Below are 57,076 nucleotides of genomic sequence, written 5' to 3'. Positions count from 1 at the left end.
GTGCTACCGGTGAGCCCGCCCAGCCGGACGGCCAGCACGTCCACGGTGTCGACGTCCTCGAGATGCTGAGCCTCCCTGGCGAGGTCCATCAGTGCGTCGAAGGCGGCGGCCCGCTCCGACTCGGCGGCCTCCCGATTTCTCTGCGGCTTTGGGCCGACGGCCTGCGGCGTCGGCGGGGCGGGGCGATATGCCGCCCAGACGCGTGAGCGTTCACGCTCACAGTGACCGGCGGCTCCCGGGCCGGTCAGTTCTGATGCCCGACCGAGCGTGGTCAGCACGTCGACGTAGAACGGAGCGGGGGCGCTCCCGTGTCCCTTGATCAGTGCCGTGAGGAGCGGTTGGCCCTGTCCGCGTGATCGCTCCAACTCCACCAGGATGCCGGTCCAGCGTTCTGGATTCAGCGATTCGGTCACCGACGCAATGCGCTCGGTCAGCCTGGACAGACGGATGACGCTGAGCCCCTTCGCCATCTCTTCAAGTGTTTCGCGCACCGCGCTGACGATGCCTTTGTCGGTACTTTCGGATACCGGAGGGACTTGTTGGGGCTCCTCCGGAGTCCGAAGGCGCTGCACCGGTGCCGTTGGCATGTGCGGGGACAGCAGACGCGCCCATGGCTGCGCGGCCTCGCGACCCAGCGTGCGCGTGTCGTCTGCCGTGATCAGCCAAGCAAGACCCTCGGGACCTGGCGAACGGCTCAGGCTGAGCGTGGCACCGAGCAGCAGGTGGACACGGTCAGGCTCCGGCGCCGCTGTTCCGGCGGGCAGGGAGATCAGGGTGTCGATCGGCCCGGAGCCGTAGGGCTGCGCCACGGCCCTGTAGAGCAAGCGGCCCGGCGACGAAGAGGCCTGCAGTACGGCTCCCGTGAACGCGACGGTCTTTGGTGCGAGGGGGAAGTCGACGAAGGCGCGGGCTTCCAGGTCTGGGGCGGCCTCCGGCGCGCCGGGCCCCGGGGCGGCGGGCCCCGCTGCGCGCACCCGGGCGAGGCTCGGGGTGACGATGCCGTCCGCGGTCAGCGAGCACTGCGTGAGACTGATCCACTCGACGGGGGCGTCCGGGAACTGGGTGCCGATCTCGACCTCACGTGCCGGGCCGACGGATACGCAGCGGATCCGCAGGGCGTAGCCCTGGCGGTCCAACTGCCAGTTCGCCAGCATGCTGTCCGGGCCGAACAGCCACTCGACCGCGGCGTGGCTGCCACGGAGCCGGCCGTCGTCCTCCTCCCAGACCGTCTTGGACTTACGAGCGAGCTGCACTCTCAGGAGTCGCCGCCCGTCGTCGTACGACACGTCGACCGCATCCCGGAGCGGCCGGCCCGCGTGCTGGTAGGTCGTGCGAACGCCCCTGTGCTGGTGCGCCTTCAGCCAGTCGGAGAGAGCTCGGCCCATGTAGAGGTGATCGGCGCTGCTCTCGTCGTTGGCGGTGCGCCGGCAGACACCGGATGCGACGTGGGCGAAGTGACACTTCTTTTCGCGGTACTTACGAGCAGACAGCTTCTTGCCGCAGCCGCCGAGGAGGGTGCCACAGTAGAAATCCCGCGTCGGATGCAGGCCGATGAACGCGTCGAACTGGACGGCATCCATCGGCAGATACACGGGCCGGTCGGCACCCGGTCCGCCGGCGACCGCGGTCTGGACCTTGCGGGTGTCCTCTTCGTCGGCGGGTACAGGCGGCATACGTGCTCCGGGCGCGGTGTGGCATACGGACGTGCCCGAAACCGGGTAGCCCGCAGTCGGTGGATCGGGCGGCCTTGGTCCGGGGGCTGGTGGCGAAGACCGTGGCCGGGAGCTGGGCAGCCCCCGGTGAACCGTAACCGCGCGGCCGACGCCTGTGTCGATCGGGTCGCGTCAGGCTGCGGACTACCGTCTCCGACGTCGGCTACGGTGCGCGTGGCGGACTACGTCCTCGCCACTCCGCGGCCGCCGAGAGCCGCACCCGGGGGTACGAGGGAGAGACCGAACCTCCAGTGATCGCCTATATTCCCGGCGCGCTCGGCGCAATTCACGATGCTTTCACGACAAGGACAGAGACACATATGAACTCCGCTCCCCAGCCCTTCCAGCTCCTTCCCGGTGCTGACGACTCGCCGGTGATCCTTCATGTCCCGCACAGCTCGCGGGTCATACCCCAGTCGGTGCGCGCCGGCATCGTGCTGGACGACCGCGCGCTCGAGCTGGAGCTCGACCACATCACCGACTCACACACTGCGGAGATCGCCGCCGCCGCTGCGGAGGCCGCCCCGATCGCGCCCTGGCGGTTCGTCAACGGGCTCTCGCGCCTGGTGATCGACCCCGAGCGGTTCCCGGACGAGCGCGAGGAGATGCTGGCCGTCGGCATGGGCGCGGTCTACACACAGACCACGCATCGCGAGCCGCTGCGCCCGGCTGATGTCGACCCGCAGCCGCTGATCGACCGCTACTTCCACCCCTACGCGGAGGCCATGACAGCGGCCGTCGCGGACCGGCTGGAGGCTGTCGGGCGTGCCGTCGTCATCGACGTCCACTCGTACCCGACCGAACGCCTGCCGTACGAGCTGCACGGCGACGGCCCGCGTCCGCCGATCTGCCTGGGAACTGACGCGTCGCACACGCCCGCCGAACTGCTCGCCGCGGCGCAGAAGGCGTTCGCCGGGTTCGGCGGCACGGGACTCGACAGCCCCTTCGCAGGGACGTATGTACCGCTGGAGTACTACGGCAAGGACCCGCGCGTCAGCGCGTTGATGGTCGAGATCCGGCGGGATGTGTACATGTCGGAGCCGGGTGGTCCTGCTGGAACTGGACTCGACGCGCTCGGCGGTGCACTGGCCGCGCTGGTCGACGCGGTGCATCGCGCCGGAATCTGACAGCATCGCGCGCCCTATGGTCTCCCGGGCGTGGGGATCATCGTCCTCGACGACGCAGAGGGACATTCCCCCTTGGCCTCGGCCACAACGGCAACCGGGAGCTGCCGTTGTGGCAAGGTCGATCCCGGTGAGACCTTCGAGAAAGCCGCTGCTCAAAAACTCACCGGGCCAGGTACTCGTCGGAAGTGCGGCAGGCTTCGTGGCTCTGAACATCAACCACATATGAGCGATATGCGAAGGGCTCAGCCACCATGACAGCCAAGACCTCCGGCGCCTCGGACGACCATGACGGCCCGATGCCCGGGCAGATCCACCGTCCCGGCGCTCCGGTCATCTTGAGCAATAAGCCCGGCACATTCGCCTGGAGCGTCCTGGCCAAGCGCCATCCAGCCCTTGTCCAGCAGGTTCGCGACGCTTTCCCGTACGGCCCCCGACAACAGCAGGCGCTCGACACTCTGCAGGACGAGATCATCAACGGTGTCGTCGAACCGCTCGATGCTTCCGCGCACGACCGCGAAGTCTGGTCGGCATGGGGGCGCGAGCACTTCGGACGATCGTGGTTCGATGTCCCGTTCCTGTGGGCCGAGAGCTACTTCTACCGAAAGCTTCTCGCCGCCACCGGATACTTCGAGTCCGGCCCATGGCAGGGCGTGGACGTCTTCGGCCCCTTCAAACAGGCCGAACTGCGCAGCGCATCGGTGGACGAAGAGCTCCGAGCACTCGATGCACTCCCCTCCCGGCCACCGGGCAACCAGGCTGAGACGCTCCTCCAATCGTCACTCTGGGGAAACCGCGCCGATCTGGGCTTCCGTCTCTCGGCCGGACACGCTACGCACAGCGACACCGCCACGAAGCTGGTCGCAGATGACAGCTCACTTCTGTGGTCACTCCTCGCCGCCGGAGAACCGGCCACCGTCGGTGTGGTGGCGGACAATGCCGGCCGCGAACTCATTCCCGATCTGATCCTCATCGACCATCTGCTCCAGAACGGCTACGCGGCCGACGTCGTTCTGCACGTGAAGCCCTATCCGTACTATGTTTCCGACGCGAACATGGCCGACGTCATCGACTGCCTGCGCCGCCTCGTCGAAGCCCCGGGGCCGGCCGGCGATATTGGGAAACGCCTGTGGGCTGCCATGGGATCCGGACGGCTCGACGTGCGCGCCCATGCCTTCTTCTGCGCCCCTTTGCCGTTCGAGGAGATGCCCGAGGACCTGCGGGCGGAGCTCGGGGCGTCCTCGTTGACCATCGTGAAGGGCGACCTCAACTACCGACGTCTCGTCGGCGACCAGCTATGGGATCCGACGACGCCGTTCACGGACGTGACGGCTTACTTCCCCGGACCGGTCGCGGCTCTGCGCACCCTGAAGTCCGACGTCATCGTCGGGCTGAGCAATCAGACGCTGACCACCCTCGATGCCTCCGCCAAGGCGTGGCGTACCAGCGGCACCCACGCCCTGGTTCAAGCACGGCCGTAGGCAAGTCTGCGGGCAGCAAGGTGCCCCACCACATCGGCGGCGACGACACGATCAGGAACCCGACCAGGCCGGCGCCCATGCGGCCAGTTCGTCCCGTGCCGCACTCAGCAACTCCGGCGAAGGCCGCGCCGCGCCGTTGGTGATCAGCGCGTAGTGGAGGCCGGCCGCGTTCGGTGCGGTGAGCAGGAGGCGGCGGCTGCCGGTGCCGCCGGGTTCGGGGGCCGCGGCGATGGGGACGCCTCGGTCGTACGACGGGAGGCCGTGGGCCTTGCCGAGATCGGAGATTACCGTCGTCCGGGCGGGGTCGAAGGAGGCCGGGAGGTGCAGTTCCGTCGGGGCCGCCGACGCGTTCGACTGCCACAGTTCCGCCCTCCTGCTTCTGGAAGTCCAGGTTGGCGTTCCAGAAGAGGTTCGGCTCGACGAAGGCCAGCTTGTCGCGCCACCCGGCCGCGTCCATGCGGGCCCGGAACTTCTCGTAGAACGGCCAGAGCAGGTCGCGTTCCCAGGCGCGACTGCTCTGACCGGAGTCGTAGGTCCCCGCGTGCGGTTCGTTGTACGGGTCGAAGCCCACCATCCCTGCGAATTCCTTGGGCGTGAGGTGCTCGGCGAGGTACGACATCGTGGTCTGGGCCGTCGTGAGGAAGGCGTCCTGGATTCCGCCCCTGTTGTGCCAGAAGTCGTAGGTCGCGTGCGTCACGGCCTTGTTCCGAGTGATGTTCTGGCCCCAGAAGAAGCAGACCCCGCACGACTCCCGGGGGTAGCCACCGGCCTCGACAACCCACTTCGGGGCGCCGTCGCCCGTGTACCAGCTGCCCTCGTGGAACAGATGCCGTGAGAAGAGGTCTTGGTGGAAATCGGGGTAGACCCGGATGCCGGCGTTGAGGAAGGCCCGGATCTGTGCGGTGACGGCGGCGAGGTACTGGCGGTTGACCTGGCCTCGAACAGGTTCGGCGTGGGCCCACGACAGAAGGAAGCGCGCGGCGTTTCCCCGCCGAGTGCGCGGAGCGCAGCCGCGGACTTCTCGGCGTCGGCGACGGAGGCGAAGGGCAGTCCGCCGTTCTCCTCCAGCTTGGTCCCGCCCGAGACGTTGTACCCGCGCAGTACGACTTCGCGGCCGAGTCCGTCGATGAATCTGCCGTCCTCGACGGTGAAGGAGGCGGCGGCCTGCTCGTCGAACCACGTCGAGCCGGACGGCGGGGCTGCGGCGGACGGCGCACTTCCACCGGCCAGGGACATTACCGGCGAGGCCGTCACGAGGAGGAGGACACCGAGCAGACGCACACGCATCATCGCCATGCCGCTCACGTTTACTGACACCCCATCAGATGTCAATGCAATCGTATGGCCGCCCCTCGGAATGTCCTTCGGCCCGGACCCCAGCTCACGGCGCCGTGAAGAGGGTCGGGAACCGGGGACCGAGCCAGGGCTTGCGGCCCCATGCCAGGACTCGACCCCGGGCGATCGCGCCCCACGGTTCGCAGCGGCCGAGCGCCATCAGGAGGAAGGTGACCGGCTCGATGAGGATCGTGCAGTCGGGGCGGGACGGCGGGTGCACACCAACCTCCACCGCCCCGCCCGTGAACGTCACGCCGAAACCGGTGCCGCCGCGCATGCGGACCGTGTAGCTCGCGGTCAGGCCCGCTGGGGCCGCGGCGTTCGTCACCCGGGGCATCACCGTGATCATGAAGGGCAGGGCGAGCTCCACGCGGGCGCGGTTGAGCATGTGCGGGCGGCCCACCGCACGCGCGAGGTCGTAGCCGTGGCCGAGCATGTGCGTCAGCAGGTACGAGCCCAGTTCCGCTCGGCTCATCGGGCCCAGCGGGGTGAACACCGCCTCCGCCGCCGCGCCCCGATCCATGGCACTGAGGTAGGCGTCGGCCTGCGCCACGATCATGTCGGCCAGCGCATCGGCCCCGCGCTCCGCGAACTCGGCCAGGGCGCGCTCATTGGCCGCGGCCAGGCTCTGCGGTGTGCCGTCGCCGTGGCTCCGCTCGTGGCCGGCCGCGATGTCCGCCATCAGCTCGTTGGCCTGGGCCAGATGCGCTGCCGCCTCCCCCACGCTCCACTCCGACCGGGGTACCGGAGCACCCGTGTCGGCGACTCCGCGCAGCAGCGCGGCGATCTCCTCGGCGGTCCCGCGTATCGCGTCGGCGAGCCCCTCGGGCAGCGTGCCTCGTACGTCCTGCCCAGCCGCTGATTCCACAATGCTCCTCATGACCCTCGAATGCTGCGGGGTACACGAGACCAGGCAACGGCGGCTGCCACAAGAGGTTGACGCCCGGTTGTTGAAACGCCAAAGACCCCAGATCAACTGGGGTCTCGCTCCTGGCGTGAGCCGCTGCCTCGAGCGAGGAAGCACTGGCCTGTACAGAGTGGAGTCGTGTGACTTCAGGCCGTCCTCGGTCACGAGGCGTTCGACGGCCTCGCTGCCGTCGCACGCGCGGGGTTTGCGTGGGATGCATGCAGGTCTTCGAGCATGCATGGTGGATTCGTCTGCTGCTGGGACCGCGCCTGCGGCGCGCGGCCTCGGCCGGCATTCCGCCGTTGACGGCGGAAGCCTCGCCGCAACGGGTTTCTGACTGCCGTCCGCGGCCGTGGTGCCGCCGAACGGGGCGGCATGAAAGGTGACTGCCACCCCTGTCCCGCTTCCTTTCCCCTGAGAGGTAGGCGATCAACGTGAATGACACCGTCCGGGATGTAATCATCATCGGCTCTGGTCCGCCGGCTACACCGCCGCGCTCTGTCTCGCGAACATCAGTGGTCCGGCGCAGGCCCTCGCGCAGGCCAAACCCGGGGCGTTTCACGCAGGACACCGTCCTTCGCTGCCAGGATGGATGTGCCGCCCGGCGCCCGCGACATCGAGGAAACGCCTCTCCAGCGACCGCCTGGAGTGCTCAGGGGGCGTACTGAGGCCGCTGTCCCGTGGCGCCCGGGCCGCGCAGCCGGGACCCGCGGACGCGGACAGGACGTACTCAGGAGTTCGCCGCCGTGCCCAACCTCGGGGCTGACGGCTCCGTCGGCAGAGCCGGAGCGGCTGAGACGCGCCGGTTGGATTCTCGACAGGCCATAACACCATCGGACGGGCCAACGTTGGTCAGGACCTGCGCCCCGCCGACCGGCCACCGGAGTCACGATGTCGTACGACAACCTGGTCATCGTTCTCGTGGTGGCCGCCGGCGTCCCGTTCCTCCTCGCCGTGGTGCCCCGCGTCCCTCTCCCGGGGCCGGTCCTCGAGATCGTCGCTGGCGTCGTTCTCGGCCCGGCGGTGCTGAATGTGGTGCAGCCGGACGCCACCGTTCAGGCCTTGTCGATCATTGGACTGAGCTTCCTGCTGTTCCTTGCCGGGCTCGAGATCGACTTCCAGCGACTACGCGGGCCGCGGGCGAGGCTCGTCGGTATTGGTCTGGCCGGCACACTTGCGCTGGCCGCGGCCGTCGGCTGGGTGCTGTACATCGCCGGGTTGGTCGAGAGCCCGCTGCTGATCGGCACCGCGCTGGTGGCCACGTCTCTGGGGCTTCTGGTCCCGATCCTGAAGGACGCCGACGCGGTCGACCGGCCAGTTGGCCAACTGACCATCGGTGGAGGCTCGGCAGGTGAGATCTGCGCTGTGGTGTTGCTGTCGCTGTTCTTCTCCGAACATGCATCGGGCCCGGCTTCCAGGCTGCTTCTCCTGCTCAGCCTTGCTTGCCTGGTGGCGCTCATCGTGGTGGCCTCAATACGTGCAGGACGCTCCATGTGGCTGTCCCGGGCGGTAGTGAACCTGGCGGACACGAGCGCTCAAGTCCGGGTCCGCTTGACAATGGTTCTGATTGTTGGTCTGTCCGCGGTCGCCCTGCATCTCGGATTCGAGGCCATTTTGGGTGCCTTCGTTGCAGGGGCCGTGCTGCGGCTGGTCGACCCCGACGCCGAACGGACGCACCCGCAGTTCCACGTCAAACTGGAGGGACTCGGCTATGGATTTCTCGTCCCGGTCTTTTTCGTGACGAGCGGTATCCAGTTCGACCTTGGAGCCCTGTTCGCGGACGCCGGAACGGCGCTGCGGATACCGATGTTCCTTGCCGCACTCCTCCTCGTTCGTGGAGTGCCCGCATTGGCCTACCGCAGCGCCGGCCTCTCGCGCGCCGAGGTCATGGCCAGCGGACTCTTGCAAGCCACCTCCCTCCCGGTCATCGTGGCCGCGACGACGATCGGCTTGAAATTGGACGCGATCCGACCGGCCAACGCCGCCGCGCTGGTGGCGGCAGGCCTGCTGTCAGTGGTCGTGTTTCCTCTGACGGCCTTGCCATTGCTGAAACGTTCACGGAGATCCGCAAGATCGGGGCCCGAGAAGGAGGCGGATTGATTCCGAGAACGGCTCCGCTGGCTGTCACTTGGCAGGGGGCGTCGCCCCGCTCCAGGCCGACGCCCCTCCGGGGGGACACGCGCCCGACACGGCGTGTATGCGGCGAATGTATACGGTCAACAGGGGTGCCTTTCAATGTCCACCGGCTGTCTGGGGTCGGCCGCCGAAGCGTATGCCGAGTTCGGCCGCTATCGACGCCACAGCCGCCGGTGACGCCAGGGCGACAGGGATTCGGGCGGGGAAGCGGGACTGCGCTCGCGCTGTTGCGGCAGTCGGCGGGTGCCGGTGTAGCAGTGGCTACCTTTACAGCGCAAGATGGAGAGTGCTCTGAAGACCTCGCCGAAGTAGCCGGCACGCCGTTCCCGTTCCCGTTCCCGTTCCCGTTCCCGTTGCCATAGGCCGGGCTGCGGCGGGAGTGTGCGGCATGCACCTGGGATGAACCCTGGTATTCCCATATCCGAGGCTAATGACCCCAGCCCGCAGGAGGTCCGATGGTGGAGGAAGAGCTGCGGCTGCGCGAACTGGCAGCTCGTGTACGCACCGCTGACGTCGTCGACGCGATGGGGCGTTCTCATCGGCACCGGTGCCACCTGATCGATCTGAAGAGCCCTACGCCGGATCGCCTGCTCTTCGGTCCGGCGGTAACCATTTCCTATCTGCCCTCATGTCAGAAAGCTCTGCCGCCCGATCGGTACACCTTCGCCGGGCTTTTCCGCGAGGCCATCCGCGATGGTGGGCAGGGACGGGTGCTGGTTCTGGCGAGCAATGGATACCCTGACGCGTCGCTCGGCGGCGGGACCAAGCTTTCCCGGCTCGCTGTCCACGGGCTTGCCGGAGTCCTGACGGACGGTCGCCTGCGTGACTTTTCACAACTTTCGGAGTACGGGTTCGCTGCATATTGCAGAGGAGAAGCCGTGCGATGGGGTGGGGACGCCATCACGCCGTTCGAGGCAAACCGGCCCGCGGTGGTGTCGGGTGTGGTGGTGCGCCCCGGTGACTACGTGTTCGCCGATGCCTCCGGGGCAGCGATCATCCCCAGGGCGGAGATTTTGGCCATCCTCGAGGAGGCCAACCACGTGGTGAGCGACGAAGCAAGCATCGCCGAAAGGATTCGCCAGGAGGGCGATCGCGGATACGACGGTGAGCCGAAGGAGTAGGTCGCCAGCAGCCCCGGCCCAAACCGTGGAGGCCGGACCGCGGTTCGTGCTGCGTCGGCCAATGCGTGACGCGAAGGCCATACCAGTTCGCCGCGCTCCACGGATCCAGACGCGGTGGATCATGGTGCAGATACCGCGCCACCAACTCACAGGCCAGGCAATGCTGCCCGTGTGACTCCTCCCCGCCCTGAAGGACGGGGCTTCTCGCTCCTCCTGTCCGCGCCTGATCACCGCGTACCGCAGGGGCCCCAACCCGGAGAAAATCGCGCAGGTCCGATCTGTCACACCCGTGTGGGCGATCTCGTCTCCCTGATGAGAACACGGAGCTGAACCGACGAAGGCAGGCTCTCCATGGCCCGCGTGAGCCTTGCCGAGACAGTCCCGGAGCCGTAGCAGGCCCTCCTCAAGGCCGACGCCTCAAGGGCCCGTTGAACGCGACGGTGCGTGGGCTGGTCAAGTTGCCTGTGTCGCAGCTCAATGGTTGTGTCTTTTGTGTGGACGTGCACGTGGGACCGCCACCGATGATCCTCGCTCATGACGGAGGATTCGTCACGACGAAACCACAGAATGTGCCATTCGGCTTCGGCGAAGGTCTCCGTGATCGCGAAAGCCGAAGCCGCAGCCAGCGCCTCTTGTTGACCTTGCTCGCACAAAGAACCGTTTGCGACAGGGCGAGATCGACCATGCGGGAGGTGCCCATGTCACACCTGTTTCTGGCCCCGCGTGAACCCAGGTCCGGATGATCTGTGCGCTCGAACTGGAGAATCCCCGCCACAGAGAGGACCTGCCATGCAAGCCATCACTGTTCGAGACCGCGCCGCCGGTGCCGGTGGACTCTCCCTGACGGAAATGCCCTACCCCCACGCCGCCGAGAACGATGTCATCGTGCGGGTGCATGCCGCGGGGTTCACCCCCGGAGAGCTTGACTGGCCGGGAACGTGGTCCGACCGCGCGGGCCGCGACCGGACCCCGAGCGTGCCCGGACATGAGCTGTCGGGTGTCGTCGCCGAGCTCGGTTACGGAACTACCGGTCTCACCGTCGGCCAGCGGGTATTCGGACTGACCGACTGGACCCGCAACGGCTCACTGGCCGAGTACACCGCGGTGGAGGCCCGCAACCTCGCCCCGCTCCCGGCGGACGTCGACCACACCACGGCCGCCGCACTGCCGATCTCCGGGCTGACCGCATGGCAGGGCCTGTTCGACCACGGCCGCCTCGCGACAGGCCAGACCGTCCTGATCCACGGCATCGCGGGCGGCGTCGGTTCGATCGCGGTGCAGCTCGCGCGCGAGGTGGGCGCCCGAGTGATCGGCACCGGCCGGGCCGCCGACAGACACGGGGCACTTGGTCTCGGCGTGGATCTCTTCCTGGACCTACAGGCTGATCAACTGGAAGACGCCGGCGAGGTCGACGTGGTGTTCGACGTGATCGGCGGCGAGGTCCTCGACCGCTCGGCCGCGTTGGTGCGCGCCGGTGGCACGCTCGTCACCATCGCCATGCCGCCCACGGTCCAGCCCAAGGACGGGCGGGCTGTCTTCTTCGTCGTAGAACCCGATCGCGCCCTGCTCATGGACCTCACCCGCCGGCTCCGGGACGGACGGCTCAAGCCGATCGTCGGGGCCGTGCGGCCGCTCGCCGAAGCCCCCGCCGCGTTCGCCCCCGACCGGCGCACCCCCGGCAAGACGATCATCCGGATCACCGAGGGCCGAGTGGGAGAGCCATCATGATCGGAACACGGCTTTCCTGCGGTTCTCTCCGGCGGTTCGGGGCGGGGGTTCGAGGATCTTGAAGAGTTGTCGGCAAATGGTGCGCTTGAGACAGCGTTGAGCGTCTCGTGACTCCCCGCAGTCACCCGGAAGACGACATCCAGAAAAGGCCCGCTCTACGACGCCCTCGGCATCACCATCGGCTACGAACACGCAACGAGGACCGCGACCGTAAGGTCGAGGCCCTCGTCTCCGTATCATCATTGGTTGTGTCCGAGGGGGGACTTGAACCCCCACGCCCGATAAAGGGCACTAGCACCTCAAGCTAGCGCGTCTGCCATTCCGCCACCCGGACTAGGTGGCCGCCCCGGTTTCCCGCGGCGACGTGGACAACAATACCAGGGGTTCGAGGCCGCTCCCACCTGCATATCCGGTGGTCAGTGGGGTGCGGTGGAGGTGTTCCGAGTGCCCCGCCGGCGCCGCCCCGGCCGCGCCTACGTTCCGTTGGTCGGCTGGTACGCATGGTGCAGGACGTACCTTCCGTCCGTGAGTGATCGCACCTATCGCCGGCCCCGGCCCTACTCTCCGCTGCGCGAGCATCTGCGGGACACCTTCTGGTTCGCGCCCACCTTAGGGCTGGTGGTCGCCATGCTCCTGTGGTGGGGAGCCGACGAGCTCGACACGCGGCTGGTGGCGTATCTGCAGGAGCAGGGGGCGTACGAGGAGCTCGGCGATCTGATCGCCATCGCCGAGGACGCCAAGACGATCGTCACCACCGTCAGCTCGGCGATGATGACGTTCATCGGTGTCGTCTTCAGCATCTCGCTCGTGGCCGTGCAGATGGCGAGCGGGAATCTGACGCCCCGGGTGGTGCGGATCTTCGTACGGAGCCGGATCAGCAAGCTGACCTTGACCGTCTTTCTGGCGACGTTCCTGTTCTCGCTGCTGGTGCTGAGCGCGTACGAGAGCGGGACCGACCCGGAGCGCGTCACCGCCGTGCCGCTGGTGCAGAGTCTGCTGACGGTCTTGCTGGTGCTGCTGAGCCTGTTCCTGTTCGTCGCGTACGTGTCGTCGACCCTGCGGCTCATGCAGGTCGGTCCCGTCGTCGCGCTGATTGCCCGGGAGTCCCTCCGGGTGCTGCACCGGCAGCCCGCCGGGGCGCCCGGCGGGGCCACTCTGCCGCCCGAGAACGGGCGGATCACCCACGAGGGACGGGCCGGGGCGCTGCTGGATGTCGATGTGGCGCGCCTGGTACGGGCCGCCCGGCGGCACGGGGTCGTGCTGCGGCTGATTCCGCGGATCGGGGACTTCGTGTTGCCGGGGACGCAGCTCCTGGCCGTGCACGGTGGGGGCCCGGTGCCGCGGCGGGCGCTCAGGTACAAGGTGTCGGTGGGTGTGGAGCGGACGTTTCACCAGGACCTGTCGCTCGGGCTGCGGCAGCTGTCGGACATCGGGCTGCGCGCCCTGTCGTCCGCGGTGAACGATCCGACGACCGCCGTGCAGTGTCTGGACCGCATCGTGGAGTTCCTTGCGGCCGTGGCCCGCCGGCCGCTCGGGGAAGTGCACCACCGGGACCGGAACCGGGACGTCCGGCTGGTGCAGGACGCTCCCGGCTGGACCGATCTGGTGGACGTCGGGCTGGCCGAGATCCGGCTGCACGCGCTGGGGAGTCCGCAGGTGACCCGGCGGCTGCTCGCCGGCATCGATGAGCTGCTGCCGCTCGTCCCGGAGGAGAGGAAAGAGCCGCTCGTCAGGCACCGCGCGCTCCTCGTGCAGGCAGTGGAGCGTACGGTGCCGGACGCGGCCGACCGGGATTTCGCTCTGTTCCCCGACCGCCAGGGGATCGGCTAACGAGTCAGCGGTTCAGGAGGTCCGGGCCTCAGGGCATCAGGTGGTAGTCGGGGAAGTTGCCGGGCAGGCGTTCGCCCGCCGGGCCCTCCGTCACCGCGTGGACCAGGAGGTGACCGCCGACGAACGCGCCACGCCACGACGCGCCGAAGCCGCCGAACAGCTCATCCCGGTCGCCTCGCGAGCGGGGCTTGCCGTGGCCGACCTTGAAGGCGCGGATCTGCGGGGCGAGGCGTTCGTACGCGGCGGGGTCGTCGGTGGAGAGGGTGGCGACCAGCGCTCCGTTCGAGGCGTTCATCGCCGCCAGCAGCTCCGCCTCCGTGTCGACCAGGACGATCGTGTCGACCGGGCCGAAGGGTTCGGCGTGGTGGAGGGGTGTGGAAGACGGCGGGTTCAGCAGGGTGACCGGCGGGAGGTAGGCGCTGGTGTCCTGGCCGGGGAGGAAGTGGCCGTCGGCCAGTGAGCCGCGGTGGAGGGGGACGGCGCCGCGGTCGATCGCCTCGGCGACCTGGTCGTCCAGTTCCTTGGCCTTGGCCGCGTTGATCAGGGGACCGAAGTCCAGGGTGGGCAGCGGGTCCTCGGGGTTCTCGACCGCCAGGGGGTGGCCCGTGCGGATGGAGCGGACGGCCGGCAGGTAGGCGGCCAGGAACTCGTCGAAGGCGCTGCGCTGGACGACGAAGCGCGGGTAGGCGGTGCAGCGCTGCTTGCCGTAGTCGAAGAGCTTGGGGATGACGGCGGTGAGGGCCGGCCAGTCGGTGTAGTTCCAGATGCCCCAGGTGTTGAGGCCCTCCTGCTCCAGGACGTGCCGCTTGCCGAGGTCGGCGACGGCCGTGGCGATACGCGCGCCGGTGTCGCGGCCGCCGACGAAGGAGACGCAGCCGATCTCCGGCGAACGGACCAGGGCCGAGGACAGTTCGCCGCCGCTGCCGCTGACGAGCGTGACGGGGATGCCTTCGCGGGCGGCGAGGGCGGTGGCCAGGGTGAGGCAGGCGACTCCGCCGTCGGTCGGGGCCTTGGCGATGACCGCGTTGCCGGCCAGGGCCTGGACGAGCATGGCGTGGACCAGGACGGACATGGGGTAGTTCCAGCTGGCGATGTTCGAGACCGGGCCGTCGAGCGGGCTGCGGGCTTCGAGCATGGGTGCGATGCCGTCGACGTACCAGCGCACTCCGTCGATGGCACGGTCGACATCGGCCTGGGCGAGCCGCCACGGCTTGCCGATCTCCCAGACGAGCAGGAGGGCGAGCAGTTCACGGTGCTCGGTGAGCGCGTCGAGGGTGGCCGAGACGCGGGCCCGGCGCTCGGGCAGCGGGATGTGCCGCCAGGCGCGGTGCTGGTCGAGGGACGCGCGTACCGCCTGTTGGGCGGTGGCGGCGTCGAGGCGCGGCGGGCCCGCGATCGGGCTGCCGTCGACGGGGCTGGTGGCGGGCAGAGCCCGGCCGTCGGGGTGCCAGGCGGCAGCCCAGTGGTTGAGGACGCGGTCGTCCCGGAATGCCTCGGGGGCGACGGTGAGACAGCGCTGCCAGGCGTCGGCCCAGGCCGTGCCGGGCTTCAGGGTGAGGGTGGGTGCCATTGACTTGGGTCTCCGCTCGTGAGGGTTCGGGCGGTGCATGGCTCGTACGCGTACCTGCACGGGTACGCGTACGGGTACTGGACGGTAATGAGCCGGTTCGGCGGTGGCACGTACTCAGGCTCAAGTATGAGTGACGTCACGCGAGGCCTCGAGGCGGGACAGGACCAGTCGGGCGGTCTCGGAGGGCGTCGACCCGACCTGTACACCGGCCGCTTCGAGGGCGGCCTGTTTGGCCGACGCCGTGCCCGAGGAGCCCGAGACGATCGCGCCCGCGTGGCCCATCGTTCTGCCCTCGGGGGCGGTGAAGCCGGCGATGTAGCCGATGACGGGTTTCGTGATGTGGGCGGCGATGTGGGCCGCGGCGCGTTCCTCCGCGTCGCCGCCGATCTCGCCGATGAGGACGATCAGTTCGGTGTCGGGGTCGTCCTCGAAAGCCGTGAGGCAGTCGATGTGTGTGGTGCCGACGACCGGGTCGCCGCCGATGCCGACCGCCGAGGAGAAGCCGATCTCCCGCAGCTCGTACATGAGCTGGTAAGTGAGGGTGCCGGACTTGGAGACCAGGCCGATCCGGCCGGGCTTGGCGGCGATGTCGGCCGGGATGATGCCGGCGTTGGACTGGCCGGGGCTGATCAGGCCGGGACAGTTGGGGCCGATGACGCGGGTGCCGCGCTCCGCCGCGTACGCCTGGAACGCGACGGCGTCGTGGACGGGGATGCCCTCGGTGATGACGACGGCGAGGCCGATACGGGCGTCGGCCGCCTCGATGACGGCCGCCTTGGCGAACGGCGGTGGGACGAAGACGACGGTGACGTCCGCGCCGGTGGCCTCGACGGCGTCGCGTACGGAGCCGAAGACCGGGACGGCGCGGTCGTCGAAGTCGACGGTCCGGCCCGCCTTGCGCGGGTTGACGCCGCCGACGACGTCGGTGCCGGCGGCGAGCATGCGGCGGGTGTGCTTCATGCCCTCGGCGCCCGTCATGCCCTGGACGAGGACCTTGCTCTCCTTGGTGAGGAAGATGGCCATGGGGTCTCCTTAGGCGGTGATCGCGAGGCTGGCCGCCTGCCGGGCGGCTCCGTCCATGGTGGTGGCCTGCTGTACGAGGGGGTGGGCTCGGCTGTCGAGGACGGCGCGGCCGCGGGCGGCGTTGTTGCCGTCGAGGCGTACGACCAGGGGGCGCGTCAGCTGTACGGACTCCAGGGCCTGGACGATGCCCTCGGCCACCGCGTCGCAGGCGGTGATGCCGCCGAAGACGTTGACGAAGACGGACTTCACGGCCGGATCGGAAAGGATGACGGACAGTCCGTCGGCCATCACCTGGGCCGAGGCCCCTCCCCCGATGTCGAGGAAGTTGGCGGGGCGGGCGCCGCAGCCGGCGACCACGTCGAGGGTGGACATGACCAGGCCCGCGCCGTTGCCGATGATGCCGACCTCGCCGTCGAGCTTGACGTAGTTGAGGCCCTTGGCGGCTGCCGCGGCTTCCAGCGGGTCGGTGCCCGGGTCGGTCTGCGGGTTGCCCTGCCGGTCGTCCTGCGGGCCGGCCGAGTCGGAGTCCGAGCTCCAACGAGCCTGCCGGAAACGGGCGTTGTCGTCGAGGGTGACCTTTCCGTCGAGGGCGAGGATCGCGCCGCCGGCGGTCCGTACGAGTGGATTGACCTCGACCAGCAGGGCGTCCTCGCGGACGAGGACCTGCCACATCCGCTGGAGGACGCCCGCCGCTTCCGGTGGCAGGTGCGCCGCCGCGGCGATCTCGGCGGCCTTCGCCGCGGTGACGCCTTCGGAAGGGTCGATGAGGATGCGGGCCACGGCCTCCGGGCGGGTGGCGGCGACCTCCTCGATGTCCATGCCGCCTTCGGCCGAGGCGATGGCGAGGAAGCGGCCGGCGGCGCGGTCGAGAACGTAGCCGGCGTAGAACTCGCTCTCGATGTCAACTGGTTGGGCGAGCATCACCTTCCGTACGGTATGGCCCTTGATGTCCATGCCGAGGATCTGGCGGGCGGTCAGTTCGGCCGCCGCCGGGTCGGCCGCGAGTTTCACGCCCCCCGCCTTGCCTCGCCCACCGGTTTTCACCTGCGCCTTGACAACGACGCGGCCGCCGAGCCGCTCGGCCGCGTAACGCGCGCCCTTCGGCGAGTCCGTGACCTCCGCCTCCGGCACCGGGATGCCGTATTCCGCGAACAGTTCTCGTGCCTGGTGCTCGTACAGATCCATACCGGCTCCTGACTGAAAAGTGCCGCACGCCCCCTGGACACCACCCACCGGATGCGGGATAACAAGCTTCATACAGTATTCGTCTACTGTATGCAATCTGCCCGAGAGCACGCCGACTCCCCTTACTAGGGACAGGACTTCGTCATGCCCGACGACAGCAGCGACAAGCAGCACGACCTCATCTCCGGTGGGCACTTGGTCGCCAAGGCGCTCAAGGCGGAAGGTGTGGAGGTCACCTACACCCTCTGCGGCGGCCACATCATCGACATCTACGACGGCTGCGTCGACGAAGGCATCGACGTCGTCGACGTACGTCATGAACAGGTCGCCGCCCACGCCGCCGACGGCTACGCCCGCATCACCGGCAAGCCCGGATGCGCCGTCGTCACCGCCGGACCCGGTACGACCGACGCCGTCACCGGGGTCGCCAACGCCTTCCGCGCCGAGTCCCCCATGCTGCTCATCGGCGGCCAGGGCGCACAGCCAGCACAAGATGGGGTCCCTCCAGGACCTCCCGCACGTCGACATGATGACGCCGATCACCAAGTTCGCGGCGACGGTTCCAGACACGGCACGCGCCGCCGACATGGTTTCGATGGCGTTCCGCGAGTGCTACCACGGCGCTCCCGGACCGTCCTTCCTGGAGATTCCGCGCGATGTGCCGGATGCCAAGGTTCCGGTGGAGAAGGCACGGGTGCCCGCGGCCGGGCAGTACCGGCCTCGACCCGCGCGGCCGGCGACCCCGAGGCCGTCGAGAAGCTCGCCGACCTCCTGGTGCACGCCGAGAAGCCGGCCGTCCTGCTCGGCAGCCAGGTGTGGGTCGACCCGGACTCGTACGCCCCCGGAACCATGAACCAGACCATGTACAAGTAGAGGGGCCCCGCCATGACCAAGGCTCTTGAGGGCGTACGCGTCCTCGACATGACGCATGTGCAGTCCGGGCCCTCCGCCACCCAGATCCTCGCCTGGCTGGGCGCGGACGTGGTGAAGCTGGAGGCGCCGGGCGGCGACATCACCCGTAAACAGCTGCGCGACATCCCCGACGTCGACTCGCTCTACTTCACGATGCTCAACTGCAACAAGCGGAGCATCACCCTCAACACCAAGACCGAACGCGGCAAGGAGATCCTCACCGAGCTGATCCGCCGGTCGGACGTACTGGTGGAGAACTTCGGGCCGGGCGCCGTCGACCGGATGGGCTTCACCTGGGACCGCATCCGGGAGATCAACCCGGAGATCGTCTACGCCTCCATCAAGGGCTTCGGCGAGGGGCCATACACCAATTTCAAGGCGTACGAGGTGGTTGCCCAGGCCATGGGTGGCTCTATGTCGACCACCGGCTTCGAGGAGGGGCCGCCGCTGGCCACGGGAGCGCAGATCGGCGACTCCGGCACCGGGATGCACGCGGTGGCCGCCATCCTCGCCGCGCTCTACCAGCGGACGAACACGGGGAGGGGACAGCGCGTCAATGTCGCGATGCAGCATGCCGTCCTCAATCTGTGCCGGGTCAAGGTGCGCGACCAGCAGCGGCTCGGCCGTGGCCCGTTGGCGGAGTACCCGAACGAGGACTTCGGTGACGAGGTGCCACGTTCGGGCAACGCCAGCGGCGGCGGGCAGCCCGGCTGGGCGGTCAAATGCGCGCCCGGCGGGCCGAACGACTACGTGTACGTCATCGTGCAGCCGGTCGGGTGGCGGCCGGTCGCGGGGCTGATCGGCCGACCGGAGCTGGCCGAGGACCCGGAATGGGCGACGCCGGAGGCCCGGCTGAACAAGCTGGGCAAGATGTTCCAGCTGATCGAGGAGTGGTCGGCGACTCTGCCCAAGTGGGAGGTCCTGGAGGCTCTCAACGCCCACAACATCCCGTGCGGGCCGATCCTGTCCACGAAGGAGATCATCGAGGATCCCTCGCTCGCGGCCAACGAGATGATCGTCGAGGTCGAGCACCCCGAGCGCGGCACCTTCACCACCGTCGGCAGCCCGCTGAAGCTGTCCGACTCCCCTGTCGAGATCACCGCCTCCCCGCTGCTCGGCGAGCACAACGCGCAGGTGTACGTCGGCGAACTCGGCCTCGGTGACGAGGAACTGCGCCTGCTCAAGACGAACGGAGTGATCTGAGGATGGCGGACACCGATCGCACAGCCGGCCTCGCGGCCGTACGGGCCCTGCTCGACGCGGTACGGGCCGACGGGCGTGCCGCCCTGACCGCCCCGGAAGGCAGGATCGTCGCCGACGCGTACGGGATAGCCGTTCCGGGCGAGGCCCTGGCCAAGGACGTGGACGAGGCGGTCGCCCACGCGGCCCGCCTCGGCGGTCCCGTCGTACTCAAGATCGTCTCCCCGGACATCCTGCACAAGACCGACGCCGGCGGTGTGGTTGTCGGAGTGGAGGGGGCCGCCGAGGTGCGGGCCGCCTTCTGCCGGATCATCGAGAACGCGCGGGCGTACGACGCCGGGGCCCGGATCGACGGAGTGCAGGTACAGCAACTGCTGCCCCCCGGGCAGGAGGTCATCGTCGGCGCGGTGACCGACCCGACCTTCGGGAAGGTCGTCGCCTTCGGGCTCGGCGGCGTCCTGGTGGAGGTGCTGAAGGACATCACCTTCCGGCTGGCACCCGTCACCGCGGACGAGGGGCTGTCGATGCTCGACTCCATCGGGGCGGCCGAGATCCTGCGCGGCGTACGAGGCGCCCCAGCGGTGGACCGCTGGGCGCTGGCGGAACAGATCCGCCGGCCTGGCCGGCGATGTCGAGGTGGAGGAGGCGTGCGCGTACCTCTTCGAGCGCGGAGTCGTCGCCTACCCGTACACGACGGAGAAGCCGGTCGCGGTGCTCGGCGCGAAGTACCGGTGGGCCCGCGCGGCCGGGTTGCTGGGAGGCGGCCGATGACCTGAGTGACTGCTCGGACCACGGGGCCCGCGGTGAGCCGCTCACCCGCGGGCCCCGGCACGGAGAGAACGGACAGGGGGCGCTGGCCAGGCTTCTTCGACGCAAGGGGTTCGATCGACATGGCAACAACAGACATCTCCGTATCAGTCCCCTACAGAGAGGTGACGGACGCCAACGGCCGGATGTACCGGCTCGGTGAGACCGACGTCGACATCATGGGACGGCCTCGCAAGTGGATGGTCATCCTGCCCTGGGTCGGCATGATGGGGATCAGCTCGGCGGAGTACGCGTTCGCGTCCGCCGAGGAAACGCTGCACACCGCACACGGCTGGGGAAGCCATCACATCTTTTGGATGCTGGGCGTGTGGGTGTTCTTCCAGGCCGCGGTGGCCTTCCCGGCCGGCAAACTGCGCGAGAGCGGCCGGCTGCCGGCCCGCTGGGCGATGATGCTGGGCGCGGTGGGCACGTTGCTCGGCTATCTCTCGCTGGCGTTCGCGCCGCATGTGGTCGTGGCGTATGTCGGGTTCGGCATGTTCAGCGGGATGGGCGCCGGCATGGTCTACGCGACCTGCGTGAACATGGTCGGCAAGTGGTATCCGGAGCGCAAGGGAGGCAAGACCGGGTTCGTCAACGGCGGATTCGCCTACGGGTCCGTCCCGTTCGTCTTCATCTTCACCGGCTACATGGACCTGACGAACTTCCGGGCCGTGCTGGTGGCTGTCGGTGTCTTCCTCGCCCTGGTGGTGGCCGTCGCGGGGTACTTCTTCCGGGACCCGCCGAAGAACTGGTGGCCCGCCGACGTCGACCCGCTGCGCAAGCCGGACGACCCGCGGGCGCGGCGGGCGCTGGAGAAGAACCCGCCGGCGGTGAAGCAGTACACGCCGATCGAGGCCTGGCGCACGGGCCGGGTGGGCCTGATGTGGTTCTGTCTGCTGTGCACGTCGGGGGTGAACATCTTCGGCATCGCGTTCCAGGTCCCGTTCGGTAACGAGGCCGGCTTCGCGGGCGGCATCGTGGCGACGGCCATGTCGCTGAAGGCGATCGTGAACGGCACGGGCCGCGGCGTCATCGGCTGGCTCTCCGACCGGTACGGCCGCAAGCAGTGCCTGATCTTCGTCTGCATCGTGCTCGGGCTCTCCCAGTACGGCATCCTCTTCGCCGGGAACATCAACAACCTGCCGCTGTTCCTGCTGTTCTCCAGCATCTCCGGCTTCGGCGGTGGCGCCATCTTCCCGATGTTCGCGGCGATGACGGCGGACTACTTCGGAGAGAACAACAACGCCTCCAACTACGGCCTTGTCTACAGCTCCAAGCTGGTGTCGGGCCTGCTCGGTTCCGGTATGGGCGCCGTGGTCGTCGGTGCGTGGGGCTACGGCGGCGCCTTTGTGCTCGCCGGATCGATCTCGCTGTTCGCCGGCTTCGTGGCGCTGTTCCTGCACGCGCCTGGACGGCCGCGGGCACGGCGTGTCGAGCCGAACCCGCGGCCGATCAGCCGCGATGCGCTCTAGCCAGGCGATGAGGACCTAGCAGTCCTTCTCACGCAGTGAGTGGAGGTGGGCACTGGACTTGCGGGCGAACGTGAACGCGTCGGCGGGGTTGTCGTGTTCCGCCTGCCAGTGGTGGTCGAGGCGCCCGCCGTGGGTACGGCTCACCGCCGAGATGAACCGCTTGTAGTCGATGTCTCCGTCCCCGACGTCCACCATCCGGTAGCCGTCGCGGACGGATTCGTCGTGTTCGCCGTCCTTGACATGGAAGAGGGGATAGCGGTCCGGCTGCCTGAGTACGTACCGCAGCGGGTCGAAGGGCGCCGACGTGCCGTCCACCCGCTTGCCGAACCGGAACTGGGCGACGTACGCCCAGTAGATGTCCATCTCCAGATAGACCAGGTCGGGGTCGGTCTCGGCGAGCAGCACGTCGTAGAGGCGGACGTCGGGCCGGTCGGTCGCGAAGGAGAACTCCTCGGCGTGGTTGTGCTGGTAGAACTTCATGCCGCGCTTCTTCGCCTCGGCGCCGTACGTGTTGAAGTCCTCGGCGGCCCGCTTCCACCCGTCGACGGTGGCGCCGTAGCGCCAGGGGCCGGACGCCGTGCCGATGTGCTTGAGGCCGAGGGCCTGGGCGTCGTCGAGCACCTTGGTGAGGTTCTGGGCGAACGTGTACGCGTTCGGGTTGCCGTCGTCGTAGTAGCCGACATGGCTGCCGATGCCGCGCAGGCCGTGGTCGCGGGTCAGCTGCCTGAGCTGCGCGAGGGTGATGGGGCCGGCCGAGCCCTGGGAGTACCCGGCGAACTCGACCTCGTCGTAGCCGAAGCGCTCCAGCTCTTCGAAGACCTTGGCGAAGCCGAGGGTCGAGACCTTGGAGCGGAGGCTGTAGAGCTGGATGCCGAGGCGGCCGGGCGGCAGTACGGGACGGCCTCGGCCGCTCGGCGCCGCGGCCGCGCTCGTGGTGCTCGCGCCGAGGAGCGCGGCGGCCGTGGCACCGGCGGCAACGCCGAGCATGCCGCGTCTGCTGAGCTTGTGGGCGAGTTCGGGGTCGTTGGTGATCTTGCGGCTCATGCGGGGGACTCCTTCTGTCAGTGCAGTCCGGCGAGCTGGAGGAGCAGCGATTTCACGTCGGTGGCCGCGAGGCGGCCGGTGACGGCGTGGGGGGTGGAGCACAGGATGAGCGGACCCTCTTCGTCGCGCTCGGGGAGGCGGCCGTGGCTGCCGCGGATGGGCGAGGGGTCCAGGGGCACCACGGCCATGCGGTAGCGCATGCCGAGCTTCTTGCGGGCCAGCGCCTTGGCCGCCCTGACCCGTACATACGGGTCGAGGGGGTCCATGAAGAGCTCGACGGGGTCGTAGCCGGGCTTGCGGTGGATCTCGACGAGCTGGGCGAAGTCGGGGGCGCGGTCATCGTCGAGCCAGTAGTAGTACGTGAACCAGGCGTCCGGCTCGGCGACCGCGACCAGTTCTCCCGAGCGGGGGTGGTCGATGCCGTACTCCTTCTTGCCCTCGTCGTCGAGGAGGCGCTCGATGCCGGAGAGGTCCCGGAGCGCTGCGCGGGTGACGTCGAGGTCTTCCGGCCGGCGCACGTAGACGTGCGCGATCTGGTGGTCGGCGACCGCGAACGCCCGGGAGGCCATGGGGTCGAGGTATTCCATGCCGTCCTGGGTGTGCACTTCCAGGAGTCCGGCCCGGCGCAGTGCCCGGTTGATGTCGACGTGGCGGGAGACACGGGTGATGCCGTACTCGGAGAGGGCGACGACGGTTCGGCCCTCGGCCGCGGCGTCGTCGAGCAGCGGCCCGACGACCGCGTCGAGTTCGGCGGCCGCCCGGATGGAGCGGGGGTCGTCGGGGCCGTACCGCTGGAGGTCGTAGTCGAGATGCGGGAGGTAGCAGAGGGTCAGGTCGGGGTGGCGGGTGGCGATGACGTGGCGGGTGGCGTCCACGATCCAGCGGGAGGAGACGAGGTCGGCTCCGGGGCCCCAGAAGTGGAAGAGGGGAAACGTGCCGAACTTCTCGGTGAGTTCGTCGTGGAGGGCGGGCGGCCGCGTGTAGCAGTCGGGTTCCTTGCGGCCGTCGGCGTAGTAGACGGGCCGTGGGGTGACCGTGATGTCGGTGTCGGCGCCCATCGCGTACCACCAGCAGAGGTTGGCGACGGTGTACCCGGGGTGGGCGCGGCGGGCCGCGTCCCAGACCTTGTCGCCCTCGACGAGGCCGTTGTGCTGGCGCCACAGCAGCACCTCGCCGAGGTCGCGGAAGTACCAGCCGTTGCCGACGATGCCGTGCTCGGCGGGAAGGGTTCCGGTGAGGAACGTGGACTGTGCGGCGCAGGTCACGGCCGGCAGGACGGTGGTCAGGGGCGCCGACGACCCGTTCCGGGCCATGGCTTTGAGACGGGGCATGTGGTCGAGGAGCTGGGGCGTGAGGCCGACGACGTCCAGGACGAGGAGGGGGGTCGGTTGCGTCATGGGAGTTCCTTGAGGCCGAGGCCGGTCAGCAGGTCGCGGGCGAGGGCGAGTTCGGCGGCGATGCCGTCGGCGAGCTGGGTGCGGTTACGGGGTCGCAGCTCGGCCGGGAGGGCCTGCCAGGTGTACGTCTCGACTTCGAGATGGCGGGTGAGCGGGGGGCCGTCGGACGCGGGTCCGCCGACGAGTCGGGCCAGGGTGTCCTGGAGCACGGGAAGGGTGGACGTCAGGGGCGGGGCCGGCGGGGCGTGCAGCGGGACGTGGAAGTGAGCGCGCCAGGGTGCTCCTTCGGGCAGCGCGCCGCCGCCCAGCGCCTCGGGTAGGTCGTCGGTGCCGCGCAGGCCGGCAGCCGTGCGGGTGCGGGTCTGGTGCAGGAAGCGGGGCTCGGCGAAGGCGGCGAGCGCGTCGCGGACCTCGGGGAGATGGGGGTGTTCGGCGTGCAGCGCGGCGGAGAGCTGTGCCTTGGTGACGGTGACACGGGCTGCCGCGAGGGCGTCGAGGGCGGTCGCGGGGTCCTCGAAGGAGGTGGCGAGGTGGCAGGTGTCGACGCAGACGCCGATGCGGTCGCTGCCGATGCGGGTGAGGGGACGTATCGCGTCGGCGGTCGTCTCGACCGTGCAGCCGGGCTCCGGTTCCAGACCGACGTGGACGGACTTCCCGCTCAGTTCCTCCAGGGCGTCGAGGCGCTCGGCGAGCGTGGCCAGGGCGCGGTGGGCCGTGTCGGCCGCCGCCTCGTCGAAGGGTGTCCGCCAGGCGAGCGGCAGGGTGGAGATGGTGCCCTCGGTGACGTCGTCCGGCAGCAGGGTGACCAGCAGCCGGGCCAGATCCGAGGTGTGGGCGAGACGCTCCGGGTCGGTCCAGTCCGGCTTGTAGACCCGGTACTTGACCTCCTCCGCGCCGAATCCCTCGTAGGGGAAGCCGTTGAGCGTGACCACCTCCAGTCCGCGGCGGTCGAGTTCGGCGCGCAGGCCGCGCAGCGCCGCCGGGTCGGTGACCAGGGCGTGGGCCGCGCCCCTGGCCAGCCACAGTCCGATGCCGAGGCGGTCGCGGCCGAGCCGTTTGCGTACCGGCTCGCAGTGGTCGCGCAGCTGCGCGACCACGCCGTCGAGGGTTTCTGCGGGGTGGACGTTGGTGCAGTAGGCGAGGTGGACCGTGGAGCCGTCCGGGTGACGGAAGCGCATGGCTCATGCCTCCCCGGTTCCGCCCCGGAGGATCGAGTTGCCCTCGTGGGTGGCGGCGGGGGCCGGGTCCGCGACGTCCAGCCGGAGCCTGCCGCTGAGGCCGTAGAAGGCGACAGGGTTGCGCCACAGCACCTGGTCGACGTCGTCCTCGGAGAAGCCGCCGGCGAGCATCGCGTCGCCCACCTTGCGGGTCTTCAGCGGGTCGCTCCTGCCCCAGTCGGCGGCGGAGTTGACCAGGACCTTGTGCGTACCGTGGTCCTTCAGGACCGCCACCATGCGGTCCTCGTCCATCTTGGTGTCCGGATAGACGGAGAAGCCGAGCCACGCTCCGCTGTCGGCGGCCTCCTTCACGGTCGTCTCGTTGAGGTGGTCGAGCAGGACCCGGTCCGGCGGGAGGTCGGACTCGCGTACGACGTCGATAGTGCGGCGCAGGCCGGCGAGCTTGTCCCGGTGCGGGGTGTGGACGAGTGCGGGCAGGCCGTGGGCGGCGGCGAGCTGGAGCTGGGTGGCGAGGGCGGCGTCCTCGGCCGGGGTCATGGAGTCGTAGCCGATCTCGCCCACGGCGACGACGTTGTCCTTGACGAGGTAGCGGGGCAGCTCGGTCAGGACGGGGGCGCAGCGCGGGTCGTTCGCCTCCTTGGGGTTGAGGGCGAGCGTGCAGTGGTGAGCGATGCCGTACTGCGCGGCGCGGAAGGGCTCCCAGCCGAGGAGTGCGTCGAAGTAGTCGTAGAAGCTGGCGGGTGAGGTCCGGGGCTGGCCGAGCCAGAAGGCGGGCTCGACGAGGGCCCGGACTCCAGCGGCGTACATCGCCTCGTAGTCGTCGGTGGTGCGGGAGGTCATATGGATGTGGGGGTCGAAGATACGCATCAGGACTCCTCGCGGGTCAGGGCCAGAACGCGGTGCAGATCGGCGGGGACTTCGCGGCCGGCGGCACTGCGTTCGTCCGCGTAGTCGGCGAGCATGCGGGCCAGTTCGGCGTCGCCGCGGGCGCGGGCACCGAGGCCGGCGACGGCTTCCACCGGCACGCCCGTGAACAGGCACTTGAGGATCGCGTGCCGCCAGGCGTGCGGGTCCAGGTGGGCGGAGGCGAACGGGCCGACGGCCGCGGCGACGAGCCGCGTGTCGTTGGTCCGCAGCGCGTCCTCGACCAGCGGCAGTCCGTCGGCCGGAGTGAGCCGCCCCAGGAACGACAGTGCCCGGAGCACCGCGCGCCGCTCGGCCGCCGTGCCCTGCCGGTAGAGCCGGGCGGTGGTGGGCCCGTCCGCGTCGGCCGCGTGCAGCAGGAGAACGCGCGCGTCGTCGGCGGCGTCGTCGCCGCACTGCCGGCCGGCCTCCGCGAAGCGGAACTCCCAGCCGGGCAGCCCCGCGGCGGCCTCGGTCAGCGCCCCGTCCAGCCAGGCGCGGGCCGCTCCGCCGAGCCGCTTCTCCAGTGCGGAGTACGAGCCGGTCAGCATGAGGTACCTCCCGCGTCGAGTGACCGCAGGAACCGCAGGGACCGCTCGGCGAGGTCCGGGCCGGCGTGCGAGTGGCGGGGCAGTTCGACAACCGTCAGCCCCTGGTAGCCGGTGGCGCGCAGCGCCTCCAGTACGGGCGGGAAGTCGATCTCACCGTCCCCGAAGGGCAGGTGCTCGTGCACCCCGCGCCGCATGTCCTCGATCTGCACGTGCCGCAGCCAGGGCGCCGCGTCGATTACGCAGTCTTCGGGCGAGGCGGGCTCCAGGCACTGGCAGTGGCCGATGTCGAGGGTGAGGCCGAGGGGCTCGGGGTCGCCGAGGAGACCGCGCAGGTGGTGGAAGTCGGCGAGTGTGGCGAGGAGATGACCGGGCTCGGGCTCGACGGCGAGCGGTATGCCGCTGTCCGCCGCGGCGTCGAGTACGGGATCGAAGGACTCTTCGAGCCGCTTCCAGGCGGTGTCGGCGTCGGTGCCCTCGGGGACGACGCCGCTGAAGCAGTGCACGGCGTGGGCGCCGAGGTCCGCGGCGACGTGTACCGCCGTCGTCAGCAGACGGACGCGGGCCGCGCGGCGGTCGGGGTCCGGGTCGAGGAGGGAGGGGCCGTGCTTGTGCCGGGGGTCGAGGACGTACCGCGCGCCGGTCTCGACGGTGACGCCGAGACCGAGTCGCTGGAGCCGGTCGGCCACCCTGCGCGTGCGGGTGGCCAATTCGGGGGCGAGGGGGTCCAGGTGCATGTGGTCGAGGGTCAGCCCGACCCCCTCGTAGCCGAGGTCGGCGAGCAGTTCGAGGGCGTCGTCGAGCCGGAGGTCGGTGAGCCCGTTGGTTCCGTATCCGAAGCGCAGACTCATGTGGGGCTCACCTTCCGTGCGAACTTCCGGGCGAGGGGTACGAGTGCCATCAGCGCCGCGCCGGTCCCGACGGCCCCGGTGCGGGCCGCGAGCGCGGCCTGCAGCGGGATCATGGCTCTGATCCCGCCGCCGACGGCGCGCTGGGTGAGGGTCGGAGAGGGGTTGAGCGCGGCGTGCAGCAGTGGCCGGGCGGCGGTGCCGGCGTAGACGGCGCCGAGCCCGGTGGCCGCGAGCCGGGCCGCCCCGCCTGCCCGGCCCCCGTGGCCTCCGTGGCCGAGCGCTGCGTGCCGGCGGCCCACCAGCGCTCCGAGCGTGACCGTCGCGGCGAGTGCCGCCAGTGGTACGGCGGTTGAACCGCCGTGTGCCTCGTGGCGCGATACGGCGGTGACGGCGAGGGTGTGCACCCCGAGGAGCGCGGCGGCCGGCATCGCGTCGCGCGCGGCCCCGGAGGGACGGGCTCCGTCCCGCCGGCCGCCGTTGTTCCCAGGAATGCGGCGTGCCTCCCGGCGCCGCCCGGCGCGGCTGCTTCGCGCAACGGCGCGGGAAGCCGAGCCGCCCGGCGGCGGTGACATCGTTGCCGTCGCTCCCAGGAGCAGGTCCAGGGAGCGGGCGGTGGCCATGGCTGCCGGACCCACTGCCGTGTGCTTCAGGTGCAGGTCGTACGACCAGACCGTGGCTGCGAGAGCCGTGGCCACCGCGAGGGCCGGGCGGCCGGCGCGGGACGACAGGGCCAGGCCCGCCAGGGTCAGGCCGCCCGCCGCCGCCAGGGCCGCACCCGGGCGTATGCGGCCCGACGGGATCGGGCGGTGCGGGCGGTCTACCGCGTCCTCGGCGCGGTCTGCCCAGTCGTTGAGCGCCATGCCCGCCTCGTAGAGGCAGAGGGACGCGCCGATGGCGAACCCGGTGCCCCGGTTGGGGCGCAGGCCCACTGCGGCCGCTCCCGCCAGCGCGTCGCCCGGCACCGTGAACAGCGCGGAGACGCGCAGGAGTTCGGCCCAGGCGCGTGAGCTCACTTCCCCTCCCGCAGCTGGTCCGCGAAGGCCAGCAGAGCGGTGTACTGGTCCGCCAGGGCTGCCGGGCCGCCGTCCGGGTCCTTGAAGTAGAAGCCGAGTTCCGGCCGCGGGCCCGTCAGGCCCTTTTCATGGGCGCGGGCCAGGAGCCGGGCCAGGTCCAGGACCAGGGGGGCCGCCAGAGCCGAGTCGCAGCCCTGCCAGATCGTCTGGAGGACCATCCGGGAGCCGAGGAAACCCTCGAAGGCGATGTGGTCCCAGGCCGTCTTCCAGTCGCCGAGAGCGGGGACCTCGTCGATGTGGACCTCGCCCTCGGGCACCGATCCCAGCGTGTCGGCCAGGACGCGGTTCTTGCCCGCGTTCTTGGCGGCGGCGGCCGCCGGGTCGGCCAGGACCGCCCCGTCCCCGCCGCCCAGCAGGTTCGTACCCGACCACGCGCGTACGGACAGGGAGCGCTGGAGGAACATCGGGGCGAGTACCGACCTCAGGAGCGTCTGGCCGGTCTTGCCGTCGCGGCCCGCGTGGGGAAGCCCGCAGGCCGCGACGGCGTCGCGCAGGGCGGCGGTGTGCAGCCCGGTCGAGGGGGTGAAGTTGACGTAGGGACAAGCCGCCCGCAGGGCGGCCGCCGCGTACAGCGAGCTGGCCGGCAGGCGTGGGTCGGACGGCGACGGGGCCGGTTCCGTGGAGGCCACGTTGACGACGACCGTCCGGGTGAGGCCCCGGCGGCGGGTGAAGTCCGTCAGGTCCGCCGCGAAGGACTCGACGAGTTCGGCGTCCGTACGGGTGTCGCCCGGCAGTGGCCCGCCCGGACGTATCTCCGCGTCGGCCGCGGTGAGTTCGCCGCGCACCGCCGAGGTGAGCCCGTACGGCAGGACTCCCTGCGCCTCCAGGGCCTCCGCCCGCTTGGGCAGCGGGCAGCCGGCCGTGTCGTGCCCGCCGAAGGCGAGCGAGGAGAGCGGGGGCAGTCCCGCTCCCGCGAAGGGGGCTGTCTCGGTGACCATGCCCGTCGCCGGGTGCAGTCCCGCGGTGATCGCGGCGCACCCGGCCATGGCCGTGGTGGCGACGGAGCCGCGTGCTCCGACGAACCAGACTCCTGTGCCTCCCGTACGCGGCTCGGACGGAGTGGGAGCGGATGGGGTGGTCACGGCTGCTGCCTCCCTGCGGATACCGGGCGGGTGGAAGAGACGGCGGGCGGGGTCCGGCGTACCCCGCCCGCCGCCGATGTCGGGCTACCCCTTGACGGGCAGCTCCTTGATCCGGATGTTGCGGAACGAGACCTGGTCGGAGTCACCATGGTTCTGGATGCCGAAGTGACCCCGGGCCAGACTGCGTACGGGATCGGTGTTGGTGAAGTCGTTGATCTTCACTCCGTTGAGGAAGATGCGCAGGCGCTCTCCCTCGACCCGGATCTCGTACGTGTTCCACTCACCCGGGGGGTTGAGGGCTGCGTCCCGGGCGGCGATGTTCGCGGCCTTGAAGCCGTACACCGAGCCGGTGGTCCTCTCCGGTGCGTCGCTCGCGTCGATCTGGATCTCGTACCCCTTGTTGACGGCCGACCACGGGTCGTCGGAGGCCGGGAAGCCCACGAAGATCCCGGAGTTGTCGTCGCCCGCCATCTTCCAGTCGAGCTTGAGGGAGTACGACTTGAGCTCCTTGGCCTGGTACCAGAGCAGGCCCATGCCGCCGGTCGAGTTCAGCGTCCGGTCCTTCACCGCGAAGGAGCCGGGGCCGGCCTGCTTCCAGCCCTCCAGGGTTTCGCCGTTGAACAGCGGCCGGTAGTCCTTGGACGGCTTGCAGTCGGCCTTGGCGATCCCCGTCGCGTACAGCAGTCCGCCGAGGAGGTGCTTGCGGAAGGCCGGCTCGGCGTACGACTCCTTGGTGTGACCGCCGCCGGTGTAGAAGGAGCGGCCGCCCTCGTACGGCTGGCACCAGGCGATCGGGTGGTCGCCCTTCATCGTGCCGCCGGTGTAGCTGGTCTCGTCCAGCGTGGCGAGGACACGCGCCTGTTCACGCGGGTTGGTGCGGTAGTTGTACCACTCGTCGGTGCGCTGCCAGGTGGTGTCCAGGTGCGCGGTGGCGGGGTGGTCGTGGTCCTCCACGCGGACCGTCGCGGACTGGATGTGCGGGTGCGACTGGAAGTACGCGCCGACGAGTCCGCCGTAGAACTTCCAGTCGTACTCTGTGTCGGCGGCGGCGTGCACGCCCATGTAGCCGCCGCCGTCGGCGACGTACTGCTCGAAGACGGTCTGCTGGTTGGCGTTCAGTACGTCTCCCGTCGTGGAGAGGAACACCACGGCGTCGTAGCGCGCCAGGTTCTGCGGGGTGAACTGACCGGCCTCCTCCGTGGAGTCGACGGCGAGTCCGCGCTCCGCGCCGAGTTCCTTCAGGGCGGTGACTCCGGCCGGAATGGAGTCGTGGCGGAATCCGGCGGTCTTGGAGAAGACCAGGACCCGCTTCCTCAGCGTGGCGTCGGCCTTGGCCGTGGACAGGGTGAAGTCGTCCACGTCGTAGAGGGCTCCGGCGCCGCCCTTGAAGACGAGATACAAGGTGGTCGTCCCGGCGGGCGGCTTCTTCAGGGTCGCCGTGACGTCCTGGAAGGTCTCCCAGCCTCCGGTCACGGGGACGACGGTGGAGCCGAGGAGCTTGCCGTCGGGTGCTCCGGTACGGACCTCCAGGGTGCCGCCGGCGCCACCGGAGGAGACACGCGCGGTGAGGGCGGTCGCGTCGCCGACCCGGTAGGGCTTGAACGCGATCCAGTCGCCGTTGCTGATGTCGCCGACGGTCTTGCCGCCGTGGGCGGGAGTCTTGTTGAAGATGTTGACGCCGCTCGCCGCGTTGTAGTGCTCGGCCTGGCGGTGCTTGGGCTGGACGACGTTCTGGTCGTGGGTGGTCAGCGGGGCCTGGCCGCCGGCGCCCTGGTCGGTGTACTCGGCGTCGAAGACCCCGAAGATGTTGGCGTTGGGGTCGTGCTCGCCGTCGGCCGTGGTCTTGAGGATGCCCGTGCAGCCGTTGGCGGAGGTGACGGGGTGGCCGTGGCTGTCGTGGCCGAGGATGTGGGTGACCTTGACCTTCGCGCAGTCGATGGTCCCGTCCTCGGGGTCGGACACGGTCACCCTGAACGGGATCTCGTCGCCGAAGGTGAACAGCTGGCCGTCACCGGGGAGTTCGAGCGTCACCTTGGGAGCGGTATTGCCGACAACCACCTGGACGCTGGCCGAGCCGGTGCGCCCGGACTGGTCCTTGGCGGTGACGGTGGCCGTGTAGGTGCCGTTCTTGCGGTACGTGTACGTGGGGTTGGCGGCGTTGGAGGTTCCGCCGTCGCCGAAGGTCCAGGAGTACGTGAGGGCGTCACCGTCGGAGTCGCTGGTGCCCGCCGAGGAGAACCTCACCCGCAGCGGCGACTGGCCGGAGGTCTTGTCCGCCTTGGCCTCGGCGACCGGGGAGTGCCCGTCGGTGGCGTTCTCGATGCGGTAGAGCGCGGAGTTCTCGTTGCCGCCGAACCAGGCGGTGCCGTAATCGAGGACATACAGCGCGCCGTCGGGACCGAAGGCCATGTCCATCACCTGGGTGCCGGTCCAGGGGAAGGCGTTGATGGACTGGACCGCGCCGTCGGCGCCGTGCTCGACGCGCTTGATCCAGCGCCGGCCGAACTCACCGGCGAAGTAGTCGCCGTCGTACGCCTCGGGGAACTTGACGGGCGAGTCCAGGTCCGCGTCGTAGCGGTAGACGGGTCCGCCCATCGGGGACTCCGAGCCGCTGCCGAACTCGGGCACGGATCCGCCGTCGTACGGGATCCAGGCCTCCTGCGCGGGCGGCAGGTCGACCAGGCCGGTGTTGTGCGGCGAGTCGTTCTTGGGAGCCGCGCAGTCGAAGGCCGCGCCGGAGGTCTTGGTCGCGAAGTCGTAGTCGGTGTACGCCTCGTTCTTGCCGGTGCAGAACGGCCAGCCGTAGTTCCCCGGCTTGGTCACCCGGGCGAACTCCACCTGTCCGGCCGGCCCGCGCTTGGGGTCGGCCGCGCCCGCGTCGGGCCCGTAGTCGCCGACGTACACGATCCCGGTGGGCCGGTCGACGCTGAACCGGAAGGGGTTGCGGAAGCCCATCGCGTAGATCTCGGGGCGGGTCTTCGCGGTGCCGGGGGCGAAGAGGTTGCCTTCCGGTACGGAGTAGGAGGCGTCGTCGTTGACCTTGATGCGGAGGATCTTGCCGCGCAGGTCGTTGGTGTTGCCGGAGGTACGGCGGGCGTCGTACGCCGGGTTGCGGTCCGGGCGCTCGTCGATCGGCGTGAAGCCGTCGGAGGCGAACGGGTTGGAGTCGTCGCCCGTGGAGAGGTAGAGGTTGCCCTGCGCGTCGAAGTCGATGTCACCGCCGACGTGGCAGCAGATGCCGCGGGTGGCCGGGACGTCGAGGACCTTCTTCTCGCTGGCGTTGTCGAGGGTGCCGTCCGCCTTGAGCACGAAGCGGGAGAGGCGGTTCACACCGTCGTACTTGGCGAAGTCCGCGGCCGTGCCCTCGTTGGGGGCATCGCCCGCAGGGGTGTCGAGGGGCGGTGCGTAGTAGAGGTAGATGAAGCGGTTCTCGCTGAACTTCGGGTCCACTCCGACGCCTTGCAGACCCTCCTCGTCGTGCGAGTAGACGAGGATCTTGCCGGCCAGGCGGGTGGTCCCGGCGCTGTCGGTGATCCGCAGCTCCCCGTCGCGCGAGGTGTGCAGCACGTTGCGGTCCGGCAGTACGGCCAGGCTCATGGGCTCGCCGACCTCGGGCTCCCCCTTGGCGAGGGTGACCTGCTGGAAGTCCTCGGCGGCCGCGGCGGGTTCGGGGATCTCCGCCGCGGTGGTGAGCGGCGCGGAGAGGGCGAGTGAGGTGGCGGCGAGGAGGCTGCCGGTGAGGAGTGCGAGCGCCTTCCGGGTTCTGAGCCTTTTCCTGTGCACGTAAGTCCTCCGGTTGAAGCCGGTTGTACGGGCGGGTGCGGTGGGGCACCGGCGCGCGCCGTCACGCCGGAAAAGCCCTATGTCCTGAACACCTCAAGGACGGTAGCCGGGTTCGTCCTGAGCGGAAAGCCCTTGTGCACGACAAGAGTTGAACTTTCTCCAGACACAGGACAAAGCCGTTTAGGGGCAGGTGTGAGCCGCCCGGCGGCGGTCCGGCCGCCGGGCGGTGAACTGGCCTTACGGTCAGCCGCCGCCCCCGAAGGCGGCGTCGAAGGACGCGGCCGGCGGGTCGAAGTCGTACCGCTTGAGGACGGAAAGCGCTTCCGGAGCGCCGGTCAGCCGGTCCATTCCGGCGTCCTCCCACTCCACCGAGACGGGTCCCCCGTAACCGATCGAGCGCAGCATCCTGAAGACGTCCTCCCAGGGGACGTCACCGTGCCCGGCCGAGACGAAGTCCCAGCCCCGCCGCGGATCACCCCATGCCAGGTGGGAGCCGAGCCGGCCGTTGCGGCCGTCGAGCCGCTTGCGGGCCTCCTTGCAGTCCACGTGGTAAATCCGGTCGCGGAAGTCCCACAGGAAGCCGACCGGGTCCAGGTCCTGCCACACGAAGTGGCTCGGGTCGAAGTTGAGCCCGAATGCCGGCCGGTGGCCGACAGCCTCCAGAGCCCGGTGCGTGGTCCAGTAGTCGTACGCGATCTCGCTCGGGTGGACCTCGTGGGCGAAGCGCACGCCTTCCGCGTCGAAGACGTCCAGGATCGGGTTCCAGCGCTCCGCGAAGTCCTCGTACCCCCGCTCGATCATGCGCGGCGGTACGGGCGGGAACATCGCGACCAGATGCCAGATGGAGGAACCGGTGAAGCCGATGACGGTCTCGACGCCGAACGCGGCGGCCGCGCGGGCGGTGTCCTTGATCTCGGCCGCCGCCCGCTGCCGTACCCCCTCGGGTTCGCCGTCGCCCCAGATCCTGGCGGGCAGGATGCCCTGATGGCGTTCGTCGATGGGGGAGTCGCAGACGGCCTGGCCGACCAGGTGGTTGGAGACCGCCCAGCACTTCAGCCCGTACTTGTCGAGCAGCTGCCGGCGCGAGTCCAGGTACCCGGAGTCGTTCAGCGCCTTGTCGACCTCGAAATGGTCGCCCCAGCAGGCGAGTTCGAGACCGTCGTAGCCGAAGTCACGGGCGAGCCGGCAGACCTCCTCCAGCGGAAGGTCGGCCCACTGGCCGGTGAAGAGCGTGAAGGGACGTGGCATGGTGAGGCTGCCTCCTTGAGCCCGGCGTGACCTGCCGGGCAGGCCTAGAAGGGGACGAGGGTGTAGGCGGCGTTCTTCGCGGCGCTCTCCTCCACCGCCGCGAGCACCCGCTGGACCTGGAGGCCGTCGGCGAAGGACGGCGCCGGTTCGGTGCCGGTGGCGACGGCCGTGATGAGATCGCGCGCCTGGTGGACGAAGGTGTGCTCGTAGCCGAGCGCGTGGCCGGGCGGCCACCAGGCCTCCAGATACGGATGGTCCGGCTCGGTGACCAGGATCCGGCGGAAGCCGGCGGACGCGGCCGGCTCGGTGTGGTCGTGGAAGCTCAGCTCGTTCAGCCGCTCCAGGTCGAAGGCCAGCGAACCACGCTCGCCGTTGAGTTCGAGCCGCAGTGCGTTCTTCCGCCCCGACGCCATCCGGGTGGCCTCGAAGGAGGCCAGGGCCCCGGAGGCGAGCCGCCCGGTGAACACCGCCGCATCGTCCACGGTCACCTGGCCTCGCCCGGTGCCGCCGCCGCCCGACAGTCCGGTGACGGCACCGGCGGGCAGGGGCCGCTCCCGTACGAACGTCTCGGTGAGCGCGGACACTCCCACCACGGGCTCCCCCGCCAGGTACTGCGCGAGGTCGATGATGTGCGCGCCCAGGTCCCCCAGCGCGCCCGATCCGGCGTGTTCCCGCTGCAGCCGCCAGGCCAGCGGGAACTCCGGGTCCACCAGCCAGTCCTGCAGATACGTGACCCTGACGTGCCGCAGCGCGCCGAGGCGGCCGTCGGCGATCAGCCTGCGGGCATACGCGATGGCAGGCGCCCTGCGGTAGTTGAAGCCCACCATCGCCACCTGGCCGTTCAGCCGGGCCCGGGCGGCGGCCGCCACCATCTCCTCCGCCTCCTCCACCGTGTTGGCCAGCGGCTTCTCGCACAGCACGTGCTTGCCCGCCTCCAGTGCCGCGATCGCGATCTCGGCGTGGCTGTCCCCCGGCGTGCAGACGTCGACGATCTGCACATCGTCACGGGCGATGAGGTCCCGCCAGTCGGTCTCGGCGGCGGCCCAGCCGTGCTTCTCGGCGGCGGCTCTCACCGCTGTCCGGTCGCGGCCGCAGACGGCCGCGAGGACGGGCCGTACCGGCAGGTCGAAGACGCGGCCCGCGGTGCGCCAGCCCTGGGAGTGGGCCGCGCCCATGAACGCGTATCCGACCATGCCGATACCGAGAGTCGGCGGTGGCGCCTCGGTGTCCGTCTGCTCCCTCTGCTCCGTCCGGGCCATACGGGTTCCTCCTCGTCGCTTGCTCGGTGGGGGCGGGCGGGGCGCGCGGCCCGGTCCGGTCAGCTGAAGCCGGTGGGCAGGTACTGGTCGACGTTGTCCTTGGTGACGACGGCCGAGTAGAGGGTGATCGAGGCCGGGATCTCCAGCTCCGCCATTCCGCTGACCCCCTTGGCCTGGCCGACGGCGCGGGCCAGGTCGATGGCCGAGGCGGCCATGGTCGGCGGGTAGAGGACGGTGGCCTTCAGGACGGAGTTGTCCGCCTTGATGGCGTCCATGGCGGACTTGGCGCCGGCGCCGCCGACCATCAGGAAGTCGTCCCGGCCGGCCTGCTGGATGGCGCGCATCGCGCCGACTCCCTGGTCGTCGTCGTGGTTCCACAGGGCGTCGAACTGCTTCTGCGCCTGGAGCAGTTGCGCCATCTTGGCCTGGCCCGACTCGACGGTGAACTCGGCGGCCTGGCGAGCCACCTTCTTGATGTTGGGGTAGTTCTTCAGGGCGTCGTCGAAGCCCTGGGTGCGCTGCTTGGTCAGCTCCAGGTTGTCCATCCCGGCCAGTTCGATGACCTTGGCGTTGGGCCTGTCCTTGAGCTGTTCGCCGATGTAGCGCCCGGCGTTGAGGCCCATGCCGTAGTTGTCGCCGCCGATCCAGCAGCGGTAGGCCTGCGGGGAGGCGAAGATCCGGTCCAGGTTGATGACGGGGATGCCCGCCTTCATGGCCTGGAGGCCGATCTGGGTGAGCGCCTTGCCGTCGGCCGGCAGGATCACCAGCACGTCGACCTTCTTGTTGATCAGCGTCTGGACCTGGCCGATCTGGGCGGCGGTGTCGTTGGAGCCCTCGGTGATCTCCAGCTTCACCTCCGAGTACTTCGCGGCCCGGGACTTGGCGTTCTCGTTGATCGCGTTGAGCCAGCCGTGGTCGGCCTGCGGGCCCGCGAAGCCGATGGTGACGGGCTTGCCCGGCTTGTCGTCGGCGGCCGGCTGGTTGTTGGCCGCCGGGCTGTCGCTCTTCTTCGGCTCGTTGCTGGTGCACGCGGTCAGGAGGGCGCCGGCGGAGACGGCCGCGCCGGTGAAGAGCAGTCCTCTGCGGGTGGTGCGTGGGATTTCCGGCATGACGGATGGACCCTTCTCGTGGGGCGGTGCGGGACGTGCGGGAGGGGTGGGGGGCGGGTCAGGATTCGCCGTTGCGCAGGGTGCTGCGCTGGACCAGGACGGCGGCGACGATGATCGCTCCCTTGGCGATCTGCTGGACGGCGCTCTCGAGGTTGTTGAGGGCGAAGATGTTGGTGATCGTGGTGAAGACCAGGACGCCCAGCACCGAGCCGACGATGGTGCCCCGGCCTCCGCTGAGCAGCGTGCCGCCGATGATCGCCGCGGCGATGGCGTCGAGTTCGTAGAGGTTGCCGTTGGTGTTCTGTCCCGAGCCGGCCAGGACGATCAGCAGGAAGGCCGCGACACCGCAGCACAGGCCCGAGAGGAGGTAGAGGTAGAGCCGCTGACGCCGGACGTCGATGCCCGCCAGCCGGGCCGCCTCGGCGTTGCCGCCGACGGCGACGGTGCGCCGGCCGAAGGTCGTACGGTTCAGCAGCAGCCATCCGATCGCCGTGACCCCCGCGAAGACGAGCACCAGCGGCGGAATGCCGAGGACGTACGCGTCGGGGACGCCGAGGTCGAGCACCGACTGCACGGTGACGATCTGTGTCTTGCCGTCGGTGATCTGCAGGGCCAGTCCACGGGCGGCGGCGAGCATCGCCAGCGTCGCGATGAACGGCACCATCCCGCCGTACGCGATGAGCATCCCGTTCACGAGCCCGCAGGCCAGTCCCACGACCACGGCGGTGAAGAGGATGCCCGCGAAGCCATAGTCCTGGGTGGCGAGGGTCGTCGCCCACACGGAGGCGAGCGCCACGATCGCGCCGACGGAGAGGTCGATGCCGCCGCTGGTGATGACGAAGGTCATGCCGACGGTGACGACACCGATGACCGAGGCCTGGGTGAGGACGAGCTGGAGGTTCCCGGAGTCCAGGAACTCGTCGGGCTTGGTGATCCCGCCGACCGCGATCAGGACCGCGAGAACGCCGAGCAACGACAGATTGCGGACGTCGAGCCTGGCCCCCAGCTCACGCCAGGGCGCGCGGCCGGCTCCGTCGTCGGACCGCTTCTTCTCGGACCGCTTCCGCTCGCCCGGGGGACGTCCGTCCTGCTGTGCGGGCGTCGCGGGCTGTGCCCCGGGAGGGGTCATGTTGTCGGGCTCCCTTCCATCACTAGGTCGAGTACGCGGTGCTCGTCGAGCTCACGCGCGGGGGCCGTATGGACGACCCGGCCCTCGCGGAGCACCAGCACCCGGTCGGCGAGGCCCAGCACTTCCGGGACCTCGCTGGAGACGAGGAGGACGGCGAGGCCGTCGTCGGCGAGCCGGCGGATGACGGCGTAGAGCTCGGCGCGGGCGCCGACGTCCACGCCCCGGGTCGGTTCGTCGAGCAGCAGGACGCGGCAGCCGCGCAGCAGCCAGCGGGCGAGGACCGCCTTCTGCTGGTTGCCGCCGGAGAGCGTGCGGATCAGGGCGTCGGGGTTGTCAGGGCGCAGCGACAGTTCCCGAGTGGCGGTCCGGGCCGTGTCGCGCTCCTTCGTACGGTCCAGCCAACCGCCGTACGAGAAGCGGGACATGGAGGAGACCGAGACGTTCCGGGTGACGGATTCGAGCATCAGCAGCCCCTGGGCCTTACGCTCCTCGGGGGCGAGTCCCAGTCCCGCGCGGACAGCGGCCCGGACGCTGCCGGTACGCACGGTGCGGCCGTCCACGATCACCCGCCCCTGGGTGGGCTTGCGCGCCCCGTAGATCGTCTCCAGGATCTCCGAGCGCCCGGAGCCGACGAGGCCGGCGAGTCCGACGATCTCGCCGGGGTGGAGTTCGAGGTCCACCGGCGCGAACTCCCCTTCCCTGGCCAGCCCTTGGACCTTCAGTACCGGGCGGTCGCGTCCGTCCGGCTGCCGCACGGGCCGCTCCGGGAAGACGTACTCGACCTTGCGGCCGGTCATCATGGCAACGATGTCGTGGGTGGGTGTGTCCTGGGCGGAGAGGCCGCCGGCCACGGCGCGGCCGTCCTTGAGGACGGTCACCCGGTCGCCGATCCGGCGGATCTCCTCCAGCCGGTGGGAGATGTAGACGACGGCGACTCCGTCGGCGGTCAGTCCGCCGACGATGCGGAAGAGGTTGGCCACTTCGTCCGGGTCGAGGGCGGCGGACGGTTCGTCCATCACGATCAGGCGGACGTCGTGGGACAGCGCCCGCGCCATGGAGACGATCTGCTGCTGGGCCGCGGAGAGCGGGCCGACGAGGTGTCCCGGATCGATCTCGGGGTGACCCAGGCGTTGGAGGAGGGCTGCTGCCGCCGCCCTGGCCTCCCGGACGCGTACGACACACCCGGCGGTGGTGGGCTCATGGCCGAGGAAGACGTTCTCGGCCACCGACAGCCCCTCCACCAGGTCGAGTTCCTGGTAGATGGTGGCGATGCCGAGACGCATGGCGGCGATCGGCGACTTGAGGGCGACCGGCTCGCCCTTCCAGGCGATCTGTCCCCCGTCGGGCTGGTGAACTCCGGCGAGCACCTTGATGAGGGTGGACTTCCCGGCGCCGTTCTGGCCGAGAAGGCAGTGCACTTCGCCCGGCAGCACCTCCAGGTCCACTCCGTCGAGGGCGCGTACGCCGGGGAAGGACTTGGTGATGCCGGACATGGTGAGCAGGGGTGGTTCTGGTGCCATGACGTTTCCCCTCGGCGGGTGCGGCCGGTGAAGCCAGACTCCAAGCGGGCAGGGCTGTGCTGTCCCGGGGGCCGGGAACCGCGCGGTTGCGCCGCGGGCCCGGCTCCCGGCCGGAAAGGCAGGAGCTTACGGTGGTACGTACGCCGGTCAGGCCGGCGAGAACAGGTGGTCGCTGATCAGCCGGGCGGCGCCGATCACGCCGGCGGCCGGCCCCAACTCCCCCAGGACGATTGGCAAGTTGCCGGTCGCCAGCGGCAACGACCGGCGGTAGACCTGGGTGCGGACGCTGGCCAGCAGCGTGTGGCCGAGTCCGGTCACGCCGCCGCCGATCACCACCAGGCCGGGGTTGAAGAAGCTGACGAGCCCGGCGATGACCTGGCCGACGCGGTTCCCGCCCTCACGGATCAGCTCCAGTGAGGTGGCGTCGCCCGCGGCGGCAGCGCCGGCGACGTCGGCGCCGGTGAGCCTGCCCGCCGCCTCCAGCCGGGTGGCCAGTTCGACCGATTGGCCCGAGCGCGCCGCGTCCTCGGCGTCGCGGGCCAGCGCGGCGCCGCTGAAGTGGGCTTCCAGGCAGCCCCTGTTGCCGCAGGCACAGGGGCGGCCGTCCGGGTCCACCTGGATATGGCCGATGTCTCCGGCGCTGCCCGTCGTACCGCGGTAGACCTCACCGCCGACGACGATGCCGCAGCCGATACCGGTGCCGATCTTGACGCAGAGGAAGTCGTTCACGGAGCGGGCGACGCCCGCGTGCTGCTCTCCCATCGCCATGAGGTTCACGTCGTTGTCGACCATGACCGGGCAGCCCAGTTCCTGGCTGAGCGCTTCCCGTACGGGGAAGCCGTCCCAGCCCGGCATGATCGGCGGCGCGACCGGTACGCCTTCGGGGAAGCGGACCGGGCCCGGGACGCCGATCCCGGCGCCGTCGAACCCTTCCGCCAGTCCGGAGGCCCTGAGCTTGGCCGCCATGGCGAGCACCTGCTCGAAGACGGCGACCGGGCCCTCCCGGACGTCCATCGGGTGGTTGAGGTGGCCGAGTACCTCCAGCTCCGCGTTGGTGACGGCGACATCGACCGAGGTGGCTCCGATGTCCACCCCGAGGAAGCGCAGGTTGGGCGCGAGCCGGATGTTGTGCGAGCGGCGGCCGCCGCGCGAGGCCGCGAGACCGTCGGCGACGACCAGGCCGGTCTCCAGCAACCGGTCGACCTCGACGGCGAGCTTGGAGCGGGAGAGGTCGACCTGGTCCCCGAGCTGGGCGCGGGAATTGGGGCCGCCATCACGCAGCAGGCGAAGCAGTCGCGCCTGGTGCGCGTTCGCGGGTCGAGCAGTCATGCGCCTCACGCCGCCCCTCCCGCCTTCATCGGCTGTCTCCGTCGGCTTTCGAGTGGAACGTAGCAGCGCTTTGCCAGGGTGGGAAGAAGTTGCGCATGGATTCGAGACGACTTTCTCCACACCGAGGACAAAGCTCTCTCCTACGGGCCCGCGGGGGACGATGCCGCCCCCTACGTGGGGGGCTCCTGGGTGTGGGGGTCCGGGCACCGTACGGCGAGGGCCGCGATGTCGTCCTCGAGCCTTCCGCCGCTGTAGTGGAGCAGGTCCCGGTGAAGCCGGTCGAGCAGCTCCCGGGGCCGCGCCGGGCCTTGCCGCCGCATCCACTCCGGCAGCGGGAAGAACTCGCCGGCGCGGTCCCGGGTCTCCGTTACGCCGTCGGTGTAGAGCAGCAGTTGGTCGCCCGGGGCGAAGGCCACGGCGTCGACGCAGTAGCGGTCTCCGATGAGCGTCGCGAGGTTGAGGGGCGGCGAAGGGATGGTGGGCTCCAGGACACGGGTCTCCCCGTGGTGCACGAGCAGCGGCGGGGGGTGCCCGCAGTTGAGGAGTCTGACGTGACCGCTGCCGTGCGGGATCTCCGCGAGAATGGCGGTGGCAAACCGCTCCGGCAGGTCCTGGCCGGGCAATCCGGCGCTGTAGCGGGTGATGCTGGTCTCCAGGCGACGGACGATGCCCCTCAGGTCCGGCTCGTCGTACGCGGCCTCCCTGAAGCAGCTGATCACCGCCGAGGCCGCCCCCACCGCGGGCAGACCCTTGCCGCGCACATCGCCGATGAGCAGCCGTACCCCGTGCGGCGTGTCGGCCGCCTCGTAGAAGTCGCCGCCGATCCGGGCCTGCTCCTGGGCCGCCAGATACAGCGACTCGATCTCGACGTCCTGGATGCGGCGCGGCAGCGGGCGTAACAGCACCTGCTGGGCTGCGTCGGCGACGAGCCGGACGTGGAAGAGCATCTCCTCCCGCTGGAGTCGGACATGGCTCGCGTATGCGGCCGCCAAGGTGACCGCGACGATCGCGGCCGCCGTGTACGGCGTCCCCAGGTCGGTGTAGAAGAAGCTCAGGCTGATCATGACAAGCAGGCAGAACATCCCCAGCACGATGGTGGGGATCACGGGCCACATCGCGGCGGCGAGGGCGGGTGCGGCGGGCAGGAGGCGGCTGAAGGCGATCTCCCTGGGAGTGGAGAAGGCCAGGCCGGCGATGAGGACGGTAAGGATCAGCGGTGACAGGCGGGCAGCCTGCCACCGCCCGCCGTAGGGAGGACGACGACTCCGGCGCCGTCCGGACGTGATCACAAATGGCATCATATCGATCCGAATGCCATGGGGCCGGGCCCTTCCTCTGACCAGGCCCGAGTCACTGCCGCGCGGGGACCCGGTGCGGATTCAGGCCTGGGCGCGCCGGTGGTATGTCGTGCGAGTGTGCTCGGTGTGGGCCCGCATGACCTCCGTGGCGCGCTGTTCGTCGCGTGCGGAGATCGCGGCGATCAGCTCACGGTGCTCGATCCAGGACTGCTTTCCGCGCTGCCGGGCGACGGGCGTGTAGTACCAGCGGACGCGCCGGTCGACCTGGGCGGCGAGCTCGGCGAGTACGGCGTTGCCCGCCAGCTCCATGACTTTGGCGTGGAACTCGGCGTTCGTCGCCACCGCCAGATCCACATCGTCCTCGGCGACCGCCCGCTCGCCCTTGGCGCACAGCGCCTCCAGCGCGTCGATGCCGGCCTTGGCGGAATTGGCGGCGGCCAGCCGGGCGGCCTCGGCCTCCAGGAGCGTACGGACGGAGAGCAGTTGATCGGCCTCCGCCTCGGTCGGCTCGTGGACGAACGCGCCCTGGGCGGGGCGCAGGTCGACCCAGCCCTCGGTGTTCAGCCGCTGGAGCGCTTCGCGCACCGGCTGCCGGGAGACACCGAGGTGCCCGGCGAGTTCACTTTCGACCAGGTGCTGGCCGGGGTGAAGCGCGCGGGTGGTGATGAGCTCCAGCAGGGCTTCGTACACGCGCTCACGCAGCGGGCCCGGCCGCTCCAGCTTCGGCACGGCACCCTGCGGCAGTCCTGCGGACAACATCGCGGTCCCCCTCGTCGGCTCGGAGAAGCCAACTCGGCAGAATTGGCTATCGTCTACAGTCTACCGAGGACGATACGCGCCCAAGGCGCTCAGGGGCAGCGGATCACCTGTCCCGCGTACGACAGGTTCCCGCCGAAGCCGAAGAGCAGCACCGGCGCACCCGACTCGACCTCGCCGCGCTCGATCAGCTTGGACAGAGCCATCGGGATGGACGCGGCCGAGGTGTTGCCGGAGTCGACGACATCGCGGGCGATCACGGCGTTGACCGCGCCGATCTTCTGGGCCACGGGCTCGATGATCCGCAGATTGGCCTGGTGCAGGACGACCGCGGCGAGCTCCTCCGGCGCGACGCCGGCGCGCTCGCACACCTTCCGGGCGATGGGCGGCAACTGCGTGGTCGCCCAGCGGTAGACGGACTGCCCCTCCTGCGCGAAACGCGGCGGCGTGCCCTCGATGCGTACGGCGTGCCCCATCTCGGGCACCGAACCCCACAGCACGGGGCCGATCCCCGCCTCCTCGCTCGCCTCGACGACGGCCGCGCCGGCGCCGTCGCCCACGAGCACGCAGGTGGTGCGGTCGGACCAGTCGGTGATGTCGGCCATCTTGTCGGCGCCGATCACCAGGGCCCGGACGGCCGAACCGGCCCGTACGGCGTGGTCGGCGGTGGCCAGGGCGTGCGTGAAGCCGGAGCACACCACGTTGATGTCCATCGCCGCGGGCGAGCCCATGCCGAGCCGGGCCGCCACGCGCGCGGCCATGTTCGGGGAGCGGTCGATCGCGGTGGAGGTGGCGACCAGGACCAGGTCGATGTCACCGGGGGTGACGCCTGCGGCGGCCAGCGCCTTGGCGCCGGCGTGCGCGGCCAGCTCGTCGACCGGCTCGTCCGGGCCCGCCACATGCCGGGTCCGGATCCCGACACGGCTGCGGATCCACTCGTCACTGGTGTCCACCAGTGCCGCCAGGTCGTCGTTGGTGAGCACCTTGGCGGGCTGGTAATGCCCGAGCGCGACCACGCGTGAGCCGGTCATAAGCGGGATTCCCTCTCATAGGAAGTCAGGACCACCCAGTCTTGGCTGCTACCAACCGGTACGACGGCAAGTGACCCGACAGGAATCACACCCCGGACTTTGGAGCTTCCCCAAGGTCGGCGACTGCGCGTGACCAGCCGTGCCGACCCTTGACCCACTCAAAGGCATACTGTAGACAATATTCTGTCGACTCATTGGCAACCTGTCCGCTCCCGCCTCGCTCGGTCGCTCCACCGAACGGAGAGCCACGTGAAAGTCGCAGTTGTCGGCGCCGGTGCGATCGGCGCGTACGTCGGAGCCGCGCTGCACCGCGCCGGCGCCGAAGTCCACCTCATCGCCCGCGGCCCGCACCTCGCGGCCATGCGCCGCGACGGCGTACGGGTGCTCAGCCCGCGCGGCGACTTCACCGCGCGGCCCGCCGCCACCGACGACCCGTCCGAAGTCGGCCCGGTGGACTACGTGTTCCTCGGCCTGAAAGCCAACTCCTATGCGGCATCAGGCCCCTTGGTGCACCCTCTGCTGCACACCGGTACGGCGGTGATCGCCGCGCAGAACAACGGCATCCCCTGGTGGTACTTCCACGGCCTGTCCGGCCCGTACGCCGGCCGGCGCATCGAGAGCGTCGACCCGGCGGGCCGCGTCAGCGCCACCCTCCGCCGGAGCGCGCCATCGACTGCGTGGTCTACGCGGCGACCGAGATCGAAGGCCCGGGCGTCGTACGGCACTTGGAGGGCACCCGCTTCTCCATCGGCGAACCGGACCTGTCCGTCTCCCGCCGCTGCCTCGACTTCAGCGAGGCGATGCGGGCCGGCGGGCTCAAGTGCCCGGTGGAACCGGACCTCCGCAACGACATCTGGATCAAGCTGCTCGGCAATCTGCAACCTCACCCTCCACGTGCAGGAGAATGAGATCGTCAAGGTCACATCGCCGCACGACAACCCGGTGACCCACGGCAACCTGTGCATCAAGGGCCGCTTCGGCTTCCAGCACGTACAGCAGCGTTGAGACGAAACGACTGGGGCTGATCATCATGGGACGGGTCACCGAGCGCCGCCGCGTCATCCGCATCAGGGACGGGGCCGTCTCCACCCGGCCCGACACCCTCGTCGCCGAGGAGCCGCTCGAGATCAGGCTGAACGGCAAACCGCTCGCCATCACGATGCGTACACCGGGCGACGACTTCGCCCTCGCCGCCGGATTCCTGGTGAGCGAGGGCGTGCTCGGGGCCGCGGAGGAGCTGCAGTCCATCGTGTACTGCGCGGGCGCCACGGCGGACGGCTCGAACACGTACAACGTGGTGGACGTACAGCTCGCTCCGGGCGTCGAAGTCCCGGACATCACACTGGAGCGCAACGTCTACACGACCTCGTCGTGCGGCCTGTGCGGCAAGGCGAGCCTCGACGCCGTACGCACCGTCGCCCGGTTCCCGGTCGACGACACTCCCCCGGTCCGACTGGAGCCCGCTCTGCTGGCCGCCCTCCCCGACCGTCTGCGGGCGGCACAGCGGGTTTTCGACCGGACCGGGGGGCTCCACGCGGCCGCGCTGTTCTCCCCGGAGGGCGAGCTGCTCGACGTCCGGGAGGACGTGGGCCGGCACAACGCCGTCGACAAGGTCGTCGGCCGGGCTCTCCAGGACTCCCGGCTGCCGCTGTCGCGGTCGGTGCTGCTGGTGTCCGGACGGGCTTCGTTCGAACTCGCCCAGAAGGCGGTGATGGCGGGCATCCCGGTGCTGGCCGCCGTCTCCGCCCCGTCCTCCCTCGCCGTCGACCTCGCCGCCGAGACGGGCCTCACGCTGGTGGGGTTCCTGCGCGGCGCGTCCATGAACGTGTACGCGGGCGAGCACCGTATCGCCCTGGCGGCTGCGGCCGCTCAGGGCTGACCGGCGCCGCCCGCTGCACGGGGGCCGGGTACCGGCCGGCGGGGAGCGCCCCCTGCGCCGGCCGGGCCCGGGCCGTCGGGTGCCCTGCGGTCACTCGCCGGCGATGCGGAGGACGAGCTTTCCGTGGTTCTCGCCGCTGAACAGCCGCAGCAGCGTGTCGTGGAAGGAGTCGACCCCGCCGTCGACGACGTCCTCCAGCGACCGCAGTTTCCCCTCCGCCAGCCACCCCGCCAGCTCGGTCACGGCGTCGCCGTACCGGTCGGCGTAGTCGAAGACCACCATGCCGGTCATGGAGGCACGGTTCACCAGCAGGGACATGTAGTTGGCCGGTCCCTTGACCGGCTCCACGCTGTTGTACTGGGAGATGGCGCCGCAGATGACGATGCGGGCCCCGCGCGCCAGCCGGGTCAGCACCGCGTCGAGAATGTCGCCGCCGACGTTGTCGAAGTAGACGTCCACGCCGTCGGGCGCCAGCTCGCGCAGCGACTTCTTCACGTCGTCGGACCGGTAGTCGATGGCGGCGTCGAAGCCGAACTCCTCCACCAGCATGCGGCACTTGCGCTCGCCGCCGGCGATGCCGATGACCCGGCAGCCCTTCAGCTTGGCTATCTGGCCCACTATGCTGCCGACGGCGCCGGCGGCGCCGGACACCACGACCGTCTGGCCGGCCTCGGGGCGGCCGATGTCGAGCAGGCCGAAGTAGGCCGTCATGCCGGTCATGCCGAGGGTCCCGAGGTAGACGGGCAGGGGTGCCAGCGCCGCGTCGACCTTGATCACGCCGCGCCCGTCCGAGACGCAGTACTCCTGGACTCCGAACGCGCCCGAGACGTGGTCGCCCTCGGCGAAATCGGGGTGGCGGGACTCGATGACGCGCCCGACCGCTCCGGCGCGCATCACCTCGCCGATCTTCACCGGCGGAATGTACGACTTGCCCTCGTTCATCCACCCGCGCATCGCGGGGTCGAGCGAGAGCTGGAGGACCTGCACCAGCAGCTCACCCTCGGCCGGCTCGCCGACCGGCTCCTCGGTCCGCTCCCAGTCCGTGGGCCGGGGCAGCCCCACCGGACGTGCGGCCAGACGGACTTGCTGGTTGATACGGCTCATGCGGGCTACTCCTCGACTGGGGTTACCGACTGGTCGGTATGGCCTCCGGAGAATCTAACCTCTGGCCACCCCCGCCGACAACGCCCCCACGGCGCCGGCGCCGGCGCCGGCCCAAGGCTCCGGGGCCGGCGCCCGGGCGAGCCCGCGAGACCGCGCGGTCACCGACGTCCGCCCCGGCGGCGCGCCCCGGAAGGCGCCGGGATCACCTGGAGCGTCAACGTGAGCGGCGGTTCCGACTCGCCGGGTCCGCCGGCCGTGGCCCAGGCCAGAATGTCGTCCGTGCTGTCGTCGTCGAGCGCCCAGCCGACCCAGACGCCCCGGCCGCCCTTCTGGCGACCCGCCGAGGACGGCTGGACCACGACGACATTGGCCTGTCCGCACGGGCCGAGGCAGTCGCTCGTACGGACGGCGAACCGCCCGCCCGAGCCGGCCGCGGCCGCCCGCATCCGCGCCAACTGGCCTGCGTGGTCAGTGCCGGGGTGCTTGCGGCGATCGCCGCAGCAGCAGCCGCGGCACACCACGACGGTGCAGGGGCGCTGCCTGAAGGACCGTATGAAGGTGTTCGTCACCCCACGATCTTGTCAGGGGGTGACGGTACGGTCGGAAGCGTGACCGGGGAACCGACCGCCGAACAACGCCGGGTGCTCAGCCGAGCCGGGGCGGACAGCGGGCTGCTCGACGGCCCGGGCCCCGTACTGGCGGCGCTTGTGGCGCGAGGCCTGGCGGTCCGCCATCCACGGCCGCCGCACCGGCACTTCCTCACTCCGGCGGGACGGCGCCTGCGTGAGCAACTGGTTGCCCTGGCCGCGCATTCGCCGGCGCCGCAGACGGCGGCGACGTCCGGTGCGTTCGCCGCCCGGACCGACACCGAGTCCGTGGAGTCCCAAGACCCCGCGCGGCTGCGAGAGGTACGCAGCGCGTGGGCGGGACTGCTGGAGATGCGGCGCCTGACCAACCCGGCCCGGGCCGTCGACCGGCCGTGCGACTGGGAGCGTGGCCATCTGGTCCAGGCGGCGGCGCTCGCTCTGGAGGCAGGGGTCGGCACGGGCTACCGGGTGGGCAGCACCGCCCAGCCGGAGGCGGTCCGGGTGGACGGCCCGCGCCTGGCGGAGTTCGCAGCCGCGCTGGAGGCGGCGGGATGGCAGGCGTCCGTGCACCTGGACCGGCGGTCCGGCATCCGGTACGTGCTCGCGTCGCCACGGCGGAAATAGAGCCTGCCCGGGCACGCGCTGCCCCGGTCTGCCTTCAAGACCGGGGGCCGGCCTGGCTGGTTCGGATACCGAACGGCTGCCGCGGCTGGTTCAGACGCTGACCGGCTGCCGCTCCGTGGCCGCCGGTTCCGCGGTATCCGCCGCCGCCGCGTCGCCCGAGCGGCGCTTCGCGATCACCGCGCACACCATCAACTGCATCTGGTGGAACAGCATCAGCGGCAGCACCGCGAGGCCCGCCTGTGCCCCGAACAGCACACTCGCCATGGGCAGTCCGGCCGCAAGGCTCTTCTTCGACCCGGCGAACTGGATCGCGACCCGGTCCGCCCGGCCGAAGCCGAGCCGCTTCGCGCCGTACCAGCTGATGGCCAGCATCGCCCCGAGCAGTACCGCCTCTGCGCCGAGGAGCGCGCCGAGCCGGACCACGCTCACCTGGTGCCAGATTCCCTGCACCACGCCGGCGCTGAAAGCGGTGTACACGACGAGCAGGATCGACCCGCGGTCGACGTGGCCGAGGACCTTCTTGTGGCGGACCAGGAAGCCGGCGACCAGGCCGCGCAGCAGCCGGCCCGCGACGAACGGCGCCAGCAGCTGGAGCACGATCCTCAGCAGCGAGTCCGCCGAGAAACCTCCCGCGCTGCCGCCGATCAGCAGAGCCGCGAGAAGCGGAGTCACCAGGATCCCGGCGAGGCTGGAGAAGGAGCCGGCGCAGATGGCCGCCGGGACGTTGCCGCGGGCGATCGAGGTGAAGGCGATCGAGGACTGGATGGTGGAGGGGACCAGGCAGAGGAAGAGGAAACCGCTGTACAGCTCCGGCGTCAGCACGTACGGGACGAGGCCGTGCGCCGCGAGCCCGAGCAGCGGGAAGACCGCGAATGTACAGGCGAGCACGGTCAGATGAAGCCGCCAGTGCCGCAGCCCGTCGAGGGCCTCGCGGGTGGAGAGCCGTGCGCCGTAGAGGAAGAACAGCAGGGCGACCGCGCCGGTGGAGGCGCCTCCCGCGACTTCGGCGGCGCTGCCGCGGGCGGGCAGCAGAGCCGCCAGGGCCACGGTGCCGAGCAGGGCCAGGATGTACGGGTCGATCGGCAGCCTGGACGGCGGCTTCAGGCGGGACATGTGCTCACTTGCTCTCGGGCCGCAAAGCGGGGCGGGGCGGGGGGCGGAAGGGTGGGTCCGGATCGTGTGCGGACCGGGTCCGGATCACGCGCTCCCCATCGTCCTCCTCCTCCTCGTGATCGGGAATCCCGTACACCGTTCTGACTGTCATCACGTATCGCTATGACCGGGCTAGCCTTGAGGCATGTACGACCCGGCACAACTGCGTACGTTCCTCACGGTGGCCCAGACGCTCAGCTTCACCCAGGCCGCGCGTCGTCTCGGGCTGCGCCAGTCGACGGTGAGCCAGCACGTCCGCCGTCTGGAGGCCGCCACCGGGCGGCAGCTCTTCAGCCGCGACACCCACAGCGTGGAGCTGACCGAGGACGGCGAGGCGATGCTCGGGTTCGCCCGCACGATCCTGGCGGCGAACGACCGGGCCGCCGCGTTCTTCACCGGGACCCGGCTGCGCGGCCGGCTGCGGTTCGGCGCCTCGGAGGACTTCGTCCTCACCCGGCTCCCGGAGATCCTCACCGCCTTCCGCCACGACCATCCCGAGGTCGACCTCGAGCTCACCGTCGAGCTCTCGGGCACATTGCACGAGCGGCTCGCGGAGGGCCGTCTGGATCTGGTTCTCGCCAAGCGGCGCCACCCGCGGGACGAACGGGGGCGCCTGGTCTGGCGCGACCGCATGGTGTGGATCGGCGCGCCGGGGCTGCGCCTCGATCCCGACCGTCCGCTGCCGCTGATCGTCTTCCCACCGCCGGGCATCACCCGGGCTCGCGCGCTGGACGTGCTGGAGCGGCACGGCCGCACCTGGCGCATCGCGTGCACGAGCGGCAGCCTCAGCGGGCTGATCGCGGCGGCCCGCGCCGGCCTTGGCGTGATGGCCCATACGCGGGGGCTGATCCCGCCCGGGCTGGTCCGCGTCCCGGACCGGGTGGGACTGCCGGAGCTGGGCGAGGTGGAGTTCGTCCTGCTGCACGGCAGCAGGGACGCGGCGGCACAAGGGGCGGCGGACGCGCTGGCGGCGGCGATCCTGGCGGGCGGCGACCGGCTGCATCGCGGACAGGGGCCGGCCGTAGAGCGGGCGTGACCACGTCGTACAGATTCGGTGGAGATTCGGCCGCGCCTTGCTTACTCTCCGGTCAGGAACTTGCTCCATCGACCGCACGTGCGACCGCACTTAGACGGCTGACCTGTGCGAATGTCCCTCGCACGCGCCGCTGCGAGGCTCTCCCGCCGGGCCACGCCGTGGGGTACCGTCACCGGCGCTGTGCGGAGCGCCACAAGGAGCAAGTCTTGCGCGAGTTCACTGCCCCACCCGTGGCGACGGCGCCACCGGCCGGCGGGCTGGCCGACGCCGTCTTCGACCATGCCCGGCTGGACCCGGACCGGGTCGCGTTGGGGCGGAAGGACGAGCAAGGGAACTGGCAGGACGTCACCTCCGCGCAGTTCAGGGACGAGGTGCTGGCCGTCGCCAAGGGGCTGCTCGCCCACGGCGTACGGTTCGGCGACCGCGTGGCGATCATGTCGCGCACCCGTTACGAGTGGACGCTCTTCGACTTCGCTCTGTGGTCCGTCGGCGCGCAGCCCGTGCCGGTCTATCCGACGTCATCGGCCGATCAAGTCTTCTGGATGCTGTACGACGCGGAGGTCACCGCCTGCGTGGTCGAGCACGAGGACCACGCCATGACCATCGGCTCGGTCGTGGACCGGCTGCCCCGGCTGCGCAGGCTGTGGCAGCTGGACGCCGGCGCGGTGGCCGAGCTGACCGAGGCGGGCGCGGACATCGACGACGACGTGGTGCACCGGCACCGCAGGGCGGTCACCCCGGACTCGATCGCCACCGTGATCTACACCTCCGGGACCATGGGCCGCCCCAAGGGCTGCGTGATCACCCACGCCAACTTCATGTTCGAGGCGGACACCCTGATCAAGCGCTGGGAGCCGGTGTTCCACTCCAAGCCGGGCGACCAGGCCGCCACGTTGCTCTTTCTGCCGCTCGCCCACGTCTTCGGGCGGATGGTCGAGATCGCGGCCATCCGCGGCCGGGTCAAAATGGGCCACCAGCCGGTGCTGGCGGCGGCTGCGCTGCTGCCCGATCTGGCGGCGTTCCGGCCGACGTTCATCCTGGCCGTCCCGTACATCTTCGAGAAGGTCTTCAACGCGGCGCGCCGGAAGGCGGAGGCGGCGGGCAAGTCCGGACCCTTCGACAAGGCCGTCGAGGTGGCCGTGCGGTACGCGGAGGCGCAGGAGCACAAGGCGTTCGGCACCGGACCGGGCCCGTCGGCCGCGTTGCGGATGCAGCATCAGCTCTTCGAGAAGCTCGTGTACGGCAAGGTCCGCGACGCCATGGGCGGGCGGGTGCGCCATGCCATGTCCGGCGGCTCGGCGATGAACCGCCGGCTCGGGCTGTTCTTCGAGGGTGCGGGAGTCACGGTCTTCGAGGGGTACGGCCTGACGGAGTCCAGTGCGGCCGCCACCGCCAACCCGCCCGAACAGACCCGGTACGGGACGGTGGGCAAGCCGATCCCCGGCACCTCCGTGCACATCGCGGACGACGGGGAGGTGTGGCTGCGCGGCGGCCATGTCTTCTCGGGCTATCTGAACGACCCCAAGGCCACGGACGCGGTGCTGCACGACGGCTGGCTGGCCACCGGGGACCTCGGCAGCCTCGACGAGGACGGCTATCTCACGATCACCGGGCGGAAGAAGGAGATCCTGGTGACGTCCGGGGGCAAGAGCGTCTCGCCGGTGGGGCTGGAGGAGCGGGTCCGGGCGCATCCGCTGGTGGCCCAGTGCATCGTCGTGGGCAACGACCGGCCGTATATCGCGGCGCTGGTGACGCTGGACCCGGAAGGCGTCGCGCACTGGCTGGCGATGCGCGGCAAGTCACCCATGGAACCCGCCGAGCTGGTCAGGGACCGGGAGCTGGAGACGGAGGTCCGGCGGGCGGTGGTGGCCGCGAACACCCTGGTGTCGCAGGCCGAGTCGATCCGCACATTCCGGATATTGGCGCACCAGTTCAGCGAGGAGCACGGGCTGCTGACGCCGTCCCTGAAGCTTAAGCGCAGGGCCATCGAGAAGGCGTACACCGCTGAGGTGGAGGCGCTCTACCACACCTGACGGATGCCCGGCAGGGCACTCCGGTCTCCCGCCCGGCCCGCCCGGGCCCGGCCATGAGAGCCTGCCGCCACAGGTGCCGCGTCCGTCGATGCTGACGGCCGGCCCGGACACGCACTTCAGGTCCGCTCCCTGGTGGGCTCGACAGTCACCGTGCTGCCCTTCGGCGTCAGCTTTCCGTCCGCGTAACTCCATATGTCCGTCGCCCGGCCCGAGGGGCAGCAGTTGGCGTCCGCCGACCCGTAGAACGTCTCGTCGGCCACGATGCGGCCGCGCCCGATCCGGCGGACCTCGATGAAGTTGGGCGGCTCACCCAGCCGTTCCTGCTGGCTGGTCAGCGTCCCGATGAGCTTCGGCCGCCCGCCGAGGCCGTCGAAGACCATGACGCCCATCGCGGTCTGCCCGGCGGCCGTGGAGTCGTGGTTCGCACACATGACGGGCAGGGCCGCTTCGTCGCGGCCGTCACCTGTCAGGTCTCCGTGGACCACCTTGTCCGTGAAGGCGTACACGTCCTGCGGGAAGTTGTCCTCGGGTCCGTCGAAATCCGAGGGGACGTTCACCGCCACGCCGTTGCGGAGCCGGATGGGGCCCGGTGAGCGGCACAGTCCGCCGGGGATCTCGGCGTTGCGCCAGTCCACGGTGTGAAGGTCCAGCAGGCTCCGGCCAGTGATGTCCTCGCTGATGACTCCAGTGGCGGTATTGGTGAGTTGGATCGTCCGCATGAGGCTGCTGTGGAAGCAGGGCATGGCCCCCACTTCCCAGATCGGCCGTGGCACGTCGGAGGACGCCACCAGGTTCAGCCGCAGCGCGAGGGAATCACCCGAGCTGCGGACCGCGTTGAGTTCGTACGAGCAGCGGGCGGCCTGCTCCTCGTCCGCGGCGGCGAGCGCCGAGCCACGGCTCACGATCATGTCGCCCATCGGCACGTCGACGTTGCCCCACGGCCGCAGGCCGAACCAGCCGATCCCGTCCGTCATCATGTGAGTGTCACCGGCGAGCGCCGCGAGGTGTACGGAACGAGGGAACGGCTTCAGCGCTCGCAGGTCGGCGGAGCCCGCCCGCAGCGCGCGGCCCGCCGTCGAGTCGAACGAGGCGACGCCGTCCGGCAGCACGTCGCAGAGCGAGCCTGTGGTCAACTGCCGGGAGGTGGCCTCGCCACAGAAGGCGAGCAGGGTGCGGAGCACCGCGAAGGCGGGTGAGCCGGTGGCCCCGGCGAGCAAGTCCGCCGCCAGTGAGCCTTCTTCCGGCGTGCCGAAGGTGACAACCGTGCTGACCTCGTCCGTCCGGTCGCGGCCGTCCTTCGCGCGGTGGGTGAGCGCCCAGCGGGCCACCAGACCGCCCATGGAGTGCCCGACCACGACGGCCTTCTCGCCGCTCGCGCGGAACAGGCAGTCGAGGGCCTCGCCGAACGCGGGGCCCAGCTGCCGGTCGTCCACCCAGCGGCCGGAGTACTCGTGGTAGTCGAACGTGTAGACGGCGGCGCCCGGGATGCGCTGTAACTGGCCGATCAGGGAGCGCTTCACGTCGGCCTTGCCCCCTGCGACGGTGGTGAGGTCGATCAGGTGCGAGAAGGCGCCGTCGCGCTTGTCGGTGTGGGCGGACCGGCCCGTCCAGCCGTGGATCATGACAACCGGCACGTACCTGCCGCGCGCGTCGAGCCGGGACCGTACGTGCGACCCGTCGGGGTTCTTGTCCCCGGCAAGCGACCTGGCGTACGCGAGGGACGGGCAGCGCACTCGCGCGGGATCGGCGACCCGTCCGGCGGCCTGCGTCATCGGGGCGTGGCCCGGCAGCAGACAGAGGAGCAGGGCGGTCACCAGGGCGGCGAGTACGCCGCGTCGCGCGAGCGCCGCGATCGGGTCGGCCATGTCAGGACGCCCCGTCCTTCACCGGGATGGTGGCGGCCACTTTCCATCCGCCCGGCTCGTGCACGACGACGACGGCGTAGATGGTTCGCGCGCCGCCGCGCGTCACCGTTGCCGTGATGACGCCGCCGCCGAAGCCGTCCGGCCGCCAGCTGTCCGCCGCCGCACGCACGGTCGCATCCGCCGGTACCGCCCGGCGGGCGTCGGGGCCCACGGTGCTGGACGACGGGACGGCGGCGCCAGGGTCGTGGGGGAGGGCTGCCAGCATCCGGGCCACGTCCTGGGCGTCGCGCTGCCGGGCATCACGTTCTCGCTGGCCGGACGACGGTGCCGCGGCCGGGCTCCCGCCACGAACCGGCGCCGGCTGGTCCCGGCCGTACATCCACCATGCGGTGAACGCGAGCAGCGTGGACGCCACCACCACGACCTGTACGAGAGTGCGCCGTGCAGTCCGCGTCATCCCGATCGTCCCCCCAGCCCCGCCCTGGTCCCGGCGGGCATCCACCGTACGGCGGTGGGCGTGGCCGACATCGCGGAATCGCCAAATGCCGGGATGTGTGCGGTGCACGCCGTGACGCGGACGGCTGGATGGGGATCAGCCCGAGCGCGGGGAACAATCCGGCACGGTTGCTAGTTCAACTACATGCGGGTGCCGGCGGTGGGACTGTGTCCCCGGGCCTCACCTATTGCCCATGAGGAAGATCGTTCGGCTGAAGCCTCATGGAGCCTTTCGCCGAGAGGCGACCACCATCACCGGTATCCGCACCCCAACCGCCCCCGATCAGCGCTCCCCCGGCCTGGTCGGGGGCTTCTGCGTGGACGGCCGCTTTGACGGCCCTGCCGGAGGACCGGCGGACCGCAGGACCGGCGAGGCAGGGAGGCTGCCCGCGTCAGCTTCGCGCCTTCGCCGCGTCGTACGCGTCGCGCGCGGCCATGACCACCGGGACGCCTCGATCCAGCGGACCAGCCCCCACACCCGGCCGCTGCGGCCGCCGTCCTGACCGGCGAGGCCAGGAGAACAAGGGACGGTGACGCTCGTTTCGTGTGCGGTGGTGCCCCGGAGCGTCGGCGACCGGTGGGCAGGCCTTCAGTCGGCGACATGGCGGGGTGCCTTCGGCGGGATGCAGAAGAACGCGAGGGCGGCGGCCGTCAGGTACGCGGCCGCGCCGATGGCCATGCTGGTCCGCAGCCCGGTGGTGAAGCCTGCCGTGGCCGCCAGCAGGGAGCCTCCCAGCGCGACGCCTGCGGCGCTGCCGATCTGGCGGGTGGTGTTGAACAGGGCGGAGGCGGTGCCGGAGTACTCGTCCGGGGCGGCCGACATCACGCCGGCGGTTGTCCCGGTGAGGGCGAAGGACGTGCCGAAGCCTGCCGCCATCATCGGCGCCACGATCAGGAGGTAGTCCGGGTCCGGCCCAGCCGCGGCCCAGCCGGCCAGGCCAGCCGCTCCCAGGAGCATGCCGGTGACCACGAGCGGGCGGTGTCCGGTGCGCCGTGCCAGTCGCCCGGACAGGACGGAGGCGAACGTGGTCATGGCCACCGCCGGGAAGAGGGCGATCCCGGTGCGCAGCGCGGTCAGGTCTCGCTGGTGCTGGAAGTACAGGCTGGCGGTGAAGATCATGCCGTAGAAGGCGAAGTTGAACAGCAGGCCGATGGCCGCTCCCCCGCTCATCGGACGGGAGCGCAGCAGCTGCAGGGGAAGTACGGGGGTGCGGGCCAGGCGCTCGCGCAGAACGAACGCGGCGGCTGCCAGCAGGCACAGACCGGCCCCGGTGAGGATCAGTGGGTCCGCCCAGCCACGTCGTCCGGCCTCGTTGAGGACGGCGACGAGCAGAGCCACCATGGCGACGAGCGCGCACTGGGCCGGCCAGTCCACGGGGCGGTCCGTGCGCCGGGCCGAAGCGGGCACGCGGCGCAGCGTCAGCAACAGGCAGGCGCATCCGATGGGCAGGTTGATGAAGAACACCCAGCGCCAGCCCACGGTGGTGACCAGGAGGCCGCCCAGGAGGGGGCCGGCGGAGGCGGCGATGCCTGCCATGGAGCCCCACAGGCCGAAGGCCCGGGAGCGCTCGGCGGGTGAGGGATACGCCTGCTGGAGCAGGGCGAGGGAGCCGGGCACGATCAGTGCCGCGCCGAGCCCTTCCAACAGCCGGGCGGCGACCAGCGTCCCGGTGCTCCCGGCCAGTCCGCAACCGGCCGAGGCGGCAGTGAACACCACCACCCCTGTGCAGAAGATCCGGCGGTTGCCCAGCCGGTCGCCCAGCGCGCCGCCGGTGAGCAGCAGGCCGGCGAAGATCAGGGTGTAGCCGTTCGTGATCCACTGGATCCCGGTGAGCGAGGCGGAGAGCTCCCGTCCCACCACCGGAACGGCGACGTTGATGACGGTCACGTCCAGGATGACCATGAAGTAGCCCGCGCAGACCGCGAGAAGCGGGGCCAGGCGCCGGCCCGAAGCCGCAGGCCTGTCCGGTTGATCGGCCTGGGGGCTACCGGCGCGCATCATGGCGACACGGTATTCCAGGAACGAAGGCCCCCGTGGCTTGAGCAGTCCAGCCGCGTGCCGAACTCTGTGGCGCGCCTGCGGACGTGCCCTGTGACGCGGCTGTGACAGTCGGCGGACACCGCCGTGAAGTCGCCCGAGCAAGCTTTTCAAAGAGGACAAAACAGCCGCATTCGGGCATATGTCCCCTGCTTCCGAGGGCGTGAGCAGTGATGACCGAG

Annotated in this window: 45 protein-coding genes, 1 tRNA gene and 4 pseudogenes (1 of these 50 cut by a window edge); 19 read left to right on the top strand and 31 right to left on the bottom strand. The window is 70.4% G+C overall.

From position 1 onward, the window contains the following. Window positions 1–1,673, bottom strand: the 5' portion of a protein-coding gene (locus AB0M62_RS16340) for a competence protein CoiA family protein (RefSeq protein ID WP_366074857.1). Its footprint begins 631 nt before the window's first position; only the first 1,673 of its 2,304 coding nucleotides appear in the window; the start codon lies at window positions 1,671–1,673; the stop codon falls past the left edge of the window. A gap of 359 nt (window positions 1,674–2,032) precedes the next feature. On the opposite strand from AB0M62_RS16340, the gene AB0M62_RS16335 reads away from it, so the two are divergent. Further along, entirely contained in the window at window positions 2,033–2,839 is an 807-nt protein-coding gene (locus AB0M62_RS16335) for an N-formylglutamate amidohydrolase (protein ID WP_366074856.1), read from the top strand. Window positions 2,840–3,090: 251 nt separating this feature from the next. Then, entirely contained in the window at window positions 3,091–4,317 is a 1,227-nt protein-coding gene (locus tag AB0M62_RS16330; RefSeq protein ID WP_366074855.1) for a damage-control phosphatase ARMT1 family protein, read from the top strand. 51 nt (window positions 4,318–4,368) lie between these two features. Here AB0M62_RS16330 and AB0M62_RS16325 read toward each other — a convergent pair. Together AB0M62_RS16325 and AB0M62_RS16320 are read right to left on the bottom strand one after the other, a co-directional pair. After that, window positions 4,369–5,613: pseudogene (locus tag AB0M62_RS16325) on the bottom strand (hypothetical protein). A gap of 85 nt (window positions 5,614–5,698) precedes the next feature. After that, window positions 5,699–6,532 carry a maleylpyruvate isomerase family mycothiol-dependent enzyme gene (locus AB0M62_RS16320; protein WP_366074854.1) on the bottom strand — a complete coding sequence of 278 codons (834 nt, stop codon included), beginning with the start codon at window positions 6,530–6,532 and terminating at the stop codon, window positions 5,699–5,701. A 918-nt stretch (window positions 6,533–7,450) separates the two neighbouring features. On the opposite strand from AB0M62_RS16320, the gene AB0M62_RS16315 reads away from it, so the two are divergent. The 4 genes from AB0M62_RS16315 (at window position 7,451) to AB0M62_RS16300 (ending at window position 11,544) form a co-directional block, all read left to right on the top strand. Beyond that, the gene (locus AB0M62_RS16315) at window positions 7,451–8,659 is read left to right on the top strand and encodes a cation:proton antiporter (protein ID WP_366074853.1); all 1,209 of its coding nucleotides are present in this window, start codon (window positions 7,451–7,453) and stop codon (window positions 8,657–8,659) included. A 491-nt stretch (window positions 8,660–9,150) separates the two neighbouring features. Then, window positions 9,151–9,816: an RraA family protein gene (locus AB0M62_RS16310; RefSeq protein ID WP_366074852.1), complete on the top strand. Its 666-nt coding sequence runs from the start codon at window positions 9,151–9,153 to the stop codon at window positions 9,814–9,816. Between the two features lie 428 nt (window positions 9,817–10,244). After that, window positions 10,245–10,559 carry a hypothetical protein gene (locus AB0M62_RS16305; protein ID WP_366074851.1) on the top strand — a complete coding sequence of 105 codons (315 nt, stop codon included), beginning with the start codon at window positions 10,245–10,247 and terminating at the stop codon, window positions 10,557–10,559. Window positions 10,560–10,605: 46 nt separating this feature from the next. Then, window positions 10,606–11,544 (top strand): NADP-dependent oxidoreductase, encoded by a 939-nt coding sequence (locus tag AB0M62_RS16300; RefSeq protein ID WP_366074850.1) that lies wholly within the window; start codon window positions 10,606–10,608, stop codon window positions 11,542–11,544. Between the two features lie 249 nt (window positions 11,545–11,793). Here the strand turns inward: AB0M62_RS16300 and AB0M62_RS16295 are convergent. Continuing rightward, a tRNA-Leu gene (locus AB0M62_RS16295) sits at window positions 11,794–11,878 on the bottom strand. 191 nt (window positions 11,879–12,069) lie between these two features. Between AB0M62_RS16295 and AB0M62_RS16290 the strand changes: the two genes are divergently transcribed. Next, window positions 12,070–13,374: a DUF2254 domain-containing protein gene (locus AB0M62_RS16290; RefSeq protein ID WP_366074849.1), complete on the top strand. Its 1,305-nt coding sequence runs from the start codon at window positions 12,070–12,072 to the stop codon at window positions 13,372–13,374. 28 nt (window positions 13,375–13,402) lie between these two features. Here the strand turns inward: AB0M62_RS16290 and AB0M62_RS16285 are convergent, their stop codons facing one another. From AB0M62_RS16285 to sucC, 3 genes are all read right to left on the bottom strand, one after another. Next, on the bottom strand, window positions 13,403–14,944 hold the full coding sequence (locus AB0M62_RS16285; RefSeq protein ID WP_366074848.1) for an aldehyde dehydrogenase family protein: 1,542 nt from the start codon (window positions 14,942–14,944) through the stop codon (window positions 13,403–13,405). A gap of 120 nt (window positions 14,945–15,064) precedes the next feature. Further along, complete coding sequence (gene sucD / locus AB0M62_RS16280) at window positions 15,065–15,967, bottom strand: succinate--CoA ligase subunit alpha (RefSeq protein ID WP_366074847.1); 903 nt, start codon at window positions 15,965–15,967, stop codon at window positions 15,065–15,067. Between the two features lie 9 nt (window positions 15,968–15,976). Continuing rightward, the gene (sucC, locus tag AB0M62_RS16275) at window positions 15,977–17,152 is read right to left on the bottom strand and encodes an ADP-forming succinate--CoA ligase subunit beta (RefSeq protein WP_366074846.1); all 1,176 of its coding nucleotides are present in this window, start codon (window positions 17,150–17,152) and stop codon (window positions 15,977–15,979) included. A gap of 144 nt (window positions 17,153–17,296) precedes the next feature. Between sucC and AB0M62_RS16270 the strand changes: the two genes are divergently transcribed. The 5 genes and pseudogenes from AB0M62_RS16270 (at window position 17,297) to AB0M62_RS16250 (ending at window position 21,543) form a co-directional block, all read left to right on the top strand. Continuing rightward, the gene (locus AB0M62_RS16270; protein ID WP_366074845.1) at window positions 17,297–18,025 is read left to right on the top strand and encodes a thiamine pyrophosphate-binding protein; all 729 of its coding nucleotides are present in this window, start codon (window positions 17,297–17,299) and stop codon (window positions 18,023–18,025) included. 12 nt (window positions 18,026–18,037) lie between these two features. Continuing rightward, window positions 18,038–19,267, top strand: a complete 1,230-nt coding sequence (gene frc, locus AB0M62_RS16265; protein WP_366074844.1) for a formyl-CoA transferase — start codon at window positions 18,038–18,040, stop codon at window positions 19,265–19,267. Between the two features lie 2 nt (window positions 19,268–19,269). Continuing rightward, window positions 19,270–19,881, top strand: a pseudogene (locus tag AB0M62_RS16260) (acetate--CoA ligase family protein); the annotation flags it as partial. 19 nt (window positions 19,882–19,900) lie between these two features. Next, a complete protein-coding gene (locus tag AB0M62_RS16255) occupies window positions 19,901–20,035 on the top strand; it encodes a hypothetical protein (RefSeq protein ID WP_366074958.1) in 135 nt (44 codons plus the stop codon). A 119-nt stretch (window positions 20,036–20,154) separates the two neighbouring features. After that, on the top strand, window positions 20,155–21,543 hold the full coding sequence (locus AB0M62_RS16250) for an OFA family MFS transporter (RefSeq protein WP_366074843.1): 1,389 nt from the start codon (window positions 20,155–20,157) through the stop codon (window positions 21,541–21,543). Between the two features lie 15 nt (window positions 21,544–21,558). On the opposite strand, the gene AB0M62_RS16245 is transcribed toward AB0M62_RS16250, so the two are convergent. The 18 genes from AB0M62_RS16245 to AB0M62_RS16160 form a co-directional block, all read right to left on the bottom strand. Beyond that, complete coding sequence (locus tag AB0M62_RS16245) at window positions 21,559–22,587, bottom strand: sugar phosphate isomerase/epimerase (RefSeq protein WP_366074842.1); 1,029 nt, start codon at window positions 22,585–22,587, stop codon at window positions 21,559–21,561. Window positions 22,588–22,604: 17 nt separating this feature from the next. After that, window positions 22,605–23,984, bottom strand: coding sequence for a nucleotide pyrophosphatase/phosphodiesterase family protein (locus AB0M62_RS16240; protein WP_366074841.1), 1,380 nt, complete (start codon window positions 23,982–23,984; stop codon window positions 22,605–22,607). Beyond that, entirely contained in the window at window positions 23,981–25,162 is a 1,182-nt protein-coding gene (gene eboE, locus AB0M62_RS16235) for a metabolite traffic protein EboE (protein ID WP_366074840.1), read from the bottom strand. The genes AB0M62_RS16240 and eboE overlap by 4 nt, the downstream gene beginning before the upstream one ends. Window positions 25,163–25,165: 3 nt before the next feature. Further along, window positions 25,166–26,029 (bottom strand): TatD family hydrolase, encoded by an 864-nt coding sequence (locus AB0M62_RS16230; protein ID WP_366074839.1) that lies wholly within the window; start codon window positions 26,027–26,029, stop codon window positions 25,166–25,168. After that, a complete protein-coding gene (locus tag AB0M62_RS16225; RefSeq protein ID WP_366074838.1) occupies window positions 26,029–26,616 on the bottom strand; it encodes an EboA domain-containing protein in 588 nt (195 codons plus the stop codon). The genes AB0M62_RS16230 and AB0M62_RS16225 overlap by 1 nt, the downstream gene beginning before the upstream one ends. Continuing rightward, window positions 26,610–27,464, bottom strand: a complete 855-nt coding sequence (locus AB0M62_RS16220) for a sugar phosphate isomerase/epimerase family protein (protein WP_366074837.1) — start codon at window positions 27,462–27,464, stop codon at window positions 26,610–26,612. The genes AB0M62_RS16225 and AB0M62_RS16220 overlap by 7 nt, the downstream gene beginning before the upstream one ends. After that, a complete protein-coding gene (locus AB0M62_RS16215; protein WP_366074836.1) occupies window positions 27,461–28,477 on the bottom strand; it encodes an SCO3242 family prenyltransferase in 1,017 nt (338 codons plus the stop codon). Before AB0M62_RS16215 ends, AB0M62_RS16220 begins: the two co-directional genes overlap by 4 nt. Beyond that, window positions 28,474–29,619: an inositol-3-phosphate synthase gene (locus AB0M62_RS16210; RefSeq protein WP_366074835.1), complete on the bottom strand. Its 1,146-nt coding sequence runs from the start codon at window positions 29,617–29,619 to the stop codon at window positions 28,474–28,476. The genes AB0M62_RS16215 and AB0M62_RS16210 overlap by 4 nt, the downstream gene beginning before the upstream one ends. A gap of 84 nt (window positions 29,620–29,703) precedes the next feature. Next, window positions 29,704–33,402, bottom strand: coding sequence for a ThuA domain-containing protein (locus AB0M62_RS16205; RefSeq protein ID WP_366074834.1), 3,699 nt, complete (start codon window positions 33,400–33,402; stop codon window positions 29,704–29,706). Window positions 33,403–33,645: 243 nt separating this feature from the next. Beyond that, window positions 33,646–34,650, bottom strand: coding sequence for a sugar phosphate isomerase/epimerase family protein (locus tag AB0M62_RS16200; RefSeq protein ID WP_366074833.1), 1,005 nt, complete (start codon window positions 34,648–34,650; stop codon window positions 33,646–33,648). 44 nt (window positions 34,651–34,694) lie between these two features. Continuing rightward, on the bottom strand, window positions 34,695–35,909 hold the full coding sequence (locus AB0M62_RS16195) for a Gfo/Idh/MocA family oxidoreductase (RefSeq protein ID WP_366074832.1): 1,215 nt from the start codon (window positions 35,907–35,909) through the stop codon (window positions 34,695–34,697). 59 nt (window positions 35,910–35,968) lie between these two features. Beyond that, entirely contained in the window at window positions 35,969–37,018 is a 1,050-nt protein-coding gene (locus AB0M62_RS16190; protein ID WP_366074831.1) for a substrate-binding domain-containing protein, read from the bottom strand. A gap of 58 nt (window positions 37,019–37,076) precedes the next feature. Further along, complete coding sequence (locus tag AB0M62_RS16185) at window positions 37,077–38,147, bottom strand: ABC transporter permease (protein WP_366074830.1); 1,071 nt, start codon at window positions 38,145–38,147, stop codon at window positions 37,077–37,079. Next, entirely contained in the window at window positions 38,144–39,667 is a 1,524-nt protein-coding gene (locus AB0M62_RS16180; protein ID WP_366074829.1) for a sugar ABC transporter ATP-binding protein, read from the bottom strand. The genes AB0M62_RS16185 and AB0M62_RS16180 overlap by 4 nt, the downstream gene beginning before the upstream one ends. 147 nt (window positions 39,668–39,814) lie before the next feature. Further along, window positions 39,815–40,996, bottom strand: a complete 1,182-nt coding sequence (locus AB0M62_RS16175) for an ROK family transcriptional regulator (protein ID WP_366074828.1) — start codon at window positions 40,994–40,996, stop codon at window positions 39,815–39,817. A 170-nt stretch (window positions 40,997–41,166) separates the two neighbouring features. Continuing rightward, the gene (locus AB0M62_RS16170; protein ID WP_366074827.1) at window positions 41,167–42,285 is read right to left on the bottom strand and encodes a PP2C family protein-serine/threonine phosphatase; all 1,119 of its coding nucleotides are present in this window, start codon (window positions 42,283–42,285) and stop codon (window positions 41,167–41,169) included. A 90-nt stretch (window positions 42,286–42,375) separates the two neighbouring features. Further along, complete coding sequence (locus tag AB0M62_RS16165) at window positions 42,376–43,053, bottom strand: GntR family transcriptional regulator (protein WP_366074826.1); 678 nt, start codon at window positions 43,051–43,053, stop codon at window positions 42,376–42,378. Between the two features lie 89 nt (window positions 43,054–43,142). Then, a complete protein-coding gene (locus tag AB0M62_RS16160; RefSeq protein WP_366074825.1) occupies window positions 43,143–44,081 on the bottom strand; it encodes a beta-ketoacyl-ACP synthase III in 939 nt (312 codons plus the stop codon). 249 nt (window positions 44,082–44,330) lie between these two features. Between AB0M62_RS16160 and AB0M62_RS16155 the strand changes: the two are divergent. The 3 genes and pseudogenes from AB0M62_RS16155 to fdhD all read left to right on the top strand — a co-directional run. After that, window positions 44,331–44,959 (top strand): annotated as a pseudogene (locus tag AB0M62_RS16155) (2-dehydropantoate 2-reductase); the annotation flags it as partial. After that, window positions 44,958–45,086: pseudogene (locus AB0M62_RS16150) on the top strand (Fe-S-binding domain-containing protein); the annotation flags it as partial. The pseudogenes AB0M62_RS16155 and AB0M62_RS16150, both read left to right, overlap by 2 nt. Window positions 45,087–45,111: 25 nt before the next feature. Further along, the gene (gene fdhD / locus AB0M62_RS16145) at window positions 45,112–45,960 is read left to right on the top strand and encodes a formate dehydrogenase accessory sulfurtransferase FdhD (protein ID WP_366074824.1); all 849 of its coding nucleotides are present in this window, start codon (window positions 45,112–45,114) and stop codon (window positions 45,958–45,960) included. A gap of 90 nt (window positions 45,961–46,050) precedes the next feature. On the opposite strand, the gene AB0M62_RS16140 is transcribed toward fdhD, so the two are convergent. After that, a complete protein-coding gene (locus tag AB0M62_RS16140; RefSeq protein ID WP_366074823.1) occupies window positions 46,051–47,064 on the bottom strand; it encodes an NADP-dependent oxidoreductase in 1,014 nt (337 codons plus the stop codon). A 158-nt stretch (window positions 47,065–47,222) separates the two neighbouring features. Next, window positions 47,223–47,633, bottom strand: a complete 411-nt coding sequence (locus tag AB0M62_RS16135; protein WP_366074822.1) for a (2Fe-2S) ferredoxin domain-containing protein — start codon at window positions 47,631–47,633, stop codon at window positions 47,223–47,225. Window positions 47,634–47,672: 39 nt separating this feature from the next. Here AB0M62_RS16135 and AB0M62_RS16130 point away from each other — a divergent pair, with 39 nt between their 5' ends. After that, window positions 47,673–48,275, top strand: coding sequence for a hypothetical protein (locus AB0M62_RS16130; RefSeq protein ID WP_366074821.1), 603 nt, complete (start codon window positions 47,673–47,675; stop codon window positions 48,273–48,275). 90 nt (window positions 48,276–48,365) lie between these two features. On the opposite strand, the gene AB0M62_RS16125 is transcribed toward AB0M62_RS16130, so the two are convergent. Beyond that, entirely contained in the window at window positions 48,366–49,388 is a 1,023-nt protein-coding gene (locus tag AB0M62_RS16125) for a bile acid:sodium symporter family protein (protein WP_366074820.1), read from the bottom strand. A gap of 184 nt (window positions 49,389–49,572) precedes the next feature. Here AB0M62_RS16125 and AB0M62_RS16120 point away from each other — a divergent pair, with 184 nt between their 5' ends. Together AB0M62_RS16120 and AB0M62_RS16115 are read left to right on the top strand one after the other, a co-directional pair. Then, the gene (locus AB0M62_RS16120; protein WP_366074819.1) at window positions 49,573–50,463 is read left to right on the top strand and encodes a LysR substrate-binding domain-containing protein; all 891 of its coding nucleotides are present in this window, start codon (window positions 49,573–49,575) and stop codon (window positions 50,461–50,463) included. Window positions 50,464–50,669: 206 nt separating this feature from the next. After that, entirely contained in the window at window positions 50,670–52,496 is a 1,827-nt protein-coding gene (locus AB0M62_RS16115) for an AMP-binding protein (RefSeq protein ID WP_366074818.1), read from the top strand. Window positions 52,497–52,612: 116 nt separating this feature from the next. On the opposite strand, the gene AB0M62_RS16110 is transcribed toward AB0M62_RS16115, so the two are convergent. Then, window positions 52,613–54,361, bottom strand: a complete 1,749-nt coding sequence (locus tag AB0M62_RS16110) for a hypothetical protein (protein ID WP_366074817.1) — start codon at window positions 54,359–54,361, stop codon at window positions 52,613–52,615. A 1-nt stretch (window position 54,362) separates the two neighbouring features. Further along, complete coding sequence (locus AB0M62_RS16105) at window positions 54,363–54,818, bottom strand: hypothetical protein (protein ID WP_366074816.1); 456 nt, start codon at window positions 54,816–54,818, stop codon at window positions 54,363–54,365. 232 nt (window positions 54,819–55,050) lie between these two features. On the opposite strand from AB0M62_RS16105, the gene AB0M62_RS16100 reads away from it, so the two are divergent. Next, window positions 55,051–55,359, top strand: coding sequence for a hypothetical protein (locus tag AB0M62_RS16100; RefSeq protein WP_366074815.1), 309 nt, complete (start codon window positions 55,051–55,053; stop codon window positions 55,357–55,359). Window positions 55,360–55,445: 86 nt separating this feature from the next. On the opposite strand, the gene AB0M62_RS16095 is transcribed toward AB0M62_RS16100, so the two are convergent. Then, complete coding sequence (locus tag AB0M62_RS16095; RefSeq protein ID WP_366074957.1) at window positions 55,446–56,855, bottom strand: MFS transporter; 1,410 nt, start codon at window positions 56,853–56,855, stop codon at window positions 55,446–55,448. Window positions 56,856–57,076: the final 221 nt, after the last annotated feature.

Origin of the sequence: Streptomyces sp. NPDC051219 (assembly GCF_040682335.1) — a bacterium.
Classification (GTDB): domain Bacteria; phylum Actinomycetota; class Actinomycetes; order Streptomycetales; family Streptomycetaceae; genus Streptomyces.
This window is presented reverse-complemented; position numbering and strand designations above follow the sequence as displayed.

Excerpts from the sequence above, each read along its gene's own strand:
- AB0M62_RS16335 (WP_366074856.1), top strand. The coding sequence starts at position 2,033 with ATGAACTCCGCTCCCCAGCCCTTCCAGCTCCTTCCCGGTGCTGACGAC.
- AB0M62_RS16330 (WP_366074855.1), top strand. The coding sequence starts at position 3,091 with ATGACAGCCAAGACCTCCGGCGCCTCGGACGACCATGACGGCCCGATG.
- AB0M62_RS16320 (WP_366074854.1), bottom strand. The coding sequence starts at position 6,532 with ATGAGGAGCATTGTGGAATCAGCGGCTGGGCAGGACGTACGAGGCACG.
- AB0M62_RS16315 (WP_366074853.1), top strand. The coding sequence starts at position 7,451 with ATGTCGTACGACAACCTGGTCATCGTTCTCGTGGTGGCCGCCGGCGTC.
- AB0M62_RS16310 (WP_366074852.1), top strand. The coding sequence starts at position 9,151 with ATGGTGGAGGAAGAGCTGCGGCTGCGCGAACTGGCAGCTCGTGTACGC.
- AB0M62_RS16300 (WP_366074850.1), top strand. The coding sequence starts at position 10,606 with ATGCAAGCCATCACTGTTCGAGACCGCGCCGCCGGTGCCGGTGGACTC.
- AB0M62_RS16285 (WP_366074848.1), bottom strand. The coding sequence starts at position 14,944 with ATGGCACCCACCCTCACCCTGAAGCCCGGCACGGCCTGGGCCGACGCC.
- sucD (WP_366074847.1), bottom strand. The coding sequence starts at position 15,967 with ATGGCCATCTTCCTCACCAAGGAGAGCAAGGTCCTCGTCCAGGGCATG.
- sucC (WP_366074846.1), bottom strand. The coding sequence starts at position 17,152 with ATGGATCTGTACGAGCACCAGGCACGAGAACTGTTCGCGGAATACGGC.
- AB0M62_RS16270 (WP_366074845.1), top strand. The coding sequence starts at position 17,297 with ATGCCCGACGACAGCAGCGACAAGCAGCACGACCTCATCTCCGGTGGG.
- frc (WP_366074844.1), top strand. The coding sequence starts at position 18,038 with ATGACCAAGGCTCTTGAGGGCGTACGCGTCCTCGACATGACGCATGTG.
- AB0M62_RS16250 (WP_366074843.1), top strand. The coding sequence starts at position 20,155 with ATGGCAACAACAGACATCTCCGTATCAGTCCCCTACAGAGAGGTGACG.
- AB0M62_RS16245 (WP_366074842.1), bottom strand. The coding sequence starts at position 22,587 with ATGAGCCGCAAGATCACCAACGACCCCGAACTCGCCCACAAGCTCAGC.
- AB0M62_RS16240 (WP_366074841.1), bottom strand. The coding sequence starts at position 23,984 with ATGACGCAACCGACCCCCCTCCTCGTCCTGGACGTCGTCGGCCTCACG.
- eboE (WP_366074840.1), bottom strand. The coding sequence starts at position 25,162 with ATGCGCTTCCGTCACCCGGACGGCTCCACGGTCCACCTCGCCTACTGC.
- AB0M62_RS16230 (WP_366074839.1), bottom strand. The coding sequence starts at position 26,029 with ATGCGTATCTTCGACCCCCACATCCATATGACCTCCCGCACCACCGAC.
- AB0M62_RS16225 (WP_366074838.1), bottom strand. The coding sequence starts at position 26,616 with ATGCTGACCGGCTCGTACTCCGCACTGGAGAAGCGGCTCGGCGGAGCG.
- AB0M62_RS16220 (WP_366074837.1), bottom strand. The coding sequence starts at position 27,464 with ATGAGTCTGCGCTTCGGATACGGAACCAACGGGCTCACCGACCTCCGG.
- AB0M62_RS16200 (WP_366074833.1), bottom strand. The coding sequence starts at position 34,650 with ATGCCACGTCCCTTCACGCTCTTCACCGGCCAGTGGGCCGACCTTCCG.
- AB0M62_RS16195 (WP_366074832.1), bottom strand. The coding sequence starts at position 35,909 with ATGGCCCGGACGGAGCAGAGGGAGCAGACGGACACCGAGGCGCCACCG.
- AB0M62_RS16190 (WP_366074831.1), bottom strand. The coding sequence starts at position 37,018 with ATGCCGGAAATCCCACGCACCACCCGCAGAGGACTGCTCTTCACCGGC.
- AB0M62_RS16185 (WP_366074830.1), bottom strand. The coding sequence starts at position 38,147 with ATGACCCCTCCCGGGGCACAGCCCGCGACGCCCGCACAGCAGGACGGA.
- AB0M62_RS16180 (WP_366074829.1), bottom strand. The coding sequence starts at position 39,667 with ATGGCACCAGAACCACCCCTGCTCACCATGTCCGGCATCACCAAGTCC.
- AB0M62_RS16175 (WP_366074828.1), bottom strand. The coding sequence starts at position 40,996 with ATGACTGCTCGACCCGCGAACGCGCACCAGGCGCGACTGCTTCGCCTG.
- AB0M62_RS16165 (WP_366074826.1), bottom strand. The coding sequence starts at position 43,053 with ATGTTGTCCGCAGGACTGCCGCAGGGTGCCGTGCCGAAGCTGGAGCGG.
- AB0M62_RS16160 (WP_366074825.1), bottom strand. The coding sequence starts at position 44,081 with ATGACCGGCTCACGCGTGGTCGCGCTCGGGCATTACCAGCCCGCCAAG.
- fdhD (WP_366074824.1), top strand. The coding sequence starts at position 45,112 with ATGGGACGGGTCACCGAGCGCCGCCGCGTCATCCGCATCAGGGACGGG.
- AB0M62_RS16140 (WP_366074823.1), bottom strand. The coding sequence starts at position 47,064 with ATGAGCCGTATCAACCAGCAAGTCCGTCTGGCCGCACGTCCGGTGGGG.
- AB0M62_RS16125 (WP_366074820.1), bottom strand. The coding sequence starts at position 49,388 with ATGTCCCGCCTGAAGCCGCCGTCCAGGCTGCCGATCGACCCGTACATC.
- AB0M62_RS16120 (WP_366074819.1), top strand. The coding sequence starts at position 49,573 with ATGTACGACCCGGCACAACTGCGTACGTTCCTCACGGTGGCCCAGACG.
- AB0M62_RS16110 (WP_366074817.1), bottom strand. The coding sequence starts at position 54,361 with ATGGCCGACCCGATCGCGGCGCTCGCGCGACGCGGCGTACTCGCCGCC.
- AB0M62_RS16105 (WP_366074816.1), bottom strand. The coding sequence starts at position 54,818 with ATGACGCGGACTGCACGGCGCACTCTCGTACAGGTCGTGGTGGTGGCG.
- AB0M62_RS16100 (WP_366074815.1), top strand. The coding sequence starts at position 55,051 with ATGAGGAAGATCGTTCGGCTGAAGCCTCATGGAGCCTTTCGCCGAGAG.
- AB0M62_RS16095 (WP_366074957.1), bottom strand. The coding sequence starts at position 56,855 with ATGCGCGCCGGTAGCCCCCAGGCCGATCAACCGGACAGGCCTGCGGCT.